The organism is Secundilactobacillus sp. MJ173 (assembly GCF_059704265.1).
In genome coordinates this window covers 115,344-161,075 of the sequence record NZ_BAAKGN010000019.1, presented here as the reverse complement: position 1 = coordinate 161,075, position 45,732 = coordinate 115,344, and the positions used below count along the sequence as shown (strand labels likewise).

The following is a 45,732-nucleotide window of genomic DNA, read 5'->3' as shown; positions in this document are numbered from 1 at the left end:
TATCCGGCAAACTTTGTTGTTGGGATAACTCTTGAATTATAAGTTTGTTCACGACAAGTTTGCCGGGGATTAAGTTGGAGAGTTGTCCGAGTTGGCCGAAGGAGCACCACTGGAAATGGTGTAAACGAGTAAAAGCTTGTTTCGAGGGTTCGAATCCCTCACTCTCCGTTCAACAACGTTTTGTATGACCCGTTGGTCAAGTGGTTAAGACACCGCCCTTTCACGGCGGTAACATGGGTTCGAATCCCGTACGGGTCATTAATCGGTTTAAAAAATTGATTAAGTAGTTTTAAATAGAACATCTTGGAGGATTAGCTCAGTTGGGAGAGCGTCTGCCTTACAAGCAGAGGGTCACAGGTTCGAGCCCTGTATCCTCCATAAAAGATGGTCCGTTGGTCTAGCTGGTTAGGACGCCTGCCTGTCACGCAGGAGATCACGAGTTCGAGTCTCGTACGGACCGTTGTTAATATTGATTAACAAGTGAATAGTATTACATGGCTCGGTAGCTCAGTTGGTAGAGCAACGGATTGAAGCTCCGTGTGTCGGCGGTTCGATTCCGTCCCGCGCCATATATGGATGGGTAGCGAAGTCTGGCTAAACGCGGCGGACTGTAAATCCGCTCCTTCGGGTTCGGTGGTTCGAATCCACTCCCATCCACCATAGGGATATAGTATAACGGTAGTACATCGGTCTCCAAAACCGCTAGTGCGGGTTCGATTCCTGCTATCCCTGTTTTGGTATAATGGCGGTATTGGTGAAGTTTGGTTAACACACCGGATTGTGGTTCCGGCACGCGTGGGTTCGAGTCCCACATACCGCCCTTGATGATTGGGTTATAGCCAAGTGGTAAGGCAACGGACTTTGACTTCGTCATGCGCTGGTTCGAATCCAGCTAACCCAGTTTGGGGAGCCCATTGAATCATGATTATGGCGGTATAGCCAAGTGGTAAGGCAAAGGTCTGCAAAACCTCCATCGTCGGTTCGAATCCGATTACCGCCTTTCCCAGAGCAATGGGATGGTTAAGTCATTTTTAGTATTTTTAAATTAATATGCCGGAGTGGCGGAACTGGCAGACGCGCTGGACTCAAAATCCAGTGTCCGTTGAGGACGTGTGGGTTCGAACCCCACCTCCGGTATCACTCTTTGAACCAAGCATTTTATTGCTTGGTTCTTTTTTTGGTATTTTTTAATTGTCTATACCAATATAATGTGATATACTCTGTGTGCAATCTAATTGTATGCTGCGTAAAAATTAACAGGCAACCACCCTTAGGAGGTTAACCGTAATGCTCTTCGGTGAAACGACACTGAAAGAACTAATTAGCTCGTACCTTAACTTATTACACAACAGTCGACAGTTTCTAAAGGCAAATTGTCAGATCGAAATCATTTTACACTTGGTAGATAACACCAATAATCATGAATTTAATGTTCGTAATGAACAGCTAAAAAAAGCTGAACAATTACTTATTTGTGAGGGTATTGCAGCAATCGAGGTCATTTACCGCGGTACCCAATTAAAGGCTTATCATGCTTTTGACATTTCGAATCGACGTTATCGACCAAAATATTTTATTGGTTGGATGGGGAATCATAAGGTCGATAAAGATTATTTTATCAGTCATATTGAACCAGAAATAAGACAAGTTGCGAAACCATATGTGAACAGTGTCATTTTCCCGGGTCTTTTTGTTTAAACATAAAAGGTTAGGTACAAAACAGAGGATGTTTTGACCTAACCTTTTATGATTGTTGTAATTTTAAGTTTAATTTCAAACGTTTTAAAATTGACTGGCAGCTGCCACTTGGATCACCATGCAATAAATCTAAATGCTTTATTGGTAAGAAATTCACTTTACTTAATATGTCTTCAGAAAATGCCTTGACAATTCTTGAATCAATTAAATAAAGTGTGTCGTTGCCGGTTGCTTTTGGCAAGTCGAAATCATGTTCAATTTTAACGTCCACGCGTATATTTTGCTGTGAGAACCACGCTACTAATTTCGTGCAAAACTGTGTCAATAATGCGGTATCCACGATCCGGTTACCCGTTAATGCAGGCTGATACTTGCCACTCCAAATATCCCCTACAAGTTTAATTTGAATCAATTGAAAGCCCCCCAACGTAATGGTTATTGCATTCTCATCATATGACAAATTGCTGATGACGATAATAGCTAGAGGGAAGCTTTAGAAAGTTTTAATTATCGACTGCAGACAAAAATGATGGCTTGTAAAACTGCTGCAATGAGTAGACCGCGAGAAGGGGACGGTCGCCACATGGTTTGAATGAGAAACCAGACAAGTAAAACTAACAATGAAACAGCGATAACGATCACGTTCAAATGGAGAAAAAATAGCCATACAAGTGTCAAAACGCCGAGTCCTGCTGGGAGAAGAACGAAATGGAAGGCTTTTTGTGGCAGAAAGAAATAATTATATAATAACAACGGTAAAAGAATTGTTGTTAAGTAACTGGTTGATAAATAATCATGCGACAATAGAAAATTCCCGGCTGCTAAGCTGGCAAGCATAAGTGCTAATAATACAATGCCCAATTCGTTGTCAAACCATTTGGGTAAGTAACGAATCAGTAACAACACGATAATTGCTAAGCCGTTAATGATGTTAACCAACATTGGCAGTTTTGCTAAACTGAAGACGATGAAAGCAATGGTTAACAATAAGACAATAGGCGCGGTTTTACTACGTGCAGAAGTTGTCCGAATCACATATAGGCAAGTGAAAATTAGAATGGTCGTTAACGAAAGTAACAGTAAAGGTAACTGCTGCGGGCGCGTATATGACTGGAAAGAATTTGCATTAGCATATAATAATAAACCACTCATTTCAACGAAACCGAAAAATAAGCCTTGAAGAAAGCGGCGATGGTGAACAATAAACGCTTCAATATTTTCTAACATAGTCAGTAATTCCTTTTGTTTGATATAGAATAGCTTAACATTTTCAAAGTTCCGGTCAACTCTCAATAATTTTCAATCGGTTACAAGTCAACTTTCTAAGCTGAAAAAATTGTGTTAAAATAATAAAGTTATGAGTCTTCATTCCCGATAGGATTCACTAGCTTGACTTAGTGAAGATGCCTTGTAACCGAAAAATGATATAGGGGGAATTTTTACAATGCAAGAAAGACATTTATTTACTTCAGAATCAGTTTCTGAAGGGCACCCAGATAAGATTGCTGATCAAATTAGTGATGCAATTCTGGATGCAATGCTGGCACAGGATCCAGATGCTCGTGTGGCCTGTGAAACATCTGTTACTACCGGATTAGTTTTGGTATTTGGTGAAATTTCGACAACTGCTTATGTTGATATTCAGCATATTGTTCGTGAAACCATCAAAGGAATTGGTTATACCGGTGGTAAGTATGGTTTTGACGGTGATAATTGCGCGGTCTTAGTTGCAATCGATGAACAGTCGCCTGATATTGCCCAAGGTGTTGACGATGCTTTGGAAAAGCGTGACGGTGAAACTGACCCGCTGGACCAAATTGGTGCCGGTGATCAGGGCTTGATGTTTGGGTATGCCATTGATGAAACACCTGAACTTATGCCTTTAGCGATTTCTTTAGCACATCAGTTGATGCAACGGATCGCTAAAGTTCGGAAGGAAAACATCTTGGATTATCTTGGTCCAGATGCCAAGTCAGAAGTGACGGTTGAGTACGATGATGATGGTAAACCCTTCCGAGTTGATACTGTTGTCTTGAGTACACAGCATGCTGAATCAGCAACGCTTGATCAGATTCGTGAGGATGTTATCGAAAAGGTCATTAAGCCGGTTATTCCAGCTGACCTATTGGATGATAATACCCGTTACTTGATCAACCCAACTGGTCGATTCGTTATTGGCGGTCCTCAAGGGGACGCTGGTTTAACGGGTCGGAAAGTGATCGTTGATACGTATGGTGGGTACGCTCATCATGGTGGCGGTGCTTTCTCTGGCAAAGACGCGACTAAGGTTGACCGTTCAGCTAGCTATGCTGCTCGATATATCGCAAAGAACATTGTAGCTGCCGGTTTAGCACATCAAGTGGAGGTTCAATTAGCCTACGCAATCGGTGTGGCACAACCCGTTTCGGTTTCCCTTAACACGTTTGGTACTGGGACCGTTTCTGAAGTTGAGCTGACTAAAGCAGTTCGTCAAATCTTTGATTTACGTCCAGCTGGCATTATCCAAATGCTCGACTTGAAGCGGCCAATTTATAAGCAGACAGCTGCTTATGGGCACTTCGGTCGAACCGACATTGACTTGCCTTGGGAACATACTGATAAGGTTGATGAATTAAAAGAAGCACTTAAGCAAATTGAATCAGTCAACAAATAAATTCAATTGAGTTTTGCAAATAACGACTAACTCTCGGGCTGGTCGTTATTTTTGTGGCGGGAGTAGATGACTCTCAAACTGCGTTGGGGGTGCGGGCCAGCGCTAAGTGAGGAAAAATTATGAGTTCAAGTAAAACCAATGTCCCGTTAGTGACGGGCGCTATCTTCATTGCAACGTTCATGAGTGCGATTGAGGGGACCATCGTATCTACTGCTATGCCAACGATTGTCGGTGATTTAAGTGGTGTTGCGTTAATGAATTGGGTCTTTTCAATTTTCCTACTGACTAATGCCATGGCGACACCCATATACGGGAAGCTATCTGACATGTTCGGTCGCAAGCGATTATTTTTATTTGGTTTAGCCGTTTTTATCATCGGTTCTACCTTGTCTGGCATGTCGAACAGTATGACCGAATTAATCATCTGGCGGGCGGTACAAGGGATCGGTGCCGGTTCAATTATGCCGATTTCCTTCACCATTATTGCTGACATCTACCCCTTTGAAAAAAGGGCCAAGGTAATGGGCTTCAATGGGTCAGCTTGGGGGATTGCTTCTATCGTGGCGCCACTGCTAGGTGGTTTTATTGTTGACCAAATGTCTTGGCACTGGATCTTTTTCATTAACATTCCAGTAGGACTAATCGCGATGGCTGGAATTTGGATCTTTTTAAAGGAGCAGCCCCGAAAAAGTACCCAAACGTTGGACATCCTTGGGAGTATCTGGCTCTCAGTGGCACTTTTAGCACTTATGTTTGGTTTCCAAGTGTTAGGTGACACCCAGATTAATTGGGGAATTTTACTGCTCAGTTTGCTGATTGCAGTGCTCAGTTTCTTAGGCTTTATTCGCCAAGAAAGACGCGTGACGAATCCCATTATTCCACTCAAACTATTTAAAATTCGTACCTTTGTGACCCAAAATTTGGTGGCAGCGCTGATCAGTGGTTTTTTGATGGGCTTTGAAGTTTATTTACCGACTTGGACCCAAGGATTACTGGGATTACCGGCATCACTAGCAGGTTTTGCGATAACACCTAGTTCGTTGATGTGGATCGTCGGCTCGTTTATTGCTGGGAAACTGCTGGTAAACCGTTCGCCGAAACAAATTATCAACTTTAGCTTGACCTTCATCTTAGTAGGTGGCCTGGCCATGGCATTCGCACCCCAAGAAACTCCCTTTTGGTGTTTCTTTGTGATTGCGGCCATTTGCGGAACCGGTTTTGGGATTACAATTACCACTACAACGGTAACGGTCCAAAACCAGGTGCCCAAAGAAGACGTTGGCGTGGCCACATCGTTGAATACTTTGTCTCGGACATTAGGTCAAACGCTGATGATTTCCGTCTTTGGGATTATTATGAACGTTAAGATGGCTAACGGTGTTGCCGCACATAAAGGCACTGATCTTGACATGATGAATCGGCTGATCAATCCGCAAACGGCTAAGACGTTAAGCAGTACCTTACTCAAACCGTTACGTCAAATACTTTATAGCGGATTACACTGGATCTTCATCGTGGCACTTGGACTTGTGATTTTAAGCTATCTGATCAATCAGTTGGATCGTCTCAACAAGCCTGAAGCCTGATATTTTTGGCTAAATGAAGTATACTTGATGCTAGAAATAAACAGAAAGTGAGACGATCTCCGTGTTTGAAAACAATCGTCCTAGATACGCTAGTTTTGGTATTGTGAATACCTTACCTGGTGAAATTATTGATCAAGTTTGGTACATCATTGATCATAATTTACAAGGCATGTTTCAATTGAATGAAATTATCGGCTTCAACTTAACGAACCACAATAATCACCTCACCTTTGACTTTTTACAGCAAGATGCCGTTGTAGCCAGCTTTGATACGCCATTTCCGTATGCAGAAAGCTTTCCTGCTTCGTTGTGGGTGTACGATGATGGTAGCAGCCAAATTGTGATGTTGCCTAAGGAAGAAGTGTAGACTAAAAGTGTGTGACACGACTTGGTAGGTTCTAGGGTTTAACCCAAATAATGCGTATTTCGGTGTGAACTTTGCTGGAATACGCATTATTTTTGGGTTAAATGGCCGGAATCTGAGTTGTGGAGCATTAGAGTATTAAATAAAAGTAAATTTTTAAGTGGTCTTTCAGTTAAGGAACCAGATGAAATTTTTATATAGACTTGTGTCATGACCTCACTTAGACTTTATCACCGTTTTTGAATCGCCAGTAAAAAAGGCGGTTGATGAATCTGATTAATGAAACCGTACTGTAGGACTGCGTATTCTTTCTGATTCAGTTCTTTGACGTGATTGAGCACCATTTCCTTTTCTTGCTCACCACCAGGATGGCCATAATAAACGACTAATGCAACGATGCCACCACGTCGCAGGTGAGTTAAACAAGTTGTCAGTGCCTTCAAGGTGGTATCGCCATGAGTAATGACAGCTTTATTGCTGCCAGGCAAATAGCCTAAATTAAAAATAGCAGCGCTGATTTGCTGTTCCGGGTCCAAATACTGATTCAGGTGTTCGTGACCATCGTGAATCAGCTGTACCCGTTGTGTCATTCCTGTCAGTGTCAACTGTGTCGCCGTTTTATCTAGGGCTTGTTGCTGAACGTCGAAGCCCAACACGTGGCCGGTATTGCCGACTAGACTGGCTAGAAAAAGCGTATCGTTGCCGTTACCCACGGTGGCATCAACAACGGTATCGCCCTTGACGATAACTGGTTTTAAAAGAGTGTGACTGTAATTAACTGCGGGTTCAAGATTCATATTAGCTGTTCCTTTCATAGTTTGGATAATTTTATTATAGACGTTTAATCTAAACTATGCAGGAGGTCACTAATGATGGATAGGTAATTGACTTTACGTAACCCATCAGTGACTAATCATTCAGCGTTCTTCTTGAATGCCCTTGCTTCTCATACCTAAATTTGGTACTATGAAACCACTGAACAAAAATTAAAGACTGATGAGGACTATTAGGTGTGTGACGCTGTTCAGAAAGCGGATGGTTGTTGCGAATTCGTCGGCTGCACACCGAACTCGTCTCTGAGTTTTTCAACTGAACTAAAGTAAGTTGAGACGTGATTTTCGCGTTACGAAATAATGAGAGCCCGTATTTACGGGAATGTTAGGTGGTACCGCGGAAATTCCGTCCTACAAGAAACGTTGTTTTCTTGTAGGCTTTTTTAGTTTTCAGCTTGTCCGACATGAGAAAGGGAGCGTATTTGTTTGGCTTACAATCACAGTATTATTGAACGAAAATGGCAGCATTATTGGAAAGAGCATAAAACTTTTAAAACTTATGATGAACAATCAAAGCCGAAGTTTTACGCGCTTGATATGTTTCCGTATCCATCAGGGCAGGGACTTCATGTGGGTCACCCTGAAGGTTACACAGCAACTGATATTATTTCCCGAATGAAGCGGATGCAGGGTTACAATGTTTTGCATCCAATGGGCTGGGATGCTTTCGGTTTACCTGCAGAACAATATGCTTTGAAGACGGGCCACAACCCTAAAGATTTCACCGCACAAAACATTAAGACCTTTAAGCGTCAGATTCGGTCATTAGGTTTTTCATATGACTGGGATCGCGAGATTAATACCACTGATCCTGCTTACTACAAGTGGACCCAATGGATCTTTGAACAATTGTACAAACATGGACTCGCATACGAAGATAAGATCATGGTTAACTGGGCACCCGATTTCATGGGTGGTACCGTGGTTGCTAACGAAGAAGTTATCGATGGTAAAACGGAACGTGGCGGTTACCCAGTTTATCGGGTACCAATGCGTCAGTGGGTTTTGCGGATCACGAAGTATGCTGATCGCTTGATTGATGATTTGGATGATATTGACTGGCCAGAAAGTATTAAGGAACAACAACGTAACTGGATCGGTCGTTCTGAAGGGGCCAGCATCTTCTTTAAAATTGCTGGTGCAGAAGACAAGTCGGTAGAAGTGTACACCACTCGTCCAGATACGTTATTTGGTGCCTCGTATATGGTTTTAGCACCAGAACACGACCTGGTTGATCAAATTACCACACCAGAACAAGCTGCGGATGTAGCGGCTTACAAGAAAGAAATCGAAAGTCGTTCTGATTTGGAACGGACTGATTTAAACAAGAACAAGACTGGTGTTTTCACTGGAGCATACGGTATTAACCCAATCAACGGTGAAAAATTACCAATCTGGATTGGTGACTATGTGTTGGCTTCGTACGGAACTGGTGCAATCATGGCCGTTCCTGCACATGATGATCGTGACTATGAGTTTGCTAAGAAATTCCACTTGCCAATTAAACCGGTTATTGAAGGTGGCAATGTCGAGGAAGCTGCTTATACCGAAGATGGTAAGCACATCAATTCAGGTTTCCTAAATGGGATGGATAAGAAGACGGCGATCAAGGCTGCTATCGATTGGCTCGAGGAACACGATGCCGGCAAGAAGAAGGTTAACTACCGGTTGCGTGACTGGATCTTCTCTCGTCAACGTTACTGGGGTGAACCAATTCCAGTAATTCACTGGGAAGATGGCGAAACGACTTTGGTTCCGGAAGACGAATTACCATTGCGTCTGCCTGCTACCAAGCAACTAGAACCTTCTGGGACTGGTGAAAGTCCATTGGCTAACCTGGATGACTGGGTGAATGTGGTGGATGAGAATGGCCGTAAGGGGAAGCGTGAAACCAATACCATGCCGCAATGGGCTGGGAGTTCATGGTACTTCTTGCGATACATCGATCCGCATAATGATAAGATGATTGCCGATCCTGAAAAGCTGAAGTATTGGTTGCCTGTTGACCTTTACATTGGTGGAGCTGAACATGCTGTGCTGCATTTGCTGTATGCCCGGTTCTGGCACAAGTTCCTGTATGATATCGGTGTTGTGCCTACCAAGGAACCATTCTTGAAGTTGGTTAACCAAGGGATGATTCTTGGGACAAACCACGAAAAGATGTCTAAGTCTAAGGGTAACGTGATTAATCCTGACGAAATCGTGGATAAATACGGTGCTGATACGCTGCGGGTCTACGAGATGTTTATGGGACCACTAGAAGGTTCTAAGCCTTGGAGTACTGAAGGAATTGCTGGTGCTTATCGTTGGCTTGACCGTGTATGGCGGTTGATCATTGACGACAATAACCATTTGCGTGACCGGGTCACTACTATCAACGACGGTAAGCTTGATCTGATCTACAATCAGACTGTTAAGACGGTTACAGAAGATATGGCTGCACTTCGGTTTAACGTGGCTATTTCTCAGATGATGGTCTTCGTTAATGAAGCGTATAAGGCTGATAGTCTGCCATTGGTTTACATGGAAGGCTTAGTAAAGATGCTGGCACCGATCGCACCACACATCACTGAAGAACTGTGGTCATTGATGGGGCACGATAAGACCATTACCTACGCAAAATGGCCAACTTATGACGAATCTAAGTTGGTTGTGGATAGTCTTGAATTAGCTGTCCAAGTTAACGGTAAGGTTCGTGGTCACGTCACTGTCGCAACCGACGCTGATGAGGACACAGTTAAGAGTGCCGCTTTAGCTGAAGAATCTGTTAAGAGTTTTACGGATGGTCATGACATTAAAAAAGTAATCGTTGTGCCAAAGAAGATCGTTAACATCGTGGTTGGAAAATAATCACGGTTTGATCCGTTAAAATTAAATCACCAAAGGACCTGATTAATTGCCAATAGTTGGCAGTTAATCAGGTTTTTTTGTGCTTTCAATTTTGAGGGTGATCAATTAAGAAGCATCACTGGAATTTTCTTAAAAATAAGGGCATGAATCATTCATAAAACGATTTAAACACGAACATTGAATATACAAGTGATGTAATAGTTCGATTTTTGTGTTGACAGTTGTCCAAACAGTTGGTACTCTATGGGTATCAAAGGCAAAGGAGATTTTGATAATGCAAGTTGCACTTGTAATGGGATCTATTTCCGATTGGCCACACGTTAAAGCTACGGCTGATCTGCTCAGCGAGTTACACATTAGTTACGACAGCCACGTGATATCCGCTCACCGGATGCCACGTGAACTGCAACATTTTGGAGAAACAGCAAAAGACGAACATTACCAAGTGATCATTGCTGCCGCTGGTGGTGCAGCGCACTTGCCGGGAATGCTGGCAGCTAATACCACGTTACCGGTCATTGGGATTCCAATTCAATCTAAGGCGCTAAACGGCATGGATTCGTTGCTTTCAATTGTTCAAATGCCTTCAGGCGTGCCGGTTGCCACAGTGGCTATTGGTAGTGCCGGTGCTAAAAATGCAGCTTTGTTAGCGGCTGAGATTATTGCGCTGCAAGATGCTGATGTTGAGGCTCAGTTGCAAGCGTTTCGAACTCGCCAAACAAAGGAGGCTACTGAAAGTAATGACCAATTACAGTAGTCCGATTTTACCACCATCGACGATTGGCATTATTGGCGGCGGCCAGCTTGGCCAGATGATGGCGTTATCGGCTAAAGCAATGGGGTATAAAGTTGGCGTCCTTGACCCAACTGATCATGCGCCTGCAGGTCAGGTAGCCGATTTTCAAATCGTTGCTGAATACGATGATTTAAAAGCATTAACGCAACTTGCAACGCAAAGCGATGTTTTAACCTATGAATTCGAAAACGTGGATCAGACCGCGTTAAAACAAGTTGAAAACCTAACTCGAATTCCTCAGGGAATTGAGCTATTAACAATCACCAGCCACCGTCTACGAGAGAAAACGTTTTGTCGGCAACATGGACTACCGGTTACACCCTTCGCATCGGTGAAATCGATGGCAGATCTGCAGGCAGCGATTCAAAAAATTGGTCAGCCGGGCCTGTTGAAAACGGTTGAAGGTGGCTACGATGGTCACGGCCAGTTTGATATTAACGAACAGACGGATTGGCAATTGATTGAAGACGAAATTGAACAAACTGAGTGGATCTACGAACTGAAACAAGACTTTGTCCGCGAATTATCAGTGATGGTCACTAGGGACGGACAAAATCAAGTGATTACTTTTCCGGTGAGTGAAAACCGGCACCAGCACCATATTCTGCACACCAGTATCATTCCAGCTCAAACGACTGATACCGTGAAGAGTAAGGCGCAACACATTGCCATTCAAACAGCGGAAGCACTGAACTTACGAGGCGTGCTCGGTATTGAACTGTTCGAATTAGCTTCGGGTGAGTTAATGATCAACGAATTGGCCCCACGACCCCATAACTCCGGACATTATTCGATTGAGGCCTGCAATATTTCTCAGTTTGATGCTCATATTCGTAGTATTTGCGGGTTAGCAATCCCGCCGATTCGGCAGTTTGAACCCGCTGTCATGGTTAACCTGTTGGGTGACAACTTACTGGCAGCTCGTAGTGACTGGCCGACACATCCTGAATGGCACCTGCACGACTATGGCAAAGCCGAAGTGCGAGACCGCCGCAAGATGGGGCATATTACGGTCACGGGACCGTCAATCGAGTCATTGTTAGCATCTGTGAGTCAGTTTAGATAATCAGAAAGGATCTGGAAAGATTGGCAACTTTGATTAATGAAGGTAAAGCAAAACAGTTATTTACAACGGATGACCCTAATGTGATTCAAGTACATTACATGAACCAGGCAACGGCATTGAACGGCAAACGCAAAGAACATATCGATGACAAGGGTGAGGTTAACAATCAAATCGATAGTCTAATTTTTGAATACTTAAACCATCTTGGCATCTCCACTCATTTTATTAAGCGTCTGTCGGCTAGTGATCAACTGGTTAAAAAAATGAAGATGATTCCATTAGAAGTCGTTGTTAGAAATTACGCTTCTGGTAGTTTTCAACGGAAATTCGATACCGAATACCTGCAAGCATTTGAGCAGCCAGTACAGGAGTTTTATTACAAGAGTGACCGGCTGGATGATCCTTTCATTAACGATTCACAAATCCACGCATTAAAGATTGCCACGCCAGAACAAGTAAGTACCATGCGTGATCAGGTTTTTAAAATCAATCAGGCCTTGATTAAGTTGTTTGCTGCATCAGGGATTACCTTAGTTGATTTTAAAGTTGAATTTGGTTTCGATGCTGACAACAACTTGATCCTAGGCGACGAAATTTCACCAGATTCATGCCGGTTAGTTGATGCAACTACCCATGAATCGTTGGATAAAGACGTCTTTAGAAAACATACCGGTGATGTGATGGATGGCTATCGTACCGTTCTATCCCGTCTAGAAGCTACAGCCAAATAGGAGGTTGAAACATGTTCTTAGCCCAAGTTCACGTGACCTACAAGCCCTCAATCTTAGATCCGCAAGCCGTTGCAATTAAAGATGCCATGCACCGTTTGGCGTTTGATCAGGTGACAGCGGTTCGACAAGGAAAATATTTTGAAATTACGTTGGATGTCTCCACAGCGGATGAAGCCGAAAAGCAAATTGAAGCAATCTGTGACCAACTGTTAGCTAATCCGAATATGGAAACCTACCGTTACGATATAAAGGAGCTGGCTAATCAATGATGAAATTTGCAGTGGTGAGTTTTCCAGGTTCTAATTGTGATGAAGATCTGTATTATGCCATTACCGATGATTTAAACGAGGCTGCAACCATTGTGCCGCATACGACCACTGATTTATCAGGATTCGACGTGGTTTTGATTCCTGGTGGTTTTTCCTACGGTGACTATTTACGGGGCGGAGCCATTGCCAAGTTTGCACCAGTGATGTCAGCCGTTAAGGCCTTTGCACAGGCTGGTAAACCCGTATTAGGAATTTGCAATGGTTTCCAGATTCTGACCGAGGCTGGTTTGTTACCGGGGACGTTACAGCATAATCGGCAAATGCAATTTATCTGTGAACCCGAACCTTTACGAGTTGAGAACAATCGGACAATGTTTACGTCCGCTTTTCAGGACCAGCAGCCAATTACGTTGCCGATTGCCCATGGTGAAGGTAACTACTACTGCGATGATGCAACTTTAGCTAAACTACGTGAAAACCATCAAATTGCGTTCACGTATCAAAATAATCCCAACGGTAGTGTATCAGACATTGCCGGTATTACTAACGAAGCCGGTAACGTACTGGGCATGATGCCTCACCCAGAAAGGGCAGTCGAAGACATTCAGGGCGGCACGGACGGTCTATTAGTATTTAAATCACTTGTACAAGCTCATTTAAGGACGGTGTAAGAGGGTATGCAGCAACTAAAAACGGAACTAACGCCAGAAGAAATTCGTGAACAAAAACCCTATGAAGCTTGGGGATTATCAGAACAGGAATACGATTATATTGCCCAAAAATTAATTGGTCGTCTACCCAATTATACTGAAACGGGTTTATTCGCGGTTATGTGGAGTGAACACTGCTCATACAAGAATTCCAAGCCAATCCTGCGAAAGTTTTGGAATGATGGTTCACGGGTGATTCAAGGCCCAGGTGAAGGTGCTGGTGTTTTGGATATCGGTGATGGTCAAGCAGTGGTGTTCAAGGCAGAAAGCCATAATCATCCCAGTTTCGTAGAACCATTTGAAGGTGCTGCAACCGGTGTTGGCGGTATTATCCGTGACATTTTTTCCATGGGTGCCAAACCCATCGCTTCATTAGATAGTCTTCGATTTGGTGAGCTGGATAATCCTAAGAATCGTTATTTAGTAAACGAAATTGTTGCCGGCATTGCCGCTTATGGTAACTGTATTGGGATTCCGACTGTCGGTGGTGAAATCGGTTTTGACACGGTTTATGATGGTAATCCGCTAGTGAACGTCATGTGTGTTGGTTTAATGGATCAAGCAGATTTGAAACAAGGTCGTGCTAAGGGAACTGGCAACGCAATCATCTATGTGGGGGCCAAGACTGGTCGTGATGGAATTCATGGTGCCACTTTTGCCTCTAATGAATTTAGTGAAGAAAAAGAGGCGGACCGTTCAGCCGTTCAAGTCGGTGATCCCTTTATGGAAAAACTGCTGACGGATGCCTGCCTGGAAATTATTCATGATCACGCCGAAATTTTGATGGGTATTCAAGATATGGGTGCCGCAGGTCTGGTGTCATCCTCAGCTGAAATGGCATCCAAAGCTAAAAGTGGTGTCACCATGAACTTAGATTTGGTTCCCCAACGTGAACCGGGGATGAGTGCTTACGAAATTATGTTGTCAGAATCCCAAGAACGGATGCTGCTGTGTGTTAAGAAGGGTGAAGAACAAACTGTTTTAGATATTTTCGCCCGATATGATTTAGATGCTGTGGTGGTAGGCCACGTTACCGATGACCGACAATATCGGCTTTATCAGCACGGTCAGTTAGTGACTGATGTTCCGGTAACCAGTTTGGTCGACGACGTTGTGGAACATGAACAGCCAAGTCGTAAACCAGCACGGTTGAAAAACAGTCAGCCAGCTCAAACGCCAACGATTAAAGATCCGGCTGAGACGTTGAAAGCCTTACTGGCTCAGCCAACCATCGCCTCTAAGAAAGCCGTGTATAAACAGTACGATTCACAGGTTCAAGCGAATACTGCAGTCACGCCTGGCAGCGATGCAGCGGTAGTTAGAGTGCGTCATACCAAGAAAGCTTTAGCCATGACGACGGATTGCAACGCACGCTATATTTACCTTGATCCCTTTGTTGGCGGTCAAATTGCGGTTAGTGAAGCAGCTCGTAACATTGTTGCCAGCGGTGGTGTTCCAATTGGCATTACAGACTGTTTGAACTTTGGTAGCCCGGATGATCCAGAGAGCTACTGGGAACTGGATCAATCAGTTCAAGGAATTGCTCAGGCTTGTGAAAGATTTGATACCCCCGTTATTTCTGGGAACGTGTCGATGTATAACGAAACCGATGGGCATTCAATCTATCCAACCCCAATGATTGGCATGGTTGGACTTATCGAAGACACTGATTACATTACCACCCAGTCGTTTAAAAAGGCCGGTGATGCCGTTTATCTCGTTGGTGAGACTGGCGATGATTTTGCTGGCTCGGAACTTCAGAAGTTGCAGGGTCAGGTTCCACCAACTGGCACATTGGACTTTGATCTGGACGTTGAAGCGGCTAATCAGCAATTGATTCAAAAAGTGATTAGGGAAAACCTGCTCAAGAGTGCTCACGATTTAAGCGAGGGCGGTTTAGGTGTTGCACTGGCAGAAGGGTTATTCGATTCTAGTTTAGGCTTTGAAGGTCAAACCAGTTTAACTAATGTACAACTATTCAGCGAAACCCAGTCACGCTTTATTGTCAGCGTAGACGCAGAAAACCAAGCCAAGTTTGAAGCATTGGCAGGCAACCAAGCAGTTTTACTGGGGCACACCACTGATCAAGATCAAGTGAGTCTCACGACTGCCGATGGCAAATTGAAAGCAAGCTGTGCTGATCTTAAAGCTACTTTCGGAGGTGCTCTGGGATGCCTAATGAAGTAAAAGGACTTAACGAAGAGTGTGGCCTGTTTGGCATCTGGGGACGTGACGGTGCGGCTCAGTTAACCTATGATGGTCTGCATAGTCTTCAGCACCGCGGCCAAGAAGGGGCTGGCATTGTGAGTAATCAGGATGGCAAGTTTCACCGTCAACGTGGCTTAGGCCTATTAGCCGAGGTTTTCTCCGATCCTCAGAAAATGACTTCTTTGCCCGGTAACGCTGCGATTGGTCACGTTCGATACGCAACCGCAGGCAATCACGGTATTGCAAACATCCAGCCGATGTATTTTGACCATCCGGCTGAAGGACAGTTTGCCCTGGCTCACAACGGTAATTTAACCAATGCAACGCAATTACGTCACGATTTGAAGCAAAAGGGTGTCCAGTTTCAAGCAACTTCTGATAGTGAACTGCTAGGTGAATTGATCCAAACGAGCCCCCAAAAGACGTTTGTTGAACAGCTAAAAGCATCTTTGAATCAACTTCGGGGTGGTTTTGCCTACTTATTAATGACTCCCGAAATGATGGTGGCCGCTCTAGATCCCAATGGGTTCCGGCCGTTAGTGATCGGTAAAATGGATGATGGTGCCATCGTCATTTGCAGTGAAACTTGTGCGTTAGACCAAGTTGGCGCTACGTTTGTACGGGACGTTGAGCCTGGCGAAGTTATCATTGTGACGGATGAGGGCATGACCATCGATCATTTTACAACTGATACGCATTTGTCGATTTGTTCAATGGAATATATTTACTTTGCACGCCCTGATTCAGTGATTCGTGGGATTAGTGTTCATGAAGCTCGTAAACGAATGGGCGCAGCCATTGCTAAAGAAGCACCGGTCAAAGCTGACGTGGTTATCGGTGTACCCAATTCATCACTGTCAGCGGCAATTGGTTACGCGCAAGCCAGTGGCATTCATTACGACATGGGCATGATCAAGAACCAGTACGTTGCCCGAACGTTTATTGAACCCACGCAAGCCAAACGGGTCCGTGGCGTCAGTATGAAATTATCAGTCGTGAAGTCAGTGGTGGCAGGTAAGGATATTGTGCTAGTGGATGATTCAATTGTTCGTGGCACAACCAGTGGCTACATTGTTGGTTTGCTTAAGCGAGCAGGGGCCAAATCAGTTCACGTGCGAATTGCTTCTCCAGTGCTGAAGTTCCCTTGTTATTATGGTATTGATATTCAAACGACTAAAGAGTTGATTGGGGCTAATCATTCCGTACCAGAAATTTGCCAGATGATTGGAGCAGACTCTCTGGCATACTTGAGTGTTGATGGGTTAGTTAAGTCAATTGGCGACTTGAATGATCAACCCAATCACGGTTTATGCACGGCTTACTTTGACGGTAAGTATCCCACCCCGCTTTACGATTATCAGGCTGGCTTTGATGCTGAAGTTGCACGTCTAGGATTATATGAAGGAGCGAATAAACGTTGACTAGTCAATACGAACAAGCAGGAGTGAATATCCACGCTGGTGAGGAAGCAGTTCGTGATATCAAGACCATCGTTAGTCAGACGCACGATGCTAATGTCCTTGGCGGTTTAGGCGGCTTTGGTGCTGAATACGAATTGACTTCAGAGGTGAGTCAGCTCAAACAGCCCGTGCTGATTTCTGGTACGGACGGTGTTGGCACTAAGTTATTGCTGGCCATTGAAGCCAATCAGCACGCTACGATTGGTATCGATCTCGTGGCAATGTGTGCTAATGATGTGCTGGCACAGGGTGCTAAACCCTTATTCTTTCTAGACTACATCGGCTTAGGAGAACTAGAGCCTGACAAGGTGATGACAATTGTTAAGGGTATCGCTGAAGGGTGTCAGCAGGCCGGCTTGTCGTTAATTGGCGGCGAAATGGCAGAAATGCCAGGCATTTATCGCTCAGCGGATTATGATTTGAGTGGCTTTGCGGTTGGTATCGCTGATAAAGCCCGTTTGCTTGGTTCGATGAATGTGCAAGAAGGCGATGTACTCATTGGTTTGGAATCAAGTGGGGTTCATTCTAATGGCTTTTCACTGGTTCGTAAAATTATTCAAGACGCGGATTTGGATTTAAACCAGGTTTATCCTGGCTTGAAACGGTCACTGATTGACGAATTGTTGACCCCCACAAAACTCTACTATCACCAAGTTTATCCCTTGATTCAGACTGGTAGTCTGCATGCCATGGCACACATTACCGGCGGGGGATTGGCGGATAACCTTGGCCGCATGATTCCGGCTGAATTAACGGCTTTGATTGATCCTAGCAGCTGGCAGACACCAGCAATTTTCAACGTGTTACAAAACGCTGGTGAAGTGGCTACGGCGGAGATGCGGCAGGTCTTCAATATGGGAATTGGCATGGTTTTGGTGGTTTCACCCGCAAAGATTGACGAAGTGACATCAGTTTTAGACGAACAACAAACGGCATACCAAACGATTGGTAAGGTGGTGAAGCGACGTGAACAACCAGTCCAGTATCAAGAGTGAAGCTCGGATTGCCATCTTTGCTTCTGGCAACGGAACAAATTTTGAGGCGTTAGTTAACGCTGATTTACCAGCAAAAATCTGTGTTTTAGTTTGTGATCAACCGGATGTACCGGTGATTCAGCGAGCAAAGAATCATCAAATTCCGGTGATTTTATCATTGCCTAAGAAGGGTGTTAATAAATCGTCAAGGGAACAAGCTTTATTGCAGGATCTAGCACCGTATCATATCACTGGTTTGGTATTGGCCGGTTACATGCGCATCGTTGGGCCAACCTTGCTTAACGCGTTTCCACGACGAATCATCAACATTCACCCAGCGTTGCTGCCGTCATTTCCAGGTCGGCACGGTATTGAAGATGCGTACGACGCCGGCGTTAAAGTAACCGGTGTGACGATTCACTATGTGGATGGTGGCGTAGACACAGGTGAGATTATTGCCCAGGAGGCAGTTTCTCGAACTGATCAGGATACGCTGGCGACTTTAGAAGCGAAGATTCATGCTGTTGAACATCAGTTATACCCACAAACGGTACGTCAATTAATTGAAAAAGGAGTGCTTTAATTTGGCTAAATTAGCATTATTGAGTGTGTCTGATAAAACTGGCATCGTAGAATTTGGTTCAGAACTGACTAAGCGCGGTTATGAACTTATCTCTACGGGCGGAACCTTAAAAACGTTGGTTGACGGTGGTGTTGAAGCGACCGCCGTTGAGGACGTGACGGGTTTTCCGGAAATGCTGGATGGACGGGTAAAAACGCTGCATCCACGGATTCACGCAGGGATTTTAGCGAAACGGGACAATCCTCAGCACATGGCTAAATTAAAGGAAAACGGCATTGAACCAATCGATCTCATTTGTGTCAACTTATATCCTTTTAAAGAGACGATTCAAAAAGACGGTGTGACGGATGCCGAAGCCATCGAACAAATCGACATTGGCGGGCCATCGATGCTCCGAGCCGCGGCTAAGAACTTTCAAGATGTGACGGTCATTACGGACCAAGCTGATTATTCAGAATTTTTGGAACGGTTTGATACCGATCAGTTAGACAAAAATTATCGCCGGCATTTAGCAGCTAAGGTCTTTCGCCAAACGGCAGCTTATGACGCTCTGATTGCTAAGTATATGACGGAAGAACCATTCCCAGATAAACTGACCGTTACCTACGAAAAAGTTGAAGATATGCGCTATGGCGAAAACAGCCATCAAGCAGCTGCTTATTATAAAGAACCGATTCCAGCTAGTTATTCACTGGCTAATGCCAAACAGCTTCATGGTAAGGCGCTCTCGTACAATAATACCCGTGATGCTGACGCTGCCTTACGGATCATTGCTGATTTCGACAAGCCTGCTGTGGTTGCCTTAAAGCATATGAATCCTTGTGGTATTGGGGTAAGCGATAACCTGCTGACTGCCTGGGACTTAGCTTATGAGTCTGATCCAATTTCCATTTTTGGCGGCATTATTGCCTTGAACCGCAAAGTGGATTTGGCAACGGCTGAAAAAATGCACGCTTTATTCCTAGAAATTATTATTGCACCAGCTTTTGATGATGACGCATATGCAGTGTTAGCAAAGAAGAAGAACTTACGGATTCTGACTTTGGACTTCGGTAAGATGAATCCTAAGCAAAAAGACATTGTTACTGTGATGGGTGGTGCGCTCTATCAGGACGCGGACACCGTTCATGAAACGGTTGATGACTTTAAAGTGGTTTCTAAAACCCAGCCAACCGAGGCGCAATTAAAAGCGTTGGAATTTGGTCAAACGGTGGTTAAACACGTGAAGAGTAACGCTATTGTGGTGACTACTGCCAATCAAACTTTGGGCGTTGGTGCCGGTCAAATGAACCGGATTGACTCCTTAAAAATTGCGGTGGACAAAGCGGAAGAAAAGGCTGGTTACGATGAAGCAGTTGTGGCTTCAGACGCCTTTTTCCCCATGGATGATTGTGTTGAATACGCCGCAAAACATGGGATCAAAGCCATTGTTGAACCGGGTGGCAGCATTAAAGATCAGGCGTCCATCGACAAGGCTGACGAGTATGGGATTGCATTAGTCTTTACTGGTGTTCGTCACTTCAAGCACTGATTCTAAATTGGGGGCAATGACATGGAAAATTGGTTAGTGATTGGTGGCGGTGGCCGCGAATATGTTTTGGCTGAGACACTGGCTAAAGTGCCAAACCGTCAAGTCTACGTTGCACCTGGCAATGTCATGATGGCTAAACTACCTAGAGTAGAAACCGTTTCAATCGACGAAATGGCGTTTCCGGCACTTGCTGAATTTGCTGAAAAACACCACGTTCAGTGTACCGTGGTCGGACCGGAACAGCCCTTGTCGGCTGGCATCGTTGACTATTTTGAGGCTAAGAATCTGCCGATATTTGGTCCAAACGAATACGCAGCTCAGCTGGAGTCATCCAAAACGTTTGCGAAGCAGATGATGAAAGATAGTGGCGTGCCAACAGCCAATTATCAGGAATTTACTGATTTAGCAGTGGCTTTGACATACGTTCAGACGCAACAACCGCCATTAGTGATCAAAGCGGATGGATTAGCTGCGGGTAAGGGCGTTATTATTGCCAATTCTACACAGGAAGCCACCGATGCAGTGGAAAAGTTAATGTCTGCCGGTTCAAAAAAATTACTGATTGAAGATTATCTGCAAGGGGAAGAATTTTCACTTTTTGCCATGGTTAACGGTACTACATTTATCACCATGCCAATTGCTCAGGATCATAAGCGCTTGGGCGACGGCGATGAAGGTCCCAATACTGGGGGGATGGGCGCTTATAGCCCAGTTCCGCACATCGATAACAGTTTAAAACAGGCGGCAATCGATCAAATCATCAAACCCATCTTGGCTGGTATGGCTGATGCCGGTACGCCCTTTAATGGGTTTCTGTATGCTGGATTGATCAATACGCCAACGGGAATTAAAGTCATCGAATTTAACGTCCGCATGGGTGATCCGGAGACACAAGTGGTGTTACCGCAATTAAAGAGTGATTTAGGAACCTTGATCTTGCAGTTAAAGCAGGGGAAACAACCCGTTGCAGAATGGCAGCATGGCGAGTTCTACTTGGGCACGGTTGTGGCTTCACGTGATTACCCCCGGTCAGTTGTGAATGGTCGACCGTTACCAGTCATTAAGGAGTCAGATGTGACCATTAGCTATGCCGGAGTCAGCCAAGACGGTGAGCAGGTCGTCAGTCATGGTGGTCGGGTTCTCATGGTCACGACGAAAGCTGAAGATTTGCAAACCGCTCAAACCAAGGTTAACGCGGTGCTGGATGCTAACGTTGATAAAACTGGCTATACGTTCCGGCATGATATTGGTTTTCATGCGATTGGACAGTAACAAGATTATCCTGAATACGGTGGCATAAGAGTTAAACAAAAACACGATGATTTTCTCGTTGAGAGATTATCGTGTTTTTATTTTGCCATTAGCTCTTAAATTGTTAAATAAGTATAAAAAATGGCGTTGCTGACTATAAAACTGTTATTATTAAAGCTTATGGTGTAGTAGATTGAACGACTTCGGTATAAAGCATTGCTCAATGCTCAAAAAAATATTAAAATAATATGTAATTTGCAAAAATGGACGAATGAAAGCAGGTATTTTTAATGACTGAGATGTCAAATCACAACGAATCCGGCAATACGGCGCCGGATTCAAAAGACCAGATGGTTACCGGTTCTGCCTGGATGACCGCTGGCAGTATTTTCTCCCGAATCCTTGGTGCGGTTTACATCATTCCTTGGGGAATCTGGTTTGGCAGTTACTTTTTCCAAGGTAACGCACTCTATGGGAAGGGCTATAACATTTATAGTTTCTTCTTAATTGCGGCCATTGCAGGGATTCCTTCTGCCATTGCGAAAGAAGTGGCCCATTATAATGCCATGAACGAGTATGGCGTTGGCTTTCGGCTATATAAGCACGGCTTTATTCTGGCTGGGCTGACAGGACTTGTTTGTGCCGGTTTACTCTATTTTGGTGCGCCATTGTTTGACGGTGGTGATGCGCGGGTTGTACCCGTACTGCACTCACTGGCTTGGGCGGTTTTGATCATTCCGGTGATGAGTCTTTCCCGAGGCTTCTTCCAGGGATATCAGCAAATGGCACCTTCTGCTATTTCCCAATTCGTCGAACAGCTTGCTCGAGTAGCCTACATGTTAGGGTCTGCTTTTATCATCATGCGGGTACTTCATGGTAGCTGGGTGACAGCTGTTTCCCAGTCAACCTTCGCTGCCTGTGTTGGGGCGATTGCTGGGACCTTGACACTGGCCTGGTATTATTTTAAGAATCGGCCAACCTTTAATTCGTTAGTGGCGAATAGTAATAATGAAATTGTTGTTCCGGCTAAGCAACTGTATCAAGAAATTTTGCAGCAAGCCTTACCATTTATTGTGCTTGGTGCCGGCATTACCATTTTTCAGTTGATTGATCAGTACACTTTCTTTAACTTTATGCGTGGCACGGGAATCACTTCCACGGTGATGTTGAACAATTTATTCGCCATGTTTAGTGTTAACGCCAATAAATTGATTATGATCATTGTTTCGCTGTCTTCAGCCTTAGCAATTACCGTTGTTCCATTACTGTCTGAAGCGTATACGCGTAACGATCATGAAGATATTAGTCATCAGTTGACTAATGCCATGTTGCTATTTGCGTTCGTAATGATTCCTAGTGCTTTGGGGATGGTCGCTATTGCGCACCCTCTGAACATTATCTTTTATGGGACATCACACAAAGATTTAGCAACTGCTGTTTTGGCGTTTTCCGCTTTTGTCTCAATCATGTTGGGTCTGTTCAGTGTGACTTCCGCTATCATGCAGGGGGTTTCTCAGAATAAACGTGCGGTTCGTTACTTCGCGGTGGGCACCATCGTTAAGCTGGCGTTGCAGTGGCCATGCATTCACTATATGGGCGTTTTTGGTCCGTTGGTAGCCACCACAATTGGGTTCTTAGTTGCCAATATTTTGATCCTACACTGGTTGAATAAGTCCTTTGGAGTTGATTTCCCAGCCATTTCTAAGAAAGTGAATGGTGTTTTGGCATTTTCAATTCTCATGTGCGGTGTGGCTTACTTGCTAGTTCGATTAGTGAGTCGTTTGCTCGCCACGTTTATGGTAGTTGATTCACGTGTGGGTAGTTTGATCGTGGTGGTGATTGCAGTTGGCGTTGCCGGCTATCTGTATGTCTACCTGGTTCTTCGCACGCGGTTAGCTGATACCGTCTTGGGTGATCGAATCAAACGATTAAGAGCAATGTTGCATATTAAATAAGTTAAGTAATTATCAGATTAAAATAAAAGCTTTGCAATCTCTCAAAACGGATTGCAAAGCTTTTTACGTTAGTGTTGATGATCATGCATGAACCGTGGTAATTCGTGAATAATTTGCGTGGGTAAAACTACGTATTGAGTTTGGGCGAGCTCATCCGCAATCGCGCTGTGAGCGTAAACTGCAGCCAATACCGCATTTATCTGATTCTCGAATTGGGCTGTAAACCCACCAATCATACCAGCTAATGTGTCACCCATGCCGCCAGTTGCCTGAGCTGGTGTACCTGCAGTGTTTAAATAACTGCCCGTTGGCGTGTAAATCTTGGTTTGATGTGATTTAAGGACCACGATGCCACCCAGTTGCTGCCGAACAGTCTCGTTTGCCGTGTCAGTTTGATCGGCAATCTTAATACCAGACAGTCGTTGCCATTCCATCTGGTGGGGTGTAAATACCAGGGTAGCTTGCGGCAGTTGAAGGCTTTTTTCAGAAACTAGGGTAATCGCTGATCCGTCAATAACTAGTGTCTGAGTGGGGGTAACGGTATCAAAAACGGTTTGAAGCACGTTTAAACTTTGAGCAGTTGTCCCCAATCCAGGTCCAACGACAACGGTATCGGCGGATGAGATTAAATCAGTCAACTCAGCATGGTTGGTAAAATCAGCGACCATTGCCTCGGGCATTCTAGCGTGCAGGCTAACAAAGTTGCTGGAATCAGTTAGGGTAGTGTTCAGACCGGCTCCACTGTATACGCTGGCTTCGGTTGCCATGATGATTGCACCACCAAAATGATCATTACCACCGATCAAACATACCCGACCGTAAGTACCCTTATGACTTTCTTCTGGCCGGATTCGAATTGTTCGAGAAAGAATCTCGTCTGTGAGTGTTTCCACGTTTATCGCCTTCCTATAATTAAATACTTAACATGAGTATAGCATGATGATACAAGTTGTGATTAATTTTCACCGTTCGATCCAAACCAGTGTATTTCTCACCGGTTATGTTTAAGCCCAGCTGTTTGCTCCTCACAATGCTGGTTATATGCTAGAATAGTACGTGAGAAACCAATATTGGAGGAACTTAAATGTCAATTGATTGGAAAGCAGCTGCAACACAACATCAAGCAGCTTATATCGATGATTTAACGAAACTGATCGCCATCGAAAGTGTTCGTGACGATTCAAAGAAAACGGCTGATGCACCGTTGGGACCAGGACCAGCAGAAGCACTTCAGGCCTTCTTGAAAATGGCTGAACGTGATGGCTTCAAGACCACTAACCTTGATAATTTAGCCGGTTTTGTGGAATACGGTGAAGGTGATGAAACCATTGCTATCTTGGCTCACGTTGACGTGATGCCAGCTGGTGAGGGGTGGTCAACGGAACCGTTTACCCTGACTGAAAAAGACGGTAATCTGTATGGTCGTGGGACATCGGATGATAAAGGACCAGCGCTAGCATGCTACTATGGTCTAAAAATCTTGAAGGAACAGGGAATTAAACTCAATAAGAAAGTGCGCTTCATTCTCGGTACCGATGAAGAAAGTGACTGGACTGGCATGAACCATTACTTTAAGACGCAGCCAGAACCAACCATGGGCTTTTCACCTGATGCTGAATTTCCGCTGATCAACGGTGAAAAAGGCAATGCCACTTTTACGTTGACCACGCAGGGTTCAAACGGCGGTGACTACCGACTTAACCAGTTCAGTGCGGGCTTACGTGAAAACATGGTTCCGCGAGACGCTCATGCAGTTGTTGAAACGGACGATAATGAAGCATTGGTCAGTGCCTTTACTGCCTTTTTGGACGAAGCACCCGTTACCGGGGACGTTCATATCGATACGGATGGGGTTCATTTCCACGTCATCGGTAAAGCGGCTCACGGCATGGAGCCTAAAAACGGTATTAACGCCGGCACTTATCTGGCATCGTTCTTGAAAACTTTGGCTTTCGGCGGTGATGCACGCTCATTCCTAGAGCTTCTTGGTGGTGATCTCCACGATGATTCTCGCGTTCATAAGTTGGGATTAGCGTTTACCGATGACATCATGGGAGATTTGACCATGAACGTTGGTGTCATGGACTTTAAAGCCGGTCAACCAGGGAAAATCGTATTGAACTTCCGTTATCCTAAAGGAATGACAGCTGACGATCTGCAAGCGAAACTAACTCAAGTGGCTGATCAAAACCACTTTGAGTTAAGTAAGGGCCGTGAGATGGTGCCACACTACGTTGATCCTGAAGATCCTATCGTGACAACTTTAATGGACGCTTATCGTGAAATGACTGGTAAGAAGGCGGCTAAGCCAGAAGTTGTTGGCGGTGGCACGTACGGTCGATTAATGAAGCGGGGCGTTGCGTTTGGTGCACTCTTCATGGATCACACACCAGACACGATGCATCAAGTAGATGAGTTCCAACCCATTTCTGATTTAATGATGGCTATGGCAATTTATGGCCGATCAATTGAGGCGCTGGCAAACGAATTACCAGACTAAGGAGTGATGGTATTGGCACAGCTTAGTAATTATCAAAACGTGATGGTTGGTGTGGATGGTTCAAAGCAGGCGAAGCGAGCCGTTCAAAAGGCAATCGCAATTGCCAAACGAAACCAGGCGACACTTTATATTGTGAGCGTGCTGAACATCAGTAAGCTGACGAATATTGGCAAGTCTCAATTTGGTTTTGGCGCTGTTGACCCAGAGATCTTAGATGAGTTTAAACTTAAAATGGATCAGCTGGTTGCAGGTTATCGCGATCAAGCGATTGAACGTGGTGTTCAACAAGTTGAGATTCACGTTACATTTGGTAATCCCAAATTAGAACTGGCAAAGAATTTACCCCAGCTATTGGGAGTGGACCTGATCGTTATAGGCGCTACTGGAGCTAACGTGGTTGAACGGATGATGATGGGTTCTAATGCTAGCTACGTTGTGTCCAATGCCCACGTTGACGTCTTGATCGTTCGGACTGATTTGGACAATCAGCAGTTGAACGTTTTCTAAAATAAAACAGGCTCCGGTGCATGTGATTATGCATCGGAGCCTATTTTGTATCAGAAGTTTACATTGCGTTTGAAATAGAATTCGTATTTCTAATCTTGCTAAGCGCTTCGTCGACTTGGCTTAAGACCGTTTGTACGTTCTGAGGGTCTTCAAGATTATATTTTTGTAAATCGATTTTGATCTTAGGACTAACATCAAAATCATCATACCATTTTTGATAAGCTGACCACATCTTATAGTAGTAAGCTTCACGTTCAGGATGACCATCGATTTGTTCGTAATCACGACCGCGTTTCTTGATTCGATAGAGAATCGTCTCGAAATCGCTGCTGGCATAGACGAGCAAATCTGGTGCTTTCTTTGGTAACGAGTTCAGTTCGTTCATCATGTTGTCTAATAACTTAAGGTAAACGGACAATTCGGTATCACTAATGTTACCTTCGGCGTTATTTTCCTTAGTGAATAATGCGTCTTCGTAAATAGAACGGTCCAAGATGTTGTTATCATCGGCCAAGGCCTGCTTGATCATGGAGAAACGCTTATTTAAGAAATAAATCTGGAGCAAGAAACCGTATTGCTTAGGATTTGAATAGTATAAAGGTAGTACTGGGTTTTCGCCCACTGGTTCGAAGAATGCCTTGGTTCCTAAGTGTTCCGCAAGCATTCCAGTTAAAGTTGTTTTTCCAACACCAATCATTCCGGCTGTAATAATCACCATAATAGCCCCTCTTTTAATAAAATATGCAACATATAGTGTACCATAGATTCTATAGATACTACATATTCATTTTAACTTTTTGAATAGTAACCGCTTTAACCGCCTAGGCATACGGTTTTTCGAAGAACAATTTGATGATGAGGCGTCATAACCCAGTGTCAAAATCACTCGTAGTATAATGAATGTAACGGGATGAAGGAGGATACTGAATGATGTATGATGCAATCGTATTTTTTGATTTGGATGGGACTTTATTTGATGACCAGAAGAACGTGCTGCCAAGTAGCATTGATGCTATTAAGCAGATGTCAAAGAATAATATTCTTTCCGTTATTTCCACTGGTCGCAACGTCTTTGAAGTGCAATATGTGCTTGATGAGACTGGCCTTGATACCATCGTCAGTGCTAATGGCAGTTACGTCCAGTATCAAGGTAAAAAACTCCATCAAGAAGTGATCCCAGAAGAGGTTCTCGACGAATTTACCGATTATGCTAACCAACAAGGCGATCCAGTGGGTTACTTTAATAACCGTGGCTTTCGACTGAGTCAGGCAAATGAGGCCACGAAGGAAAACTTTAAACTGTTGCGCTTGGATGCCAAAGTGGACCCTGATTTTTATCATCGTGAAAAAATCAATTTTATGAACGTCTTTAATGAAGATAAGGAAGAACAATATCAAGAACGCTTTAAGGGGGTACTGTCGTTAGTTCGCAATAACCCACGAGCTCTAGATACTATGAATGCCGGTGTTTCAAAGCGAACGGGAATTCAAATTCTGCTAGAAGCAGCTCACTTAGAAAACGTTCATACTTACGCGTTCGGCGATCAGCTGAATGATTTACAGATGTTTGATATGGTTGATACCCCAATTGCCATGGCAAACGGGCATGAGTTGGCTAAAGAGAAGGCGGCTTTCGTCACAACTTCCAATATGGATGACGGGATCGTTAACGGTTTGAAACACTTTAATTTGATTAAATAAGGGATATTCCGATATTGATTGTAATCCTCGTTTTGATAAACGCTATCAGAACGGGGATTATTTGTTTGGAATACTTGAATCTCACTTTCTTAAACGTGCTCCAACAAGCAGAGACTTGCATCTAAGGGGGCTTAGGCAAAAATCCCCAAAGACCAGGATTTTCGCCTAAGCCCCCTTAGACTCCAGTCTCTAAACGCTTGTTTCCACACTCTGTCTAAGAATAATATTCCTGTCATATTCTGGCAAAAAATTCCTATTGATTTATGTCTAAAATTAATAAATGAATATGCTATTGAAACCGGTGTCAATCTTGGTTTACTCTAAGTGAGTAGTCACTTTACTTTATTGGTAAAGTGAGGTTATTCGGTAGATAATGCAACGTGCTGGTCTGAGTCTAACGTTGCGTTATCAGACAAGTAGAGGTGAGTGAAATGACAGAGACGAAATATTTTGGCGGTATTGATGTTGGTTCAACCACGGTCAAGCTCGTGGTCATGGATCAAAATAACCAAACCGTTTTTTCACGTTACGAACGACATTATTCTGACGTCAAAACAGCCACTGAAAAAATCTTTCGCGAAGCAATTTCCGAATTAGGGGCGGATATCAAAATTGCTTGTACGATTACAGGTTCAGGCGGTATTGGGCTGGCTAATTTACTGCAATTGAAGTTTATTCAGGAAGTGATTGCCTGCACCAAAACAGTTGAAACCTTGATTCCTCAAACTGACGTGGCCATTGAACTTGGTGGTGAAGACGCCAAGATTACTTTCTTTGGCGATTCATTGGAACAACGGATGAACGGAAGCTGTGCCGGTGGTACCGGTGCTTTTATTGACCAAATGGCAACGTTGCTTAAAACAGATGCTAACGGTTTAAACGTCATGGCTAAGGATGCGGAGACCATCTATCCGATTGCCAGTCGGTGTGGTGTGTTTGCCAAAACTGATGTGCAGCCATTGATCAACGATGGCGCTAAAAAGGCGGATATTGCGGCCTCAATTTTCCAAGCCGTGGTTAATCAAACCATTTCTGGTTTGGCTGCCGGCCATAAAATTCGCGGTAACGTTGCTTTTTTGGGTGGCCCATTATACTTCATGGATCAATTACGTTACCGGTTTATTGAAACGCTAAACTTAACACCAGAACAAGTTGTCTTTCCGGAAGACCCACAATTATTTGTGGCGAAGGGCGCGGCGCTGTATGCCTATGATCAGCCGGAAACGACGTTGAATAATTTATTGGATCAATTACTTAACGGTGATGATTCTGGTATGCATCCAAGCCATTCGTTGGAACCCTTATTTAAGGATGACGATGAATTGCAGGAATTCCGGAAACGTCACGCGCAAGCCAAGGTTGAAACGCGTGACTTAGAAAGCTATCAGGGAGTTGCCTTCCTGGGTATTGATGCTGGTTCGACCACTACCAAAGTCGCTTTGATGAGCGATGATAACAAGATTCTTTATACTTATTATGATAGCAACGACGGTGATCCGCTGGAGAAAACCAAGGCGATTTTGCGAGATATGTACAGCAAGATGCCAGCAGGCGTTACCATCGGCAAAACGGCTGTTACTGGTTACGGCGAACACTTGATTAAAAACGCCTTAATGGTGGATATTGGTGAAGTGGAAACTGTTGCCCATTATCGTGCTGCCCACTATTTTGATCCCGATGTTGATTTTATTTTAGACATTGGTGGTCAGGATATGAAAGCCATGACCATCAAGAACGATGCGTTGTCCACGATTAAATTAAACGAAGCTTGTTCTTCTGGTTGCGGTTCCTTCCTAGAAACTTTTGCGACCTCGTTACACTATAAGATTCAGGACTTTGCTCAAGCAGCTTTGCTGGCCAAGAACCCTTCAGATTTAGGATCACGTTGTACCGTCTTTATGAACTCAAAGGTCAAGCAGGTACAAAAAGAAGGTGCTACGATTGGTGATATTGCGGCCGGACTGTCGGTTTCAATCATCAAGAACGCACTTTTCAAAGTAATCAAGATGCGTCGGGTGGAAGATATGGGTCACCACATCGTTTGCCAAGGCGGCACCTTTTATAATGAAGCTGTGCTCCGGGCCTTCGAAAAGATTGCGGGTACTGAAGTTGTTCGGCCCAATATTGCTGGATTGATGGGCGCATATGGGGCTGCTTTGATTGCTAAAGAGGGTTACAAGGCGGGTGACGAGACCACGTTGCTTTCCGTTGACCAGATGGACAATCTGAGCTTTAAGAAGGAATACATGCATTGTGGGGCCTGTGAAAACAACTGTGCCTTAACCATCACTGTCTTTAATGATGGCCGTCGATTCGTTACTGGTAACCGTTGCGAACGGGGTGAAGCTCGTGGGATGAAACAGCGGGTGCCAAAGGATAACGGCAAAGTAAACTTAGTTGCTGAAAAGTACAAATTACTGTTCAGTTATCGGCCATTACGTAAAAAACTCGCTTACCGTGGGACTATTGGGATCCCCCGCGTGCTGAACATGTACGAAAACTACCCGCTATGGCAAACATTCTTCCGTAAGCTAGGTATTCGGGCACAATTATCACCAAAAGGAAATGCTGAACAGTACGAAAAAGGGATGGAAACCATCCCTTCAGATACGGTTTGCTACCCAGCCAAGCAAGTTCACGGGCACATTCAAGCGTTGATCGATCGTGGCTACAAGACGATTTTCTACCCAGCAGTTGTTTATGAAGTGGCTGAAAACAAAGATTCTGATAATCACTTTAACTGCCCAATCGTGCAATCTTATCCGAACGTTATTCGTAACAACGTGGATGAAATCACTTCTGGACAAGTTGATTTAATTTCTCCTTATCTGAATTTAGCCGATAAAAAAGGGACGGCCAACAACTTGGTTGATGCTTTGAGCAAATTTGGCATCAGTAAATCTGAGATTAAGGACGCCTTGGACGCTGGTTATAAAGCGCTAGAAGACTTCAAACAGCAAATCCGTAACCGTGGTGAAGACACTATGCGGATGCTGATGACTACTGGTGAACACGGTATCGTGCTGGCTGGTCGGCCATATCACTTGGATCCACAAGTTAACCATGGTATTTCACAAATCATGACTGCCGAAGGATTCCACGTGCTGACTGAAGATTCTATTGCGCACCTTGGTGACGTTAAAGGGTTGCGGGTGGTTAACCAGTGGGTTTATCATTCACGGCTGTATGCGGCCGCTAGAGTTGCTGCCAAGACGCCTCAATTGGAATTTGTTCAATTAAACTCCTTTGGTTGCGGGATCGATGCCATTGATACTGACCAAGTCGAAGAAATTATGAGTCAGTACAACCGGCTATATACTTCACTGAAGATTGACGAAGGCACTAACATGGGTGCTATCCGAATCAGACTGCGTTCACTGAAAGCAGCTGTTAAGGAACGTCAAAACCGGAAGATCTTGCCAATGAAGCTTCATGAAAACGAAAAGCCAGTGGACTTTACGCCAGAAATGCATAAGAAGGGCTACACGTTACTGTTACCAATGATGTCACCCATTCACCAACACGGGTTGGTTGACGTGGCATTACAGGCTTCAGGTTACAACGTGGTTAACCTGCCAATGAACGACAGAAAATCGGTTGATGTGGGTCAAAAGTTCGTCAATAACGATGCCTGCTACCCAGCAATCATTTCCATCGGTCAAATGGTAGAAGCTTTCCAAAGCGGCAAGTACGATGTTAATAACACTGCCGTGATGATGACCCAAACCGGTGGTGGCTGCCGGGCAACTAACTACATTCCGTTGATCCGTAAAGCGTTGAAGGATGCTGGTTTTGGTCAAGTACCCGTTGTCTCATTGTCACTAGGAAATCAAGGTGTTGAAGAGACATCTGGATTCAAGATGACCTTACCACTGCTTCGTCGAGTTGCCATTGCCTTCTTATATGGCGATTTATTCGAGAAGGTGGTTTACAGGACTCGACCATATGAAACCAAACCTGGTCAGATTGATAAGATGCATGAAGATTGGTTGAAGCTCGTTCAACCATCCATTGAAAAGGGCAGTTTCAAGGAATTCAAGCGTAACGTTAACGAAATCGTACAGGACTTTGACACCGTTAAGCTTAATGAAGTTCGTAAGCCTAAAGTCGGTTTAGTTGGTGAAATTTTGGTAAAGTATTCTCCAATTGCTAATAACGATGTGGTACACTTACTTGAAAAAGAGGGTGCTGAAGCAGTTGTTCCTGACATTGTCGGGTTCATGAATTATTCGCTTTACAACCAAATTTACAGGTATCAGCATTTAGGCGCGTCAGCTAAGGCCAAGTGGTTTGCTGAGTTTGCTATGCAAGTCATCAAATGGTGTGAGCAACCTATGCAAAAGGCTTTGAGTGCTTCAAAACGGTTTGAACCCAGCGAAGCTATCAAGGAAGTTGCTGACGATGCTAGCAAGATCTTGTCGTTGGGTAACCAGACTGGTGAAGGCTGGTTCCTAACGGGTGAAATGATTGAACTGCTGAAGAGCGGTGTGCCAAACATTATCTGCATGCAACCATTCGGCTGCCTGCCTAACCATATTGTGGGTAAAGGAATGGTTAAGGAACTCAGACGGCAGTTCAAGGGTGCCAACATTGCACCTATCGATTACGATCCTGGGACATCCGTTGTTAATCAGCTGAACCGAATTCGGTTAATGTTAGCAACCGCTAATAAGAATTTAGCAGCTGAAAAAACCAAAGTGTCTGAAAATCAGCATCCTGCCGAAGCACAATTAGCTCGAGTTGGCAGCACAGTCAATGGCAGGTAAAAATGACAGAATAAATTGGAGAAATTGCCATGAAACATACTGATGTGGAAACGCTGTTCGCAGATAATATCAAAACGACAGACCTATCTGAGAAGCAGCAAAAGGTTTTGCAAGCGAGTTTGACGCTGTTTGCGCAAAAGGGCTATGAGAATACCAGTACCTTGGATATTGCTCATTTAGCCGGTGTTTCTGAAGGTACTGTGTTTAAACATTTTAAGACGAAGGATGGGTTGCTCCAAGCAATTTTGAATCCGTTCATGCACGATATTTTTCCGCGAGTTGCGGGCGAATTCATCGATGCATTGCATGAAAGTATCTTTGATAGCTTTGAATCTTTTATCAGATACGTGGTTAAAGACCGGATGACTTATGCGATGGATAATCGTCAGGAAATGAAGATCTTTATTCAGGAAATGGTGAAAGATCCTTCCATCATGACTACTTTGACCAACCGCTTAAGCAAACTGCTTCAGGGCGGTGTTGATACCCTGTTTCACGAGTATAAGGAAAAGGGCGAGTTGGTCGATTGGGACTCCATGCGGATTATTCGGATGGCTAGCGGCGTGATCGTGGGTTATTTAATTCCTAACGTCATTATGAGTGAGACACCGTTGGATATCGATAAGACAACGGATGAAGTTTGTGAGTTTTTGTTGGATGGGTTGAAACCTAGAGATTAGAGTGTGGAAACAAACGTTTAGATGCAAGTCTCCGCTTGTTACAGCACGTTTAGAGTGTGACACAATAACATAAAAGCCATTCCGACGTTTTTGTCGGAATGGCTTTTATGTTACAGGGTCTGAATCTGAGTTGTGGAAATATTAACCCATTGCTTTTTCAATGTTAGCCAGTGTCATTTGTGCGGTGTCATCAAAACGGACGTCCGCGGCAGCCAGTGTTTTTTCGTCACCAACGCCCACTGAGGTTTCGTGAGCCGCATTGATGGCTTGAATACCAGATTCAGCATCTTCAACACCGATACATTCTTCAGGCGCTAGGTCCAGTAGTTCAGCACCTTTAACGTAAATTTCTGGATCTGGCTTACCTTTAGACAAAGTAGCAGGATCAACCACTTTAGGGAAGTAGTCGGTGAGTTGCAATTGCTTCAAAACGGTTGGACCGTTCTTGGAAGCAGAAGCTAACGAAATTAAATAACCTTTGTCGCGTAAATCGTCCAGAAAGTCTTTGATACCTGGCAAAATATTAGCTGGGGTCATTTTTTTGATTTCGTTGACGTAGTTGGTGTTCTTTTCAGTGGCTAAAGCAACCTTTTCATCGTGTGAATAGTCGTTTTCCTTCCCACCAGTCTTCAAAATCAGTTCGAGAGAGTCCATTCGGGAAATCCCCTTAAGTCCTTCCTCTAGATCTTTATTCCATGCGACACCTAACTTTTCGGCTAACTGACGCCATGCCTTAGTGTGGTAGAGTGACGTGTCGGTAATGACGCCGTCTAAATCGAAAACGAAACCTTTGATTTGCTTAAAAGTTGCCATGAAAAACACTCCTTAAGTGAAATTAATAATCAATTACCTTTTCTTGATTGGCTTTCAATTCAACGGATTTACCCTTGAACTGAACGGTGGAATCTGCGTCTGCGGTGACGTGAATCTGCGACTGAGTAATGACGAAATCATACCAGTGCCCACGGATGAGTTGTTTAAACGAAATTGAGTGCCACTCAGCCGGTAGGTTAGGGTGCAAGTTGATCTCACGACCCAAGCTATCTACACCACCGTAGTTACGAGTTTCAATCATTAAAGTGGCTCCCATAACACCGAGGTGAATCCCTTCAGCGGTGGTTCCACCTTGAATATCGTAGTAGTCAGAGAACAGTGCTTGACTAAACAGTGACCAAGATTGATCCATGTTGTCGTCCATTTCGGTCAGTACTGAATAAACGATCCGTGAAAGCGTCGACCCATGAGTTGTCCGATTCAAGTAGTACTGAATATTTTTAGTCAGATACTCCTTTGGCATATGGTAGCCAAGTTGATTCAGAATTTGGTCAACTTCCTTGATGTTAAGGACGTAATAAGCCATCAAAGTATCAGCTTGTTTGGCGACTTGATAAGCATCAGGTGTTTTGTCTTCAGCCTTTAAAATGCGGTCCATTCGTGAAATGTCACCGTACTTGCGACGGTAAGCATCGAAATCAAGCGTAGGTAGATCGAAGTAACCTTCGAACTGTGCCATTATACCATTCTTATTGATATCAAGCTTCAGCTTATGCGAAATATCAGTCATTTTATCGAAGAGTGAATCATCGAATTCACTCTTCTTTTGAACACTCTTGAAAGTGCTCTTAGGGACTTCCGGCTGTAGTTCAACCAGATAGTTAAATAACCATGCTACCATGATGTTGGTATAAGTATTATTGGTCAGTCCTGGCTCATCAGCGTTAGGATAGTTTTCGTGGAATTCGTCAGGTCCCATGACGTGGGCGATACTGTAACGATCATCCTTAGCATTGTAAGTCGTTGCACTGATCCAGAATTTAGCAATCGATAGCAACATTTCCAGGCCGTATTTATCCATGAATTCGTGATCGCCTGAAACCTGTGTGTAATTGATCACATTGTAGGCAATGGCTAGTGAAACGTGTCGTTGCAGGCGGCTGTTATCCGGATCCCACTGATGAGTAATCGGGTTCAAATGAACAAATTGCGATTGTTCATCACCAGTCTGGCCGGATTGCCATGGGTACATGGCACCATCGTAGTTCTCCTGTTTGGCATAGGTGCGGGCCGCATTCAGTCGCCGATAGCGGTACATGAGCAGTTGTTTGGTCAATTCTGGATAGTGCAACGTGTAAAACGGCAAGACGAACATCTCGTCCCAGAAGACGTGACCACGATAAGCTTCACCGTGCAGGCCACGGGCACCAACCGAAGCGTCCAGCTTACCTGAACCGATGGCGGATGCAGAAACCATACTGTGAAACAGGTTGACTCGGGTCAGTTTTTGACTGGTGATGTCCGTATCAATTTTAATATCAAAGTTGTTCCAGGCCTGTTTCCAGTAGTCTTCGCTTTGTTTAGCAGTTTGGCCATATGAAGCGCTTGCAATATCTTGACTAGCCGTTTCATTTAACGCGTCCGCAGCAGTTTCACGGTCGGTGTAAATGGTGACGTTTTTTTCGAAACTGTAGGTTTTACCCACAGTGACATCAGTAGACAAAATCTGTTGCAGTCGATTTTCTTGATTATTAACTTCAATTTGCGGCTGTTTCTTAGTTTTAAGCAAACGCAAATTACTCCCAACAATGAAATGGATGTGGGAGTTTTTCGTTTCACCAGTCATGTACATCTCGTTATCACGGGAACTCATGCCGGTAATCTGCAGATGGTGCTGGTCAAAGTCTTGGTACCGGTCCACGTTACCGTTAGTGACCGTACCATCGATTTCTGAATAAATCTGTAACGTCCCGCTAAAGTTTAACGGTGTGATGGCGTACTGAATCGCATAGTCGTGCCAATTCTTCATGTTTGCCACTTTGGTGGTCACAATCGATAAATCATGACCCGTGGATAATTGAACGTGCATCGCGGTTCTGAGAACGCCACGTTTGAGATCTAAACTACGGTAAATATCCTGAATGTCTTTTTTGTTGATGGTAAATGGTGGCTGACCATCCACGCCAAAGGTTAGAAATTGACCGTTTGGCAGGTTGACCAGGTCCTCATTGATGACGTCTCGATCGCCAATTTTGGTTGTCAATTGGTTATAGACACCAGCAACATACGTGCCGGGATAGTTATCGGCGTCAGCATGCGCTTCTACGTAAGCTCCGCGCAGCCCGAAGAAGCCATTACCAATAGTCAGCATGGCTTCTTGACCATAGTTACGCTTCTTCTCGTACTCACCGAAGTAGTCCAGGTGCCATTCATTGTAGTGCTGTTTATGTTTAACGGCTTTAGCAAGCCCGTTTTTGGCCACATCACTTTGGGAAACCACCGGGATGTTCATCATGTTGGTGATGGCTAAACCAATATCGATACGGTTGTGATTAATACCAACAATCGTATCGGAAAATTCATACTCCAAAGAGTTTAAGAGAATCGCGGCATCGATTTTTAAACCGGCTAGTGCGACCTTGATCTTTTCCAGGTTATCACCAATGGTCTGTTCGGAATTGTAAGTGATGATAAACTTCCTGAAAGGTTCTTGATTATCATTTTCGGAATAAAGTAATTCTATCGAGTCCCGCTTGACTCGTAACGCAATTGTTCTCATCATCAATCCTCTTTTCTATGAGCGATTCTTAATAATGCCCCATAACTTAATGATAAGGGGTTGTGACAAATATCGCAAATAACCCGCTCGTGAAAAATAGTGAATGCCTTATTTTTAAAGCTTTTATAACCGTTTCGATTATCATTTACCAATAGTAAATAAATGTAAAAAGAGGATTAACTGCGATGAATTGCGGACTGATGACGTGAACTTATTTTAAAAATTGATTGATTAAGCGCTTCTTTGTTAGTTGAAAGGTTTTATGATTCAAGTAAAATTGTAAGGACTCTCCTGATAGTAATTTGACAGTGGCAGCGGACTGGGTAATGGTGATTTCAATTTGTCGGCCATGAAACCAGATTCGAAAGCGCAAACTATCCCAAGCTGCTGGCAGTTCTGGGGATAGGTTAAAGCTTTCTTTTTCTAATCCCAGTCCCGCAAAACCGTAAATTAAGCTCAGCCAGGTACTGCCCATGTTAGCTGCGTGAATCCCATCACCGGTATTACCCTGTGAGTTGCTTAGATCCATCATGACAGTTTGCATGAAGTAACGGTACGCGTCATCAGCATGGTGAAGTCGGTGAGCTAAAATACCAAAAATGGCACGTGATAGTGAGGAGTCATGGACGGTGATGGCCTCATAATAGTCAAAGTCGCGTTTAAGTTGAGTAGCATCTTGATCCTTTGGAAACAAAAAATCTGTCATCACAGTGTCTGCCTGTTTATTGACCTGATAATGGTAAATGGTCATGGGATGATAGTGGAGCAAGAGCGGAAACTGATCCCGTGGCGTATCTTTGATGGGCCAAACCGGTTTGCTGGTGGACAAGTCATCCTGTTTTTTGATTTTTAATTCAGTATCGTATGGTAAGTACATGCCATCGGCTGCCCGATTAAACTGGTCAATTTCTTGATCCGTCACGTTTAAACTGACTAATTTCTCCGGGTGACTGTGCTTAAGCTGGTTGGAATATTTCACTGCAATACTTAAATTATTTTGGGCCATTCGGTTGGTAAAGTAGTTGTTGCTGATCATAGCGGTGTATTCATCTGGCCCCGTAACGTCATCAATCACAAACTTGCCTTGATGTGCTTCATCGGTGGCCCAGTGCCCATAGGCTAACCAGAAACGAGCGGTCCTGACGATGATTTCGTAACCATAATCAGTCAAAAAAGCGTTGTCACCAGTGACCCGAACGTAGGTGTCCACAGCGTAAGCAATATCAGCGTTAATATGAACTTGGGCGGTACCAGCTGGATAGTAGCTGCTAGCTTCTTCACCGTTGATCGTTCGCCAGGGAAACATCACACCATTGTCCACGGCCATTTCCCGCGCCCGGTGCTGTGCCTGTGGCAAGGTGTGGTAGCGATACAGTAATAGCTGTCTGGCAATAGCGGGTTCGGTATAAGTGAAGTAGGGCAGCATAAACATTTCGGCGTCCCAGAAATAATGGCCTTCATAACCTGGACCCGTTAGGCCCTTCGCCGGAATACTGGTTAGACCATCACTGCCCGCAGCTTGGTACAGGTGAAAGAGGTTAAAACGGATGCCCTTTGCCAACGTAGCATCCCCCGTAAGTTCAACGTCGCTATTTTCCCAAAATTGATCGATTTTGGCCGCAGATTCATCCAATAGCTGTTTAAAGGATTTATTTGCCAATCGCTTTTCTGCCGACGCTGCGAAAGCAGACTGGGATAAGGTGGTTTTTAAAAGTGGGTGTGGGAAACTGATGGCATACACAAAACTAAAACTTTGTGACATTCCTGACGTTAAATCGAAGGTTTTGCTGAAACTTGGCAAATCATCGATGATATTAACCTGCATGGGATTATCGTTTAAAGCTTGCTGAGCAACGATCAATGCGAGTTGGCTCTTCCGGGTACTGATGAGCATGATGGGCAGTTTGCTGTGAATAAAGGTTCGATCCAGCAGGGTTTCTGGTTGAGAAGCTCGCATGTCGTCAGTGTGAGATTTGATCTGTTGGTCGATGTAGGAATGCTGTTTAATCACGGTTAGCGCACCGGTAAAATTAAGTGCTGACACACTGTATTTAATGACAAATAAGTGTTTGTCAGCATGGGAGGCGAAGGACTGGAGGGTCAATCGGAACTGCTTATTGGTTGGGCTTTTAACGTCAAAAATTTCTATTAAGACCCCAGTCCGCATGTCCAAGTTTTTGTCTACTAATTTGACGTCATAGGGGGTCTCATCAGAGCGGATGCCATCCACTTCAAAAATAATGAACCGTGGGTCGGGCAACTGACAAATCGTTTGCGAATTTTGAGCGTAACCCGAATAATTTTCACCATACGACAGTTCGGTCAAATCGTAAAAACCGTTCACAAACATCCCCGGCTGACCGTTAAAGTGGCTGTTATTTCCCTGCAGCGGGTTGGAAGCCCGAATACCGAAGTGGCCGTTTCCCAGTGTATAAATGGTTTCAAAAGTTTTTTCATCTTGCGGTGGCAGTTTTTGCAGGTGAATCTGAAAAGCATCGTTTGCGTCCATTTAAGTTATCCCCCTACGAGTTGATAATTTATGCCCATTATAAGGCAAAAACTTTCAGCGTTGAGTTTAAAATAGAAATTGTTGCTTTAACGTGATTGAGATTAAACATGTCCATATAAAATAAGCGTTACCCCGTAGCTGTTACGGAATAGCGCTTGTAATCGTGAAGCGGATGAACAGCTAACCCTTTAAATTGACTTATCTTTTAACAAGTCACGGATTTCTTTTAAGTACGTTTCTGAAGCGGATGGTTTGGTTTCTTTTTCCCCGGTTTTAGGCATCAACCGATTAATGAACTTTACTAGTAAAAAGACCACAAACGCAATGATCAAGAAGTTAATGACCGAGTTGATAAATTGGCCGTAACGAAAGTGAGCACTGCCAACGCTGAAAACCAGACCGGAAAGATCGATTTTACCGATGAATAAGCCAATCAGCGGATTGATCAGATTTTTCGTTAGGGAGGTCACGATTGATGTGAACGCGGCACCAATAATGACCCCAACGGCCAAGTCCACCACGTTGCCGCGAGCAATAAACGCTTTGAATTCCTTTAACATACTCTCACCTCATATTGATTGATAAGTTCATCATATCGAAAATCGAGCTGGAATCGCAATAAAAATGCAAATTGGTAACAATATACTTGAACTATTAATCTAATCTTGCTACCTTTAAAACACAGAATAGAATGGCAACTGGTGGAAATGGACCTGATCGATGTCTTACACGGAGGATCTAAGTTATGGAAACAATTCAAGAACAGTTGACAGCTGCCCAAAAGAAGGGCCGCTTGGTAGCCATTTTCCGTTATGGTGATGAACATCACTTTTTGTCCGGAAACGTCATTGCAGTAGATAACAAGTTTTTGCTGCTGAAGCGGGTTAATCAGAACGGGGCAACGGATGGTGCTGTTGTGATCCGAATCAATACCGTTTCAAAATTAGTGACGCAATCTGATTATCTTAAGTCGTTAGTTGCAGTGATGGCGTTAGCACGTGAGCGTCATTACGTGGACGTTTGGCACGTTGATGATTTGCTGAGCGAACTGGATTTTAGCAACCGCTCTATTTTAAGAGCAACGTTGAAGTGGGCGTTTAAGGCTGATCAAGTTGTCAGTATAGGAATCCATCCGGGTCGGACCGAAAAAACTTTTACGGGATTTATTGCATCGGTCAAACACAACAAGCTGCGTTTGAATGATGTTGACCCCTCGGATTTAAAGGCACGTTGGCAGGTCAAGTTAGCGTATGTGGATATTAATTACGTTGAAATTGGCAGTTTTAAGACTTACGGCATGACAGCTATCCTGGAACGTTATATGCCAAAAGACTTTCATTAATTTAGAAAAAGAGGTTATCGCGTGAAGGGTTTGGCTTATTTTTTAATCGTGTTATTTCCGGCGCTGATCATCGGTACGACGGTGTACCTGACACGTAATTGGGCGCCAACAGGCATCCTAACGATCGTTACTTGGACAGCAGCCTGGCTAGCCTCCATGGTCATCGTGACGGTGCTGTATCTGGTATTGATTTACCTTCCAAAGGCTTCACAGAGAAAAAGTTCTAAGCAAAGTAAACAAAATCGTGAGGAAAGCCAACAACGTTAAACTTGCTGACTTACCGTACATACAAATAGGGGTGGCTACATGCAACAACTTAAACTTTCAAACGATCCGGCAAAGCCCTCGATTTTTACGCGGCTGTTACTATTTGCAACGTTCTTCGTTGCCATAGAAGCGGTGCCGGTGGTGCTGCTTTGGATTCGTAATGCCGCGCCATCGCAAATTTTATTACGGAGTGTTTTGGCGTTAGGCTATATTGGTGCTTTTATTGTAATCATCATTGGTTTAATTTACAGTATGAAACGCTTGACTGCTCGATCGTTTTGGCATTGGCCAACGCTGTCGAACCTGCGACTAATTCTGATTGCGTTTGTGGGCGCAATCGCTGTTGAAATGGTCCTGAACCTAGTGAATCAAAGCGTCTTTCATCAGTCTCAGACAGCGAATAACGCTACCATTAAAGTGTTACTTTCCAGCGATCACTGGATCTTTTATTTATTGATGTTTTCGGGAGTTTTTCTGTCTCCCATCGCTGAAGAATTACTGTTTCGAGGTTATTTAATGAATGGGTTCTTTAAACCTGAGAGCTTCTGGCTGCCAGTCCTGGTGAGCGGTGTGTTATTCTCTTTAGCTCATGCTAGTACGACCATCGTCAGTTATCTGATTTACATGACGTTGGGGTGCTTCTTAGCGTATACGTATCGTCGAACTGGCAACTTAGGGACTTCGATTGGCTTGCACATGCTTAATAATTTGATTGCGATGATCGGTATGGCGGCCATGGTACATTAGAGCGTGGTCATTTCATCAGTTAAACGTAAAAAAGGCGTTACCCCAGTGTTTAGATTGGGATAACGCCTTTTTCGCGTTAATTAGGTTACGGTTCATGAATTAAATCTTTAGTACTAATGTCATCGAGTTCGCCCATTACCTGTTGAATTTGAGTTAATAATTGCTGATAATCAACGCCATCAAATGAGATTAAGTCAATGCAGTCATTGACTCGGGCATAAACTTCGTCACGTTTATCCAACGCATAATCAGTCACAGACACGTTGACTTGACGTTCGTCTTGTTCACTGCGTTTGCGAGCGATCCAACCCTGTTTTTCTAAGCGTTTGAGCAGGGGGGTCAACGTCCCACTATCAAGGTTCAAGTGACTGCCCAGTTCTCGAACGGTCATTGGAGAGGTTTCCCAAAGTGCTAATAGGGTAATGTATTGCGGGTAAGTTAAGTGAAATGGTTTTAAAGCATCCTGATAAAAATGATTGAATTTTTTGCTGGCGCTATAGAAGGCGAAACAAAGTTGATCGTCTAATCGACGCGGCGTGGTATTTGACATGAATGAACCTTCTTTCCGTTTGCTGCACGGATTAATCGTGTGCAACTAAATTGCTTCGTTGTTGCCATTTTATCGTGTTGGACCTAATTTGTCTATAAAGTCGAGGTGATTATTATTGTATTTATGATATTAATCGATATCGTTTCCTAAAGGTAAGCTGACCCGCTGTTGAATTAGTTGAACCACAGCCACCACCATGATGAGTTTGATGAGGGCTGGGATGGCAAACGGGAGAAAGCCAGTTAAAAAGGCGCTGGTTAAACTCAGTTGATTGCTGATAGTAAGCCAGAGACTGCCCAAAATCAGTTGTACAAAGGATCCAAATAAGTTGGCGATAAGCAATGTCGTCGTGTTTTTCTGGCGGTTTTGTAACCACCATGCGGTGAGACTGACGTAAGCGAAGAAACCCCAAAGATAGCCGGCAGTAGGACCGAATAGTGCGGCCAGACTCGTTGAGCTACCCGCAAAGACTGGCAGGCCAATCAAACCAAGTAACAGGTATAAAAAGATGGCTTTTTGGCCGGTTCGAATCGTCAGCAGTGACGCAATAATGCCCACTGCAAGGGTTTGACCAGTTAAGGGAATGGGACCAAGAGGAATCGTTAGTTTCGAGCAGACCACCAGAATAGCCGCAAACTGACTGGCTAGGATCCAGCTGAGCAAAGAATGATTTGAATGCATGATTGACCTCCAACTAGGTTAGGTTATGTTAAAAATTATAACATGAGCTGGATATAGTCAAGTATTTAAATCCGATTTCGCCATGAAATGATGTCAATGCTTGCTATCTTCGGTATAATGAAGCATTGAGGGGGCGGTAAGATGTTCATGTCAACGGGTGGCTTTAATCAGGCCCACATCATTAAAGGCGTCATTGCAGTGACGGTTTCCACCATGCTCACGTCGGAAAAGCCGGATGAGTTTTCCAAATTTGATGGTCTATTTGATCAAGCAAAACAAAAATTATTTGAACAAGCAAAGAAGAAGCAGGGCGATGGTATCGTGGATGTTTCTTTTAACACTGAAGTTGTGCGGATGAGTGTTGCGCCTAAGTTTTTAGTGGTGCATGGCTACGGCACAGTTATTTCACTACCAAAGAAAAAAGTAAGTGCTGAAAAGACAGATCAAGAAAAATAAAATGACGGTATAACCAGCCAGTGGCGACTCTGATTCAATGGAGAAGCGACTGGCTGGTTTTTTCGATACTCTAATTTAGTCTAAATATACCATAATTCAGATTTCAACCATTTTACACAAACAAACACGCATTCCGGCCAAGTGCACCGAAATACGCGTTGTTTGTTGTGTTAAACTCTGGCATCTACCTTGAGGCTATGACGTCTGCCACGTAAGCACCAAAAGCGCTGGTACTTAGTACAGTTGCTTGATTATCTGTCGCAAAGTCAGCAGTCACATGCTGACTGGCAATCGCTGCTTTAATGGCTTCGCGAATCAATGTCGCTACTTCCGGCCAGCCAAGGTAGTCAAACATCATTGCGCCGGATAAGATGAGCGAAGTGGGGTTCATTTTATTTTGACCGGCGAATTGCGGTGCGGTTCCGTGCGTGGCTTCAAACAGCGCGTGACCAGTCTGATAGTTCAGATTACCACCGGGTGCAATGCCAATACCGCCGACTTGAGCAGCTAATGCATCAGAAATATAATCGCCGTTTAAGTTCATGGTTGCCACAACTTCAAAGTTTTCGGGGTGCAGTAAGGTTTGCTGGAAGAAGTTATCGGTAATCACATCGTTGATAATCAATTTCTGCGCTGATTTCGCCGTTTCTAAGGCAGAATCTGCCGCTGCTTTCCCTTGGGCGTCTCTTAACCGGTCATATTCTGCCATAGTGAACACTTGTCTACTGTACTCAGCCTCAGCAAAGTCGTACCCCCATTTTTTGAAACTGCCTTCAGTTTTTTTCATAATATTACCCTTATGAACAAGGGTAAGTGTGTGGCGGTCATGGCTTAAAGCGTAGTTTATTGCCGCTCGAATGAGACGAATCGAGCCCTCTTTAGAAACGGGCTTAATGCCGAAAGCAGCAGTGTCTGGAAAACGTACCTTGGCTAGTTGATCATAGTGGCCTAAGAGTTGTTTTAACTCTGCTGCTTCAGCGGTATCAACGTCAGCTTCAATACCAGCATAGATATCTTCGGTATTTTCTCGGAAAACGTCGATGTTGACGCGTTCCGGATGTAAGACTGGGGAAGGGGTTCCTGGATAATACGTGACGGGGCGGAAGCAAGCGTACAAATCCAATTTTTGTCGCAGGGTCACGTTGATTGAGCGGTGGCCTTCCCCGATAGGCGTCGTTAGGGGACCCTTAATACCAACTAAGTAATGGTTTAAGGCGGTCAGTGTTTCATCTGGCAGCCATTGACCAGTTTGTTGATAGGCAGTTTCGCCGGCTAGAAGTGGCAGCCAGTTGACCTGACGTTTGCCAGCATAAGCGCTGTTAACAGCAGCATCGAAAACTTGCTGAGCGGCTTGCCAAATTTCGGGACCAATACCATCACCCTTGATGAACGGAATGGTGGGATGATCAGGTGTGACTAACTGACCATTTTTTAGAGTAATAGGTGTTTCTGGCATATAACTGATCCTGCTACTGATAACTTATAAAAAGTTATAGATTATTCTTGCTTCTTCCTATCCTGTCGCGCATGAAACTCGCTAATACAGTTGATATGATAGTCCACAAGCGTTAATTCCCGGCTAGCCACCGGTACATGCTTTGAAACCTGTGTTAGTAGGCTAGTTCAAAGTTTTCAGTATCCCTGATATTCAGGGCCGCATTAATATCACGGTCTTCGGTATAATCACAGTTTTGACATTCATACACTCGGTCTTGCAGTTTCAGACCAACTTTTTTATAGCCACATTGATGGCATAACTTAGAAGTTGGTTCAAACCGGTCAGTTAAGTGTACCGGAATGCCTAATTGCTGACATTTAGAAATTAGTTTGATTCTAAAGTTATAAAATCCTTGGTAACTAACTGCTTTAGCTAAATGCCGATTTTTCATCATACCCTTAACATTCAAGTCTTCTAAGGCTATCCACTGCGGTTTGGTTCTCACCACAGTAGCGAT

At 44.1% G+C, this 45,732-nt stretch carries 39 protein-coding genes, 11 tRNA genes, 1 riboswitch and 1 other annotated feature (1 of these 52 cut by a window edge); of the genes, 37 read left to right on the top strand and 13 right to left on the bottom strand.

Features of this window, described 5'->3' with window-relative positions; translation table 11 throughout:
- Positions 1-76: 76 nt before the first annotated feature.
- The 12 genes from AC6H04_RS03125 to AC6H04_RS03070 all read left to right on the top strand — a co-directional run bounded on the left by AC6H04_RS03125 (position 77) and on the right by AC6H04_RS03070 (position 1,698).
- A tRNA-Ser gene (locus AC6H04_RS03125) sits at positions 77-168 on the top strand.
- Between the two features lie 18 nt (positions 169-186).
- Positions 187-258 (top strand) — tRNA-Glu (locus AC6H04_RS03120).
- 47 nt (positions 259-305) lie between these two features.
- Positions 306-378, top strand: a tRNA-Val gene (locus AC6H04_RS03115).
- Positions 379-386: 8 nt separating this feature from the next.
- Positions 387-460 (top strand) — tRNA-Asp (locus AC6H04_RS03110).
- A 36-nt stretch (positions 461-496) separates the two neighbouring features.
- Positions 497-569: transfer RNA gene (locus tag AC6H04_RS03105), tRNA-Phe, on the top strand.
- Between the two features lie 5 nt (positions 570-574).
- Positions 575-660 (top strand) — tRNA-Tyr (locus tag AC6H04_RS03100).
- A 1-nt stretch (position 661) separates the two neighbouring features.
- Positions 662-732: transfer RNA gene (locus AC6H04_RS03095), tRNA-Trp, on the top strand.
- A 13-nt stretch (positions 733-745) separates the two neighbouring features.
- Positions 746-820 (top strand) — tRNA-His (locus tag AC6H04_RS03090).
- Between the two features lie 9 nt (positions 821-829).
- Positions 830-901 (top strand) — tRNA-Gln (locus tag AC6H04_RS03085).
- A 28-nt stretch (positions 902-929) separates the two neighbouring features.
- A tRNA-Cys gene (locus AC6H04_RS03080) sits at positions 930-1,000 on the top strand.
- A gap of 52 nt (positions 1,001-1,052) precedes the next feature.
- A tRNA-Leu gene (locus AC6H04_RS03075) sits at positions 1,053-1,137 on the top strand.
- 150 nt (positions 1,138-1,287) lie between these two features.
- Positions 1,288-1,698 (top strand): hypothetical protein, encoded by a 411-nt coding sequence (locus AC6H04_RS03070; protein ID WP_497570306.1) that lies wholly within the window; start codon positions 1,288-1,290, stop codon positions 1,696-1,698.
- Between the two features lie 46 nt (positions 1,699-1,744).
- On the opposite strand, the gene AC6H04_RS03065 is transcribed toward AC6H04_RS03070, so the two are convergent.
- Together AC6H04_RS03065 and AC6H04_RS03060 are read right to left on the bottom strand one after the other, a co-directional pair.
- The gene (locus tag AC6H04_RS03065; RefSeq protein WP_497570305.1) at positions 1,745-2,110 is read right to left on the bottom strand and encodes a hypothetical protein; all 366 of its coding nucleotides are present in this window, start codon (positions 2,108-2,110) and stop codon (positions 1,745-1,747) included.
- Positions 2,111-2,205: 95 nt separating this feature from the next.
- Positions 2,206-2,925: a hypothetical protein gene (locus AC6H04_RS03060; protein ID WP_497570304.1), complete on the bottom strand. Its 720-nt coding sequence runs from the start codon at positions 2,923-2,925 to the stop codon at positions 2,206-2,208.
- Between the two features lie 123 nt (positions 2,926-3,048).
- Positions 3,049-3,145, top strand: a riboswitch (SMK box riboswitch).
- Between AC6H04_RS03060 and metK the strand changes: the two genes are divergently transcribed.
- From metK to AC6H04_RS03045, 3 genes are all read left to right on the top strand, one after another.
- Entirely contained in the window at positions 3,143-4,351 is a 1,209-nt protein-coding gene (metK, locus tag AC6H04_RS03055; protein WP_497570303.1) for a methionine adenosyltransferase, read from the top strand. It overlaps the preceding riboswitch by 3 nt.
- A gap of 119 nt (positions 4,352-4,470) precedes the next feature.
- Positions 4,471-5,937, top strand: coding sequence for an MDR family MFS transporter (locus tag AC6H04_RS03050; protein WP_497570302.1), 1,467 nt, complete (start codon positions 4,471-4,473; stop codon positions 5,935-5,937).
- Between the two features lie 61 nt (positions 5,938-5,998).
- On the top strand, positions 5,999-6,304 hold the full coding sequence (locus AC6H04_RS03045; protein ID WP_497570301.1) for a DUF960 domain-containing protein: 306 nt from the start codon (positions 5,999-6,001) through the stop codon (positions 6,302-6,304).
- Positions 6,305-6,531: 227 nt separating this feature from the next.
- Here AC6H04_RS03045 and mnmM read toward each other — a convergent pair whose 3' ends face one another.
- Positions 6,532-7,098: a tRNA 5-(aminomethyl)-2-thiouridylate-methyltransferase MnmM gene (mnmM, locus tag AC6H04_RS03040; protein WP_497570300.1), complete on the bottom strand. Its 567-nt coding sequence runs from the start codon at positions 7,096-7,098 to the stop codon at positions 6,532-6,534.
- A 189-nt stretch (positions 7,099-7,287) separates the two neighbouring features.
- Positions 7,288-7,491: a binding site (T-box leader), on the top strand.
- Between the two features lie 69 nt (positions 7,492-7,560).
- Here mnmM and leuS point away from each other — a divergent pair.
- The 13 genes from leuS (at position 7,561) to AC6H04_RS02975 (ending at position 23,518) form a co-directional block, all read left to right on the top strand.
- On the top strand, positions 7,561-9,984 hold the full coding sequence (gene leuS, locus AC6H04_RS03035) for a leucine--tRNA ligase (RefSeq protein ID WP_497570299.1): 2,424 nt from the start codon (positions 7,561-7,563) through the stop codon (positions 9,982-9,984).
- A 271-nt stretch (positions 9,985-10,255) separates the two neighbouring features.
- Positions 10,256-10,741 (top strand): 5-(carboxyamino)imidazole ribonucleotide mutase, encoded by a 486-nt coding sequence (purE, locus tag AC6H04_RS03030; protein WP_497570310.1) that lies wholly within the window; start codon positions 10,256-10,258, stop codon positions 10,739-10,741.
- On the top strand, positions 10,725-11,846 hold the full coding sequence (gene purK / locus AC6H04_RS03025; protein ID WP_497570298.1) for a 5-(carboxyamino)imidazole ribonucleotide synthase: 1,122 nt from the start codon (positions 10,725-10,727) through the stop codon (positions 11,844-11,846). The genes purE and purK overlap by 17 nt, the downstream gene beginning before the upstream one ends.
- A gap of 20 nt (positions 11,847-11,866) precedes the next feature.
- On the top strand, positions 11,867-12,577 hold the full coding sequence (purC, locus tag AC6H04_RS03020; protein ID WP_497570297.1) for a phosphoribosylaminoimidazolesuccinocarboxamide synthase: 711 nt from the start codon (positions 11,867-11,869) through the stop codon (positions 12,575-12,577).
- Between the two features lie 11 nt (positions 12,578-12,588).
- Complete coding sequence (gene purS / locus AC6H04_RS03015) at positions 12,589-12,846, top strand: phosphoribosylformylglycinamidine synthase subunit PurS (protein WP_098826255.1); 258 nt, start codon at positions 12,589-12,591, stop codon at positions 12,844-12,846.
- A complete protein-coding gene (purQ, locus tag AC6H04_RS03010; protein WP_497570296.1) occupies positions 12,843-13,517 on the top strand; it encodes a phosphoribosylformylglycinamidine synthase subunit PurQ in 675 nt (224 codons plus the stop codon). The genes purS and purQ overlap by 4 nt, the downstream gene beginning before the upstream one ends.
- Positions 13,518-13,523: 6 nt before the next feature.
- On the top strand, positions 13,524-15,743 hold the full coding sequence (gene purL, locus AC6H04_RS03005) for a phosphoribosylformylglycinamidine synthase subunit PurL (protein WP_497570295.1): 2,220 nt from the start codon (positions 13,524-13,526) through the stop codon (positions 15,741-15,743).
- Entirely contained in the window at positions 15,728-17,185 is a 1,458-nt protein-coding gene (gene purF / locus AC6H04_RS03000; RefSeq protein ID WP_497570294.1) for an amidophosphoribosyltransferase, read from the top strand. The genes purL and purF overlap by 16 nt, the downstream gene beginning before the upstream one ends.
- A complete protein-coding gene (purM, locus tag AC6H04_RS02995; protein WP_497570293.1) occupies positions 17,182-18,219 on the top strand; it encodes a phosphoribosylformylglycinamidine cyclo-ligase in 1,038 nt (345 codons plus the stop codon). The genes purF and purM overlap by 4 nt, the downstream gene beginning before the upstream one ends.
- Positions 18,191-18,781: a phosphoribosylglycinamide formyltransferase gene (purN, locus tag AC6H04_RS02990; RefSeq protein WP_497570292.1), complete on the top strand. Its 591-nt coding sequence runs from the start codon at positions 18,191-18,193 to the stop codon at positions 18,779-18,781. The genes purM and purN overlap by 29 nt, the downstream gene beginning before the upstream one ends.
- 1 nt (position 18,782) lies before the next feature.
- Positions 18,783-20,312: a bifunctional phosphoribosylaminoimidazolecarboxamide formyltransferase/IMP cyclohydrolase gene (gene purH / locus AC6H04_RS02985; protein ID WP_497570291.1), complete on the top strand. Its 1,530-nt coding sequence runs from the start codon at positions 18,783-18,785 to the stop codon at positions 20,310-20,312.
- 21 nt (positions 20,313-20,333) lie between these two features.
- A complete protein-coding gene (gene purD / locus AC6H04_RS02980) occupies positions 20,334-21,584 on the top strand; it encodes a phosphoribosylamine--glycine ligase (RefSeq protein WP_497570290.1) in 1,251 nt (416 codons plus the stop codon).
- A 278-nt stretch (positions 21,585-21,862) separates the two neighbouring features.
- Positions 21,863-23,518, top strand: coding sequence for a putative polysaccharide biosynthesis protein (locus tag AC6H04_RS02975; protein ID WP_497570309.1), 1,656 nt, complete (start codon positions 21,863-21,865; stop codon positions 23,516-23,518).
- 68 nt (positions 23,519-23,586) lie between these two features.
- Here AC6H04_RS02975 and AC6H04_RS02970 read toward each other — a convergent pair whose 3' ends face one another.
- Complete coding sequence (locus AC6H04_RS02970; protein WP_497570289.1) at positions 23,587-24,411, bottom strand: NAD(P)H-hydrate dehydratase; 825 nt, start codon at positions 24,409-24,411, stop codon at positions 23,587-23,589.
- A 191-nt stretch (positions 24,412-24,602) separates the two neighbouring features.
- Here AC6H04_RS02970 and pepV point away from each other — a divergent pair, with 191 nt between their 5' ends.
- A complete protein-coding gene (pepV, locus tag AC6H04_RS02965) occupies positions 24,603-26,018 on the top strand; it encodes a dipeptidase PepV (RefSeq protein WP_497570288.1) in 1,416 nt (471 codons plus the stop codon).
- Positions 26,019-26,030: 12 nt separating this feature from the next.
- Entirely contained in the window at positions 26,031-26,525 is a 495-nt protein-coding gene (locus tag AC6H04_RS02960) for a universal stress protein (protein ID WP_497570287.1), read from the top strand.
- A gap of 58 nt (positions 26,526-26,583) precedes the next feature.
- Here AC6H04_RS02960 and AC6H04_RS02955 read toward each other — a convergent pair whose 3' ends face one another.
- A complete protein-coding gene (locus tag AC6H04_RS02955) occupies positions 26,584-27,243 on the bottom strand; it encodes a deoxynucleoside kinase (protein ID WP_497570286.1) in 660 nt (219 codons plus the stop codon).
- 212 nt (positions 27,244-27,455) lie between these two features.
- Here AC6H04_RS02955 and AC6H04_RS02950 point away from each other — a divergent pair, with 212 nt between their 5' ends.
- The 3 genes from AC6H04_RS02950 to AC6H04_RS02940 all read left to right on the top strand — a co-directional run bounded on the left by AC6H04_RS02950 (position 27,456) and on the right by AC6H04_RS02940 (position 33,672).
- The gene (locus AC6H04_RS02950; protein WP_497570308.1) at positions 27,456-28,226 is read left to right on the top strand and encodes a Cof-type HAD-IIB family hydrolase; all 771 of its coding nucleotides are present in this window, start codon (positions 27,456-27,458) and stop codon (positions 28,224-28,226) included.
- A gap of 431 nt (positions 28,227-28,657) precedes the next feature.
- Positions 28,658-32,992 (top strand): acyl-CoA dehydratase activase-related protein, encoded by a 4,335-nt coding sequence (locus AC6H04_RS02945; RefSeq protein WP_497570285.1) that lies wholly within the window; start codon positions 28,658-28,660, stop codon positions 32,990-32,992.
- Between the two features lie 29 nt (positions 32,993-33,021).
- Positions 33,022-33,672, top strand: coding sequence for a TetR/AcrR family transcriptional regulator (locus AC6H04_RS02940; protein WP_497570284.1), 651 nt, complete (start codon positions 33,022-33,024; stop codon positions 33,670-33,672).
- 141 nt (positions 33,673-33,813) lie between these two features.
- Here the strand turns inward: AC6H04_RS02940 and pgmB are convergent, their stop codons facing one another.
- The 4 genes from pgmB to mscL form a co-directional block, all read right to left on the bottom strand.
- A complete protein-coding gene (pgmB, locus tag AC6H04_RS02935; RefSeq protein ID WP_497570283.1) occupies positions 33,814-34,485 on the bottom strand; it encodes a beta-phosphoglucomutase in 672 nt (223 codons plus the stop codon).
- Between the two features lie 22 nt (positions 34,486-34,507).
- Positions 34,508-37,225: a glycoside hydrolase family 65 protein gene (locus AC6H04_RS02930; RefSeq protein ID WP_497570282.1), complete on the bottom strand. Its 2,718-nt coding sequence runs from the start codon at positions 37,223-37,225 to the stop codon at positions 34,508-34,510.
- A 211-nt stretch (positions 37,226-37,436) separates the two neighbouring features.
- Positions 37,437-39,734: a glycoside hydrolase family 65 protein gene (locus tag AC6H04_RS02925; RefSeq protein WP_497570281.1), complete on the bottom strand. Its 2,298-nt coding sequence runs from the start codon at positions 39,732-39,734 to the stop codon at positions 37,437-37,439.
- Positions 39,735-39,922: 188 nt separating this feature from the next.
- Positions 39,923-40,294 (bottom strand): large-conductance mechanosensitive channel protein MscL, encoded by a 372-nt coding sequence (gene mscL / locus AC6H04_RS02920; RefSeq protein ID WP_497570280.1) that lies wholly within the window; start codon positions 40,292-40,294, stop codon positions 39,923-39,925.
- 185 nt (positions 40,295-40,479) lie between these two features.
- On the opposite strand from mscL, the gene AC6H04_RS02915 reads away from it, so the two are divergent.
- From AC6H04_RS02915 to AC6H04_RS02905, 3 genes are read left to right on the top strand one after another with little or no spacing between them, the layout of a single operon-like run.
- Positions 40,480-41,076 (top strand): hypothetical protein, encoded by a 597-nt coding sequence (locus AC6H04_RS02915; protein ID WP_497570279.1) that lies wholly within the window; start codon positions 40,480-40,482, stop codon positions 41,074-41,076.
- 21 nt (positions 41,077-41,097) lie between these two features.
- Entirely contained in the window at positions 41,098-41,343 is a 246-nt protein-coding gene (locus AC6H04_RS02910; RefSeq protein ID WP_497570278.1) for a hypothetical protein, read from the top strand.
- Positions 41,344-41,382: 39 nt separating this feature from the next.
- A complete protein-coding gene (locus AC6H04_RS02905) occupies positions 41,383-42,090 on the top strand; it encodes a CPBP family intramembrane glutamic endopeptidase (RefSeq protein ID WP_497570277.1) in 708 nt (235 codons plus the stop codon).
- Between the two features lie 85 nt (positions 42,091-42,175).
- Here the strand turns inward: AC6H04_RS02905 and AC6H04_RS02900 are convergent, their stop codons facing one another.
- Complete coding sequence (locus AC6H04_RS02900; RefSeq protein ID WP_497570276.1) at positions 42,176-42,640, bottom strand: MarR family winged helix-turn-helix transcriptional regulator; 465 nt, start codon at positions 42,638-42,640, stop codon at positions 42,176-42,178.
- 129 nt (positions 42,641-42,769) lie between these two features.
- A complete protein-coding gene (locus AC6H04_RS02895) occupies positions 42,770-43,321 on the bottom strand; it encodes a biotin transporter BioY (protein WP_497570275.1) in 552 nt (183 codons plus the stop codon).
- 141 nt (positions 43,322-43,462) lie between these two features.
- On the opposite strand from AC6H04_RS02895, the gene AC6H04_RS02890 reads away from it, so the two are divergent.
- A complete protein-coding gene (locus tag AC6H04_RS02890; protein WP_497570274.1) occupies positions 43,463-43,777 on the top strand; it encodes a hypothetical protein in 315 nt (104 codons plus the stop codon).
- A 184-nt stretch (positions 43,778-43,961) separates the two neighbouring features.
- Here AC6H04_RS02890 and icd read toward each other — a convergent pair whose 3' ends face one another.
- Together icd and AC6H04_RS02880 are read right to left on the bottom strand one after the other, a co-directional pair.
- Positions 43,962-45,233 carry an NADP-dependent isocitrate dehydrogenase gene (gene icd / locus AC6H04_RS02885; RefSeq protein WP_497570273.1) on the bottom strand — a complete coding sequence of 424 codons (1,272 nt, stop codon included), beginning with the start codon at positions 45,231-45,233 and terminating at the stop codon, positions 43,962-43,964.
- Between the two features lie 154 nt (positions 45,234-45,387).
- A protein-coding gene (locus AC6H04_RS02880; protein WP_497570272.1) for an RNA-guided endonuclease InsQ/TnpB family protein crosses the window boundary here: on the bottom strand, positions 45,388-45,732 show its end. It continues 834 nt past the right edge of the window; only the last 345 of its 1,179 coding nucleotides appear in the window; the start codon falls outside the window, past its right edge; the stop codon is at positions 45,388-45,390.

Bases quoted from the DNA above. Each gene is read 5' to 3' on its own strand.
- metK (WP_497570303.1), top strand. From the start codon at position 3,143: ATGCAAGAAAGACATTTATTTACTTCAGAATCAGTTTCTGAAGGGCAC.
- AC6H04_RS03050 (WP_497570302.1), top strand. From the start codon at position 4,471: ATGAGTTCAAGTAAAACCAATGTCCCGTTAGTGACGGGCGCTATCTTC.
- AC6H04_RS02940 (WP_497570284.1), top strand. From the start codon at position 33,022: ATGAAACATACTGATGTGGAAACGCTGTTCGCAGATAATATCAAAACG.
- purF (WP_497570294.1), top strand. From the start codon at position 15,728: ATGCCTAATGAAGTAAAAGGACTTAACGAAGAGTGTGGCCTGTTTGGC.
- AC6H04_RS02950 (WP_497570308.1), top strand. From the start codon at position 27,456: ATGTATGATGCAATCGTATTTTTTGATTTGGATGGGACTTTATTTGAT.
- purL (WP_497570295.1), top strand. From the start codon at position 13,524: ATGCAGCAACTAAAAACGGAACTAACGCCAGAAGAAATTCGTGAACAA.
- purS (WP_098826255.1), top strand. From the start codon at position 12,589: ATGTTCTTAGCCCAAGTTCACGTGACCTACAAGCCCTCAATCTTAGAT.
- AC6H04_RS02895 (WP_497570275.1), bottom strand. From the start codon at position 43,321: ATGCATTCAAATCATTCTTTGCTCAGCTGGATCCTAGCCAGTCAGTTT.
- AC6H04_RS02925 (WP_497570281.1), bottom strand. From the start codon at position 39,734: ATGGACGCAAACGATGCTTTTCAGATTCACCTGCAAAAACTGCCACCG.
- purD (WP_497570290.1), top strand. From the start codon at position 20,334: ATGGAAAATTGGTTAGTGATTGGTGGCGGTGGCCGCGAATATGTTTTG.
- AC6H04_RS03060 (WP_497570304.1), bottom strand. From the start codon at position 2,925: ATGTTAGAAAATATTGAAGCGTTTATTGTTCACCATCGCCGCTTTCTT.
- AC6H04_RS03070 (WP_497570306.1), top strand. From the start codon at position 1,288: ATGCTCTTCGGTGAAACGACACTGAAAGAACTAATTAGCTCGTACCTT.
- AC6H04_RS02975 (WP_497570309.1), top strand. From the start codon at position 21,863: ATGTCAAATCACAACGAATCCGGCAATACGGCGCCGGATTCAAAAGAC.
- icd (WP_497570273.1), bottom strand. From the start codon at position 45,233: ATGCCAGAAACACCTATTACTCTAAAAAATGGTCAGTTAGTCACACCT.
- pgmB (WP_497570283.1), bottom strand. From the start codon at position 34,485: ATGGCAACTTTTAAGCAAATCAAAGGTTTCGTTTTCGATTTAGACGGC.
- AC6H04_RS02930 (WP_497570282.1), bottom strand. From the start codon at position 37,225: ATGAGAACAATTGCGTTACGAGTCAAGCGGGACTCGATAGAATTACTT.
- AC6H04_RS02900 (WP_497570276.1), bottom strand. From the start codon at position 42,640: ATGTCAAATACCACGCCGCGTCGATTAGACGATCAACTTTGTTTCGCC.
- AC6H04_RS02905 (WP_497570277.1), top strand. From the start codon at position 41,383: ATGCAACAACTTAAACTTTCAAACGATCCGGCAAAGCCCTCGATTTTT.
- purK (WP_497570298.1), top strand. From the start codon at position 10,725: ATGACCAATTACAGTAGTCCGATTTTACCACCATCGACGATTGGCATT.
- mscL (WP_497570280.1), bottom strand. From the start codon at position 40,294: ATGTTAAAGGAATTCAAAGCGTTTATTGCTCGCGGCAACGTGGTGGAC.
- AC6H04_RS02945 (WP_497570285.1), top strand. From the start codon at position 28,658: ATGACAGAGACGAAATATTTTGGCGGTATTGATGTTGGTTCAACCACG.
- AC6H04_RS02890 (WP_497570274.1), top strand. From the start codon at position 43,463: ATGTTCATGTCAACGGGTGGCTTTAATCAGGCCCACATCATTAAAGGC.
- pepV (WP_497570288.1), top strand. From the start codon at position 24,603: ATGTCAATTGATTGGAAAGCAGCTGCAACACAACATCAAGCAGCTTAT.
- AC6H04_RS02915 (WP_497570279.1), top strand. From the start codon at position 40,480: ATGGAAACAATTCAAGAACAGTTGACAGCTGCCCAAAAGAAGGGCCGC.
- mnmM (WP_497570300.1), bottom strand. From the start codon at position 7,098: ATGAATCTTGAACCCGCAGTTAATTACAGTCACACTCTTTTAAAACCA.
- purQ (WP_497570296.1), top strand. From the start codon at position 12,843: ATGATGAAATTTGCAGTGGTGAGTTTTCCAGGTTCTAATTGTGATGAA.
- AC6H04_RS02955 (WP_497570286.1), bottom strand. From the start codon at position 27,243: ATGGTGATTATTACAGCCGGAATGATTGGTGTTGGAAAAACAACTTTA.